Origin of the sequence: Aliivibrio sp. SR45-2, from assembly GCF_963890165.1 — a bacterium.
Classification (GTDB): domain Bacteria; phylum Pseudomonadota; class Gammaproteobacteria; order Enterobacterales; family Vibrionaceae; genus Aliivibrio; species Aliivibrio salmonicida.
In genome coordinates, this window is sequence record NZ_CAWPRC010000147.1 from 1 (window position 1) to 55,028 (window position 55,028).

Here is a 55,028-nt window from a genome sequence, read left to right on the forward strand (position 1 = left end):
TGAATCCTGAATCCTGAATCCTGAATCCTGAATCCTGAATCCTATTTCAAAAAGCTCGGGATCTTAGCTTCGAATTCTGAAATTTTATCAGCATGTTGCAGTGTCAAACCGATATTATCTAACCCATTTAACAGGCAGTGGCGACGGAACTCATCAATCTCAAAAGAATACTGCTTACCGTTAGCGCTTACTAACATGGCTTCCAAATCAACTGCAATTTCAGAGCCTTCATTTGCTTCAACGAATTGGAATATTTCATCCACTTCAATATCAGTCAAACGCACAGGGATCATTTGGTTATTGATAGAGTTGCCATAGAAAATATCAGCAAAGCTTGGTGCAATCATGACTTGGATTCCGTAATCCGCCAAAGCCCACGGTGCGTGTTCACGCGATGAGCCACAACCAAAGTTTTCACGGGCAAGTAGAATACTTGCGCCTTGATAACGAGGGGCATTCATTACAAATTCTGGGTTTGGTTGCTGACCTGCATCATCAAGAAAGCGCCAGTCATGGAATAAGTGCTTACCAAAACCCGTGCGATTTACTTTTTGTAAAAACTGTTTTGGAATGATGGCATCGGTATCAATGTTTGCCGTATCTAAAGGAACGACTAGACCTGTATGTTGTTTAAAACCTGACATAGTAAATTCCTTTATGCTGTTTCTGTGATGGTACGAATATCAACAAAATGACCCGCAATCGCGGCTGCCGCTGCCATGGCAGGGCTTACTAGGTGAGTTCGTCCATCACGGCCTTGGCGACCTTCAAAGTTACGGTTTGATGTTGATGCACAACGCTCTTGTGGACCTAAACGGTCATTGTTCATTGCAAGACACATAGAGCAACCCGGTAAACGCCACTCAAAACCCGCTTCTTTAAAGATGATGTCTAATCCTTCTTTTTCCGCTTGTGCTTTTACTTGCTCAGAACCTGGAACAATCAAGGCTTGAACATGAGCGGCGACTTTGTTGCCTTTAGCAACAGCAGCTGCAGCGCGGATATCTTCAATACGAGAGTTGGTACAAGAGCCGACAAACACTTTGTCTACGTTGTAATCTGTTAATGATTTACCGGCTTCAAGACCCATATAAGCCAAGGCTTTTTCTGCGGATACTTTTTCTACCGGGTCAGAAAAACTTTCTGGTGCAGGAATGGGTTGATCAATGGCAATAACTTGGCCAGGGTTTGTTCCCCACGTCACTTGTGGTTTAATTTCAGAGGCATCAAGGCTAACAACTGCATCAAACTTTGCATCATCATCCGTTTTTAGTGACGACCAATATTCGATAGCTGCCGTCAAATCTTCACCTTGAGGTGAGAATTTACGACCAGTAATGTAGTCAAACGTGGTGGCATCTGGTGCGATTAGGCCGGCTTTGGCACCTAGCTCTATCGCCATATTACATACCGTCATGCGACCTTCCATCGTCAGATCTGTAATTGCCTCACCACAGAATTCAACCACATAACCAGTACCGCCAGCTGCGGTTGTTTTACCAATGATCGCTAGAACGATGTCTTTTGCGGTAATGCCTTCTGTGACTTTTCCTTTGACTTCGATCTTCATCGTTTTTGCACGAGCTTGCTTTAGCGTTTGTGTCGCTAATACGTGTTCAACTTCAGAGGTACCAATACCAAATGCAAGAGAACCAAATGCGCCGTGCGTTGCTGTGTGTGAATCTCCACACACAATCGTCATACCTGGAAGTGTAATACCTAGCTCTGGTCCCATTACGTGCACAATACCTTGGTATTTATGGTTTAGATCGTAAAGGGTTACGCCAAATTCTTCACAGTTTTTAGACAGTGTTTCCATTTGGATTCGAGCCATTTCACCAGAGGCATTAATGTCTTTGGTTTGTGTTGATACGTTATGATCCATCGTCGCGAAAGTTTTACCGACTTGGCGAACTTTACGACCTTTTTCACGCAGACCATCAAATGCTTGTGGTGAGGTCACTTCATGAACTAAATGGCGGTCGATATATAAAATTGGGGTTTCACCTTTTGCTGCAACTGCAACATGGGCATCATAAACTTTTTCGTATAATGTTTTTGCGTTAGACATTGCTTCTTCCTTGAATTACGAATTCAAAATATATTCAGCGATTTTATCGCCCATTGCTGAGGTCGTTAATGCGGGTTTATCTCCGGCAAGATCGGCCGTTAGTTCACCTGCTGATAGCGCTTTAGATACGGCAGCTTCAATACTTTGAGCTGCTTCTTCTTCACCAAGGCTATAGCGTAACATCAATGCCGCCGATAAAATTTGAGCGACTGGATTTGCAATGTTTTTGCCTGCGATATCTGGTGCTGAACCACCTGCTGGTTCATACAAACCAAAGTTATCTTTATTTAGGCTTGCTGAAGGAAGCATGCCCATAGAGCCTGTGATCATGGCGCACTCATCAGAAATGATGTCCCCAAAGATATTTGAACACAGCATGACATCAAACTGAGAGGGATCTTTGATTAACTGCATGGTCGCGTTATCAATGTACATGTGGCTCAGTTTGACTTCTGGGTAGCCTTTCGCTACTTCTTCGACCACTTCACGCCATAAAATAGAGCTTTGTAGAACGTTGGCTTTATCAATTGAGTATACGTTTTTGTTACGTAGAAGCGCAGATTCAAAAGCAATCTTTGCAATACGTTCAATTTCATAACGATGATAAATTTCAGTATCGTACGCTTTCTCTTGAGGACCTTCGCCTTCACGACCTTTCGGTTGACCAAAGTAAATGCCACCAGTCAGTTCACGAACAACAACGATATCAAAACCGTTACCCGAAATATCAGCACGCAGTGGAGAAAACCCTTCTAATCCTTTATGAATTTGAGCAGGACGTAGGTTACAAAACAGTTCGAAACGCTTACGAAGAGGAAGTAGGGCGCCACGTTCTGGTTGATCATTCGGTGGAAGGTTTTCCCATTTAGGTCCACCAACGGAGCCGAATAGAACCGCATCTGATTCTTCACAGCCTTTTACTGTACTTTCTGGTAGTGGGCAACCGTGATTATCAATTGCGATTCCACCCACATCATGTTGTTCACGAGAAAATGAAATCGCGTGTTTTTTCTCAATCGCATCCAGAACTTTATGTGCTTGGTCCATGACTTCTGGGCCGATACCATCGCCAGGTAAAATCGCAATCTTGTATGTTTTATTCGTCATGTTAATCCTTTAATCTTTCTATTTAATTTGGAAAATCAAGGCACGGTGTATTTGCCCTGATTTAAATTTATTTAGTGCTATACCGTCGTAATTTTATTTTGCTTAATTTCTGCAATTTGATCAGCACGGTGAATGCTATTAATGACGTGAAGCAGTGCTTGGCCTGATGCTTCAATAATATCGGTAGCTAAGCCTGTACCGTGGTACTTACGGCCTTTGTAATTTGCAATGATATCGGCTTGACCTAACCCGTCCTCGCCTTCGCCTTTCGCTGTTAGGTCAAACTTATCCAGTACAATTTCATAACCGGTTAGCTTATAAATACATTGATAAAGAGCATCTACTGGACCGTTACCGACAGCTGCTTCACATTTTTCTTCGTCGCCACAAAGCAATTTGATACTGGTGGTTGCCATGACGCTGCCAGATTGCACGCTCAAGTAGTTCAACTTATAAAAGTCGTCTTCATCGCGAAGATTAGCAAAGTGCATTAGGGCTTCTAAATCGTAATCAAATACTTGGCCCTTACGATCGGCCAGTTTTACGAAATCGGCATACAAGGTATCTAGATTATATTCTTCGGCTTTATAACCCATTGAATCCATGTGACTTTTAACTGCGGCACGGCCAGAACGACTGGTTAGGTTTAACGCTTTGTTTTTTAAGCCAATAGATTCTGGCGTCATGATTTCATAAGTGTTTTTATTCTTAAGCATTCCGTCTTGGTGGATGCCTGAAGAGTGGCTAAACGCGTTCGCGCCTACGATAGCCTTATTACTTTGAATTGGCATATTACAAAGCTGACTAACTAGCTTACTGGTGCGATGGATTTCATCATTTTTAAGACCAGTATGAACACCTAGATACTCTGAACGAGTTTGCAAAATCATTGCAATTTCTTCTAGAGAACAGTTACCTGCACGCTCACCAATACCATTAATCGTGCCTTCAACTTGACGAGCACCGGCTTGAACCGCTGCGATTGAGTTGGCTACAGACATACCCAAATCATCATGACAGTGCACAGAGATAATTGCTTTATCAATGTTTGGAACTCGATTAAATAGAGTTTGAATAATACCGCCAAATTCGCCAGGAATGGTGTAACCCACCGTATCTGGGATATTGATGGTATTTGCACCTGCGTTGATTGCGGCTTCTACCATACGACATAGATTATCAATAGGAGTACGGCCTGCATCTTCACAAGAAAATTCAACATCATCGGTGTATTTACGAGCACGCTGAACGGCTTTGACGCCCATTTCTACTACGTCATCATAACTACGACGTAACTTATCTTGAACGTGAACCGTTGAGGTTGAAATGAAGGTGTGAATTCGAAACGCTTCTGCGACTTTTAATGCGTCAGCTGCGACATCGATATCTTTAGTAACCGCACGAGAAAGGGCACAAATACGACTGTTTTTGATGTGTTTTGCTATGGTTCGTACCGACTCAAAATCACCTGGTGATGAAATTGGAAAGCCAGCTTCAATGACATCAACACCAAGACGCTCAAGCGCAAACGCAATCTGCAATTTTTCTTTTACGGTTAAGCTTGCTGACAGTGCTTGCTCGCCATCTCTTAAGGTGGTGTCGAATATTATGACTTGATCGCTCATGGGCTTTCTTCCTTGTGTATGTCGTGCGCTTTGACGGCGGTTATCCATAAAAAAACCCGCCATGTTCAGCGGGTTTTAAAATTTGGTTTATGGCTTCTTTTATTCCACAACCTACCCGCGTGAGATGTTCACGATAAGGAGGAGGTTTAGAAGTAAAGAAGATGCTGTTTTCATTTGAAATACAATCCATAAAAATAATTAACAAATTAATATCGTACTCAGCCTGTATCGTCAACCATTAAATAACGTTTTTACTATATACAGGCTTATTTTTAGACAAAAGTTAAAAACTGAGAAGAAAAACGATTGCTACGATGGATTATTGCTCAAATGAGATGCATTTCTTGAATGAAGTCCATTAATTAATCAAATGATTAAACGTGAGTGAATTAAAGGGATCGCACATTTTTTCGACTAACTTATAATTAATCACACGATTAATAATTATAATCAAAAAAATAGATAAATAAGGTGTTATCAATGACGAAGCAATTAGGAAGACCGAAAGGGGAGTCAGAAGTTAGAGATCAACTTATCTTTCACGCACGTGAACTTTTTGTTTCTCGGCCTTATAACAAAGTATCCACTCGATTAATTGCGGATAACGCGAAGGCTAATATTGCGATGATTAGATATTACTTTGGCAATAAAGAAGGATTGTTTGAGGCAATGTTTAAAGAAACCATTGCGCCAGTCGTTGAACAATTTAGGTTGGCATTAGAGAACGATAATGAGAAAGATTTAGTGGATTTCATGCGTGCGTATTATCGAGCGATGATAAAAGTACCGGCTTTTCCTAAGTTAATATTAAGAATTATGGAGGCTGATAACGAGCAGCAAGCTGCGCTTCAGCAAATTATTTTTGGTATTTTGCAGCCAATGCAAAGCAAGCTGTTTGATCCAGTCGTTAATCAAGGCTTATTTAAGGAAGGAATCGATCCAATTAAAGCCAGATTATCAATGATGAGTTTAATGGTTTTTCCTTTTCTAGCACCAAAGAAAATGTTGGATGTTCATAATATTGAGTTAAATGAAGCATTTCTCACTGATCTACTGGAGCATAATATTCGTTTATTAAGTGACGGCTTATTTCAAAATAAAAGAGACGAATTCTAATGAAAATAACTAAAAAACTGCTCTTTTTTCCTGTGGTGGCTATCGGTGTCATTATCTTGGTGACCATCACGAAATTACGGCCTGATGCCGAAGTTAAGCCCATTGAAGATCGTTCAAAAATAGTGAAGACCATTGCTTTAGAGCAACAGAGTATTGCGCCTAAAGTGATTGGATTCGGTAAAATAAGGCCTAAATTTGAATGGAAAGCCATTGCTGAAGTTTCAGGTAAAGTGGTCTATCGCCACCCTGAATTAAATAAAGGCAATGTGTTACTTGCTGGGACAGAGGTGTTGAGGATTGATCCACTCGATTACGAATTAAAGCTTGCTCAAGCAGAGGCGGATTTAGGGTCAAGTGAAACCCAATTAGCAAAAGTGGATCTAGAAGAAAAGAACATTCGTAACACATTAAAAATTGAAAAAAATCGCTTGGCGATCAGCAAAAAAGAATTAAGTAGAAAAGTAAATTTACAGAAAAAAGGCTTAACGTCTCAATCGGATCTTGATCAGCAAAATCAATCTTATTTAGCGCAACAAAAAGTCGTGCTGGATATTCAAAACCAAATTTTATTATTGCCTGATGAAAGAAAAGTCGCTCAAGCCATTGTTAAAGTGAACCAAGCAAAATTAAAAGAGGCACAGCGATCTTTAGATAAAACATCAATCGTATTACCAACCGATGTTCGTATTTCTGAAGTGGACATTGAAGCTGACCAAGTGGTGAATTTACAGCAAGAAATGTTTATTGCTCATGGTATTAAAACCATGGAAGTGGAAGCACAAGTTTCTATTCATGATATGCAAACGCTAGTGCACAGTTTTGGTATATTTCAATCGAATGAACAAGGTATGCCTAATCTTGATTCATTGCCGCTAAAAGCAAACGTACAATTAAGCAGTGGGCGTTTTAATGCAGAGTGGCAAGCTCAGGTTGCTCGGATCAGTGAAACGGTCGATCCCAATCAAGCAACCGTTGGCATTATTTTAGAGATACAACAAGACTACCGCTCATTAACTCCCGGCACATTACCTCCATTAGTTAATGGTATGTTTGTAAAAGCAGAAATTGAAGGTGAGCTTTCACCACAGTGGGTGATCCCTGAAAGTGCACTTCATGGTGATAAGATCTACCTACTTAATAATGACAGCCAGTTAACTATTTTACCCGTAAACATTGTCTTTAGAAGAGACAATCAAGTCGCTATTGTCGGGGGTATAACGTCGGGTGACTTGTTGATCTTAAATGATCTCCTTCCTGCTATTAACGGTATGCAATTGCGTTCCGTTGAGCAAAGAAAGGAAGAGGAGTCGGTTAAATGATTAAGTTTTTTGCAAGACATCCAACCGCCGCCAATTTATTAATGCTTTCTATTTTGCTGCTTGGTGTGGTGTCGCTATCTCAATTAAAGCGAGAAACCTTTCCTGAGTTTAGCCCCCCTTATATTCTCGCTGGGGTGGTTTATCCAGGTGCGTCGCCACAAGAAGTGGAGGAAAGCATTTGTGTTCGACTGGAAGACGCTGTTGATGGGTTAGGTAATATAGAAGAGACGAAATGTGAGGCGATTGAGGGATCTGCTCGTTTGGTCATTAAATTGAATGCGAAAGCCGACATTGGACGAATGTTGGTTGATGTTCAGACTCAAATTGATTCAATTAACGATTTTCCTAAAGAGATAGAGTCCCCGATAGTCCAAGAATTGGATTGGAATGAACCCGTGGTGGATGTGGCGATTACGGCAGACACAACATGGCCAGAATTAAAAGCGTATGCAGAAAAGCTCAAACAAAGCCTCAAGCTTGATTATGATGTTTCCTTGGTTGAAGTGAGTGGTTTTTCGGATCACCAATACCGTGTTGAGTTAGATGAAGGAGCCATTCGTCAGCTTGGTTTAAATGTCAGTGACATTGCGAATAAACTGGCTGAACAAAATGTAAAGCTACCAAGCGGCAGCATAGAAACCCCAGAAAAGAATTTTTTAATTCGCTTTGATGAAAGAAAAACAACTCCGCAAGAATTGGCCAAAACAGTCATGGGTGCATCAGATAATGGGGCGTTGATCCGTTTAGGCGATATTGCCACGATAACCGATCGCTTTGAATTGGATGAACAAAAAGTATTGTTTGATGGTAAGCCATCAGCGTTACTTAAGATCAGTAAAAATAAAGAAGAAGACGCCTTACGCATTAAAGATCGAGTGACGGAGTTTGTTAAATATCAACAATCTGTTGCTCCTGATGGCGTGGCATTAGAAATGACCAACGATCTTTCCTCCTTGTTGTGGGATCGACTAACCATGATGGTAAAAAATGGCTGGCAAGGGATCATTCTTGTTTTCCTTACCATGTGGCTCTTTTTTACGTTCCGATATTCCTTTTGGGTTGCGGCAGGCCTTCCGGTGGCTTTTCTTGGCGGTTTATTTTTAATGGCGAGTTTGGGGCTCTCCATTAATATTATGTCGCTGGTCGCCCTGTTGATGGCGATAGGGATAATGATGGATGACGCCATTGTAATTGCAGAATCCATCGCTTCCCATTTAGACCGAGGGCAAGAGATAGACGATGCGGTATATAACGGGGTGAAGAAGGTTTTTCCCGGCGTACTGTCTTCTTTCTTAACGACGGTGTGTATCTTTGGTAGCTTGATGTTTTTACAAGGAGAAATGGGGGCTGTTTTAAAAGTCATTCCACAAGTACTGATATTAGTTTTGTCTCTTAGTCTAATTGAAGCGTTTTTAATTCTTCCTAATCACCTTAGTCACTCATTACATAAGGCAAAAAAAGACAAGCCAATTTCAGGCATCAAAAAAATCGTATTAGATCGTTTTGAGCATTTTAGAAATGTCACTCTAGTGAAAGCCGTCACAAAAGTAGTGGAATGGCGTTATGCCTTTTTAGGTGCCGTTATTGCGAGTTTGCTGATTTCTTTTTCACTCATTTCTGGCGGTGCTCTGAAGTTTGTTGGTTTCCCAGAGTTGGATGGTGATATTGCTGAAGCGCGAATTATCCTACCCCCGGGCACGTCACTTTCTCAAACTGAATTAGTCGTCGATAAAATAGTGTCAGCGGCTGAAAAATTAAATGAAGAGTGGAGCGAGAAAAATGAAGATGGTCGTCCATTGGTTGAGCACATTACTCAACAATTTAATACCAATGCAGATGCGAGTGAATCTGGACCTCATCTAGCGACCATTCGTTTAGATTTATTAGGGGCAGAAAAACGAAACACATTAATTGATGATTTTATTGATGCGTGGCGTGCAGAAGTTGGAGAGTTAGCTGAACCAATAACCATGGTTTATAAGCAACCGACGATGGGGCCGGGAGGTCGGGCGATTGAAATTCGGATGATGGATGATGATTTACATACATTGAAATCAGCATCATTAGAAGTTCAGGCCTATTTGAATGAGTTTTCTGGCGTGTATGGTGTGCTTGATGACATGCGTATGGGCAAGGAAGAGGTTCTGGTGAAATTAAGACCGGGCGCTGAAACCTATGGTGTTACTGGCCAACTGATCGCAAATCAATTACGAGCGGCGTATTTTGGACAAACGGCAGATGAGATCCAACTCGGTGTTGAAAACATTGAAATTGAAGTGCGTTTGAATAAAGAGCAAGCGGGAGATTTACACATGTTAGAAAATTTCCCAATTATCATGCCTGATGGCAGTCAAATCCCCTTAGCTTCTATCGCTACATTGGATTTTCAACGTAACTATGTTCGAATTCAACGCATTAATGGATTAAGAACCTTAAGCGTATTTGGCGATGTTCATGCATCACAAGTCAGCTCTTCTGAAATATTAGCTCAATTTAGATCAGAGCTTGCGCCCGAGCTACAAAAGAAATACCCAAGTTTGCGTTTTGATTTTGAAGGCGAAGCGAAAGACACCGCCGAAACCGGACAATCAATGGGCACTGGTTTTATGCTGGGCTTATTTGGTGTGTTTGTTATTTTGAGTTTTCAATTTAGAAGTTATCTTGAACCTTTTGTCGTCATGCTGGCAATTCCACTCGCGTTGATTGGGGTGTTGTGGGGGCATGTATTATTAGGTCACCCATTAAGCATGCCGAGTATTATGGGGTTTGTATCATTGGCGGGGATAGTTGTGAACGATTCTATTTTGTTAGTGCAATACATTCGACATCATGTGGATGAGGGTGATTCCGTGTATGAAGCGGTCGTAAAAGCCAGCCAAGAACGGTTTAGAGCGGTATTTTTAACGTCAGTAACAACGGCTGTGGGATTATTACCTCTATTATTAGAAACCAGTTTGCAGGCGCAAGTTATTCAGCCTCTCGTCGTTTCTATTGTATTTGGTATTTTCACATCAACGCTCTTGGTACTCTTCATGATCCCTGCCGCTTATGCCATCTTGGCTGATTTTGGATTAGTGAAAAAGCATGAAGAGTTACATTGAGAATGGCGGGATTAAACTTTATCTAGAAGAGAAATAATAAGTTAACTGAAATAACAGAATCAGTTTTGCTTAATCCTGGAGGTACACGATCTAAATATTCTTGAGATTGTGCGATCTTCAGGGCGATTTCTTCTGTAATATTATTTGTTAGGCTCACTTCAGAATCGATACGCGTGTTACTTCGACCGCTAGTGACGGTGACTTCAGAAGCAAGCGTTAATACGTCCATTGGTTTCCACGATACGGTAATATTTGTTCGTAAGATCGCTTCTGCCACTGTTTCTGGAAAAATAAGATCGTCATCATCAATCTCATCAAGATTTGGATTTTGATAACGGTAACCAGGGCCTAATTCTAATTCTAATACTAACTTTTCCGTATTACTGGCTTGGTAACCTAAACCACCTGAAAAGGTATAATCTTTAAAATAGGCACTGTATTCCGTCTCTAAGCCTTTAAAGTTGGCATAAAGATAGTAATCAGGACTTATTTTATAGTCACTTTGTAAATTAAGGCTTAATTGGTCTTTGTCTGTTTCGCCATCTTCTTTTGATAAATAATACTTCACTTCACCTGTGTGACGATGCTGTCCAGACGTGTAACTTGCTTCTAAGCGACCATTAAGAGACTGTGAATCATCGTTACCTTTGCTTGATTGATAACCAAATTCGACTTGGCTTTCCCATGGAGAAGGGGGTGATGTATCGTCGTCTTCTGTATCGATCTCACTTGCCGGAACACTGATGCTTGGTTTTTTCTCAAGGGTTAGCTGCTCAGTGTCGGTTTCACACTCATCTTTTGATAAGTAATACTTCACGTCACTGGCATGACTATTCTGCCCAGAGGTATAAACCGGCTCTAGGCTACAATTAAGAGATAGTGAGTTGTCGCTTCCATAACCCAATTCGACTTGGCTTTCCCTAGGAGAGGGAGGTGACGTATCCGCGTCTTCACTTTCAATCTCACTTGCATGAACAGATGCATTGATTGCGATAAGCCCTGTAAGTAAAACTTTTTTTAACACGTATTAATCTCAGAAAGAATAAAGAGGACACATAGTATAGGAGTTTATCTGGTTGATGAGTTAAATTTGAGTCAAAATCTTTATTTTGCGAAAGGTTATCAGGAGATACACGGATAGTTATTTCATCCCAATTTCTTTTGGTTATAATGTAGAGCTGAATTTAGGATGGTGAAAAGTAGTAATGGCTGATAATCGAAATCAAAACCGCAAGTATGATGCACAAGTTGATGCGTTAAAAGTACCGCCGCATTCATTAGAGGCAGAGCAATCTGTACTTGGTGGTTTACTACTTGATAATGAGCGGTGGGATACTGTCGCTGAAAAAGTGGTAGCTGTTGATTTTTATAGCAGACCACACCGATTAATTTTTGAATCGGTTAAATCCATCCTAGAAGATAGTATGCCGTTGGATTTAATTACCCTATCTGAACATCTTGAACGTCATGAAAAATTAGATTCAGTGGGCGGTTTTGCTTATCTTGCTGATTTAGTGAAAAACACCCCAAGTGCCGCTAACATTAATGCCTATGCTGATATTGTTCGTGAACGTGCGATGGTTCGTAACTTGATTGGTGTCGCCAATGAAATTGCTGACGCGGGTTATGATCCTCAAGGCCGTACTTCTGAAGATTTACTGGATATGGCCGAAAGTAAAGTTTTTGCTATTGCCGAAGCGCGTACGACTGAGAATGAAGGGCCACAAACGGTAGATACCATTCTTGAGCGAACATTAGAACGTATCGAGCTTTTATACCAAAGCCCACAAGATGGTGTCACCGGTGTCTCTACTGGATTCACGGATTTAAATAAGAAAACAGCGGGTCTACAAGGGTCTGATTTAATTATTGTTGCGGCTCGTCCATCAATGGGTAAAACAACCTTTGCGATGAACTTATGTGAAAACGCTGCAATGGACCAAGACAAACCCGTTTTGATTTTCTCACTAGAGATGCCAGCGGAACAGCTAATGATGCGTATGTTGGCTTCGATGTCTCGAGTTGACCAAACCAAAATTCGTACTGGTCAATTAGATGACGAAGATTGGGCGCGTATTTCGTCTACCATGGGTATTTTGACTCAGAAAAAGAATATGTATATTGATGATAGCTCAGGTTTAACGCCAACTGAGCTACGTTCTCGTGCTCGTCGTGTTGCACGTGAGTCGGGAGGGTTAAGTATGATCATGATAGATTACCTTCAATTAATGCGTGTTCCTGGTATGCAAGATAATCGTACTCAAGAAATTTCAGAAATTTCACGCTCATTAAAAGCGTTAGCAAAAGAATTAAACGTTCCGGTTGTTGCCCTGTCTCAGCTTAACCGTTCCCTAGAGCAACGTGCTGATAAACGCCCAATTAACTCGGATTTACGTGAATCTGGTGCAATCGAGCAAGATGCCGATTTGATCATGTTTATTTACCGTGATGAAGTTTATAACCCTGAAAGTAACCGCAAAGGGATTGCTGAGATTATTCTTGGTAAACAGCGTAATGGTCCAATTGGCTCGGTAAGTTTAACCTTCCAAGGGCAATTTTCTCGCTTTGATAATTACGCAGGTCCTGCGTTTGATGATGAATAATAAGGCAAAAGTATGAGCTATATGACAGCCGCTGCTGCACAGATTGATATGTCTGCCTTAGCGCATAATTTGCAAAAAATTAAACAGCAAGCACCCAACAGCAAACTTCTTGCTGTGGTAAAAGCAAATGGTTATGGCCATGGTTTACTCAATATTGCTAAAGGTGCGCACGGTGTAGATGCTTTTGGTGTGGCGCGAATTGAAGAGGCTTTACAGCTTCGAGCTGGCGGCATAGTGAAACAAGTTTTATTACTCGAAGGATTTTATTCTGCGGGTGATTTACCAATTTTAGTCGCTAATAACATTCAAACGGCGGTGCATTGCAAAGAGCAACTTGAAGCATTAGAAAATGCAGATCTTGAAGGCCCTGTTGTTGTTTGGTTGAAAGTCGATTCAGGTATGCATCGCTTAGGTATTCGCCCTGAAGAATACCAAGAATATGTTGATCGTTTGCATGCGTGTAAAAATGTAGCTCAGCCACTGCGTTATATGAGCCATTTTGGTTGTGCAGATGAATTAGATAATCCGACGACGAACGAACAAATTGAAACGTTCATGTCATTGACGGATGGATGCCAAGGGGAACGATCGCTTGCGGCTTCTGCTGGATTGCTTGCATGGCCAGACAGTCAATTGGATTGGGTTCGTCCCGGTATCATTATGTATGGTGTCTCTCCTTTTTCTGAGAAAACGGCTCAAGATTTAGGGTATTTACCTACCATGACTCTCACTTCTCATTTGATTGCGGTAAGAGAAGTAAAAGCCGGAGAAAGTGTTGGTTATGGTGCGATGTGGACCAGTGAGCGTGATACTAAAATTGGGGTTATCGCGATTGGTTACGGCGATGGTTACCCAATTGCAGCACCGAATGGGACGCCAGTATTAGTTAATGGACGCAAAGTTCCGGTAGCTGGTCGTGTTTCTATGGATATGCTAACGGTTGATTTAGGACCTGATGCAGAAGATAACGTTGGTGATGAAGCTATTTTGTGGGGACGAGATCTTCCTGCAGAAGAAGTAGCAGAACACATTGGAACTATTGCTTATGAGTTAGTGACTAAACTAACATCAAGAGTGCAAATGCAATATATTCCTTAATGTATCTTTGACCCATGAGAGTTAATTTGAAACAACTGTCCTTAAGAAGCGCTACTGGTTTAGCGCTTTTTCTTATTTCACCTTATGTCTTTTCTGAAAGTGATATATGGCCAAACTCGCTTCCTGAAACGGCGGCGGTTCCTTTTATGTATTCTTCAGAAAGCTTGGGGACTACGATAGGCGTTGCCGGTGTAATGAAAGGTGTGGGGCAACCTCAAGCCACCTTATTTGCTGCCGGAATGTACTCAAGTAAAGGTTCTTATCTCACTTACTTGTCATCTGATAACAATCAAGTGGGTCATTCTTGGTTGTTTGGTGCAAATGCTTATAACGCTAGCTTTAAAGATATGGATTATTATATTGGCACCGCAGGAAGTAACAATTCTCATCAAAGTGACGAAGTGTTTACCGACAGCACTGAAGCTAAATACCATCTGACGGCTAATTATATTTTACCCATTGGTAATGCCAAAGATATCGGAGCTCAAGCCGCGTATACTCCAAATCGTAAAGTAAAAAGTGGTAATCCATTTGAAAGTGGGGTTTCAAGTATTGAGCTTAGTCCTTTCTATTATTCTCGTACATTATCAGATGTCTCCGATTGGGATGAGCCTGAATCGAATTGGGGAATGAAGGTAAATTTTGATTGGGATAATAGAAATAGCGTAAGAAATACGACCAATGGTTCACGAACAGAGTTAGATTTCACTTACTCTCCAGAAACCAGTTCACAAGAAGAGTGGTGGACATGGGAGTTTCAACAAAGTGCCTTTTTTGATTTAGGTGGGATTGGCAATGTAATTAAGAAACAAGTGCTTGCGTTTGATTTTTATCTTGCTGATACACCCAGTTGGGAAGAAGGCGCACACCAACCTCCTGAATATGCTGGAATTAAATTAGGCGGACTTTACCGATTAAGAAGTTATGGTGGTGGACGATTCCATGGTCGTTCTGCCGTTCATTATTCTGCAGAGTATCGAGTGATGCCCGATTGGCAGCCATTAGAAGATTGGCCTATTTTTAATCTTTATGACGTGCCTTGGTGGCAGTGGGTAGCTTTTGTTGATACTGGTCGTGTAGCGGATGAGTTTTCATTATCGACATTGCATGATGATATGCGATGGAGTGCTGGTGGTGCGATTCGTTTCCAAGTTGAAGGTATCGTCGTTCGTACTGAAATGGCGTGGGGAAGTGAAGAAAATGTATTTCGTGTCATGATCAATCAGCCATTTTAAATTTAGCACTAGTTTTATCGTTATTTGAACGAGATAATGTTTACATATAGACGTTTTAATGTGACCTAACTCAAAAAGGGTGAGCGTAGTTTTGGTCATAATAGATAAAGCTCATCAAATTTTAGATTCGTATAAACGGGGAGTTCAGAAATTTATTTTTGAACCGACAAGCATATTACACGGGATAATTTCACCATGTTAAAAAACATCAACCCAACAGAAACTCAAGCTTGGGCAGATTTGACTGCACATTTTGAAACCGCGCAAAACTTCAATTTAGCGGATTTGTTTTCTGCTGATGCTCAACGTTTTGATAAATTTTCAACAACGTTTGGCCAAGATATCTTAGTTGATTTCTCTAAAAATTTAGTGACAGAAGAAACGATGCAAAAGCTATTTTCTTTAGCTGAGCAAACTGAATTATCAGAAGCAATCAAAGCGATGTTCAGTGGTGAAAAAATCAATAAAACTGAAGATCGTTCAGTGCTTCATACGGCACTTCGTAACCGCAGTAATACGCCAGTTATCGTTGATGGCGAAGACGTTATGCCTGCTGTAAATACAGTGCTAGAAAAAATGAAAGCGTTCACTGAGCGTTTGATCTCAGGTGAGTGGAAAGGTTACACAGGCAAAGAAATTACGGATATCGTAAACATTGGTATCGGTGGTTCAGATCTTGGCCCTTACATGGTGTCAGAAGCATTAGCTCCATACAAAACACGTTTAAACATGCACTTTGTTTCAAACGTCGATGGCACACACATTGTTGAAACATTGAAGCCATTAAATCCAGAAACAACGTTGTTCTTAATCGCATCGAAAACATTCACGACTCAAGAAACAATGACAAATGCACACAGTGCTCGTGATTGGTTCTTAGCAGAAGCTGGCGATCAAGCACACGTAGCGAAACACTTCGCAGCACTTTCAACAAACGCAGAATCAGTGTCTGAGTTTGGTATTGATACCGATAACATGTTTGAGTTCTGGGATTGGGTTGGCGGTCGTTATTCTTTATGGTCTGCGATTGGTCTTTCAATTGCTTTAGCGGTTGGTTTTGATAATTTTGTTGAGCTTCTTGAAGGCGCTCACGAAGTGGATAATCATTTCGCAAATACAGAACTTGAAAATAACGTACCAGTAATCTTGGCATTGATTGGCCTATGGTATAACAACTTCCATGGTTCTGAATCAGAATCGATTTTGCCATATGATCAATACCTACACCGTTTTGCTGCGTATTTCCAACAAGGTAATATGGAATCAAACGGTAAATGTGTTGACCGTAATGGCAATCCAGTTGATTACCAAACGGGTCCAATTATTTGGGGTGAACCAGGTACAAATGGTCAGCATGCGTTCTACCAATTGATTCACCAAGGTACGAAATTGATCCCATGTGATTTTATTGCTCCTGCAATCAGTCATAACCAAGTGGGCGATCATCATCAAAAACTGATGTCTAACTTCTTTGCACAAACAGAAGCATTGGCGTTTGGTAAAAAAGAAGAAACAGTAAGAGCAGAGTTTGCAGCGGCAGGTAAAACTGAAGCAGAAATGGCAGAGTTGGTGGCATTTAAAGTCTTTGAAGGTAACCGCCCAACTAACTCAATCTTAGTGAAAAAAGTGACACCTAAAACATTAGGCAACTTGATTGCTATGTACGAACATAAAATCTTCGTACAGGGTGTAATTTGGAATATCTTCAGTTTTGACCAATGGGGTGTAGAACTAGGTAAACAATTGGCTAACCAAATTCTTCCTGAATTGGCTGATGATAAAGCGATTAACTCACATGACAGTTCAACGAATGGCTTAATTAACGCATTTAAAGCGTTTAAAGCATAATTGAATTGCACTCGATAATATGAAAGAGCTGACTTCGGTTGGCTCTTTTTATATATGCTGATTTTATACAGATAATAAAAAAAGTTGATGTATTACTACATCAACCTTTCTTTTTGAGTTCGTCTCTATTCGAAACAAATCTCAATAAATGCATTACCCCATTCAGACGTAAACGGCATAATAATAATGGCGCCTTCACATTTATGAGTAATCGTGTGTGCTCTGCCTGAAACAACCATGGGAGTGGCCATATCAAATTCAAACCCACTTTCTGAAAGAATTCGTTTTGCACCACCGGTGACCATGTTCGTGATTTCACCGACCATATCCGTTACTTCTTCATTAATGCTGTTTGGACGTTCGCCGAGCATATTTTGCATGATTTGAAGTGCAAGAGATTCTTCAAAAGTGATAGACATCGAACCACGGCTTTGAGAAGCAACCATGCCGATTAAGCCTGATACATCACCACGAGCAATTTCGTCTTTTTTAATACGAGGTTTTTGAGGTTTTAAATCCATCGAAGCCATCGTTTTAAGTACATTCATCAGTGAAGCTAAGAAAGGGTTTACAAATTCAGCGCGCATCGTGAGTAGGATCCTTTAAATTAATTTTTATTATCGCTATGTAAACAAGCTTTGCAGGTACCATGAGTTTCAACAATATGGTTTTCAACAGAAAATCCAATTTGCTCAGCATGCTTTGTTAGCTGCTCTGTAATTTTAGTATCATGGCACTCGACAACATCATCGCAAGTGCGACAGATGAATAATTGTGAAAAATGGGCATGTTCGCCGATAACACAGCAAGAAATATAGCTATTTATAGATTCGACCTTATGTACAAAACCTTGGGTTACCAAAAAATCTAAAGCGCGATAAATGGTAGGTGGTTTTGCTTGGGGTTCTATTTTTTTTAATTGCTCTAATAGATCGTAAGCACTAATGGCACCATGGTGGATGACAATAAGCTCTAAAACAGTTAACCGTTGTTGAGTCAATCTAACGCCACGCTGTTGGCATAACTGCTCAACTTTTTGTTTTTGAGAACTATTCAATGTTTACATGTCTTATTTATGAACAAGTAGGCGAGTTTATCATAGATATGTTTATTTATACTTCACTATTTAGAGAATTATAATCAAGGTAAAGAGTGTCTATTGGTGAGTAAAATAAGTAATAGGATGGCTGTTTGTGTTCCTATTATGTTAGAATTGCGGCCTTGATCACTGAAAGAAATTACCTATGAGCTCTTATCCATTACAACGCTTCTCTGTTGCTCCAATGCTTGATTGGACTGACCGCCATTGCCGCTATTTTCATCGACAATTATCAGAGCATGCTCTTTTATATTCCGAGATGATCACGACGGGTGCCATTATTCATGGGAAAGGTGATTTCCTTGCTTACAATGAAGAAGAGCATCCATTAGCACTGCAATTAGGGGGCTCAAACGCGAAAGATTTAGCACATTGTGCGAAATTAGCGGCAGATCGTGGTTATGATGAAATAAACTTGAATGTAGGTTGTCCATCAGATCGTGTTCAAAACGGTCGTTTCGGTGCTTGTTTGATGGCCGATCCAGAATTAGTGGCTGAATGTATTGCTGAAATGAAAGCGGTTGTCGATATTCCAGTGACGGTTAAAACACGCATAGGTATTGATGATCAAGATAGCTATGAGTTTTTAACTAAATTCGTATCAACGGTCCATGAAAAAGGCGGTTGTGACCAATTTACCATCCATGCGCGTAAAGCGTGGCTGAGTGGATTAAGCCCTAAAGAAAACCGTGAAATCCCACCGCTTGATTACCCTCGAGCGTATCAAATTAAGAAAGACTTCCCTCAACTGATCATTGCTGTGAATGGTGGAATTAAAACACTTGAAGAAGCAAAAGAACATTTAGCGCATTTAGATGGTGTAATGATTGGTCGCGAAGCGTATCAAAGCCCATACTTATTAGCGGAAGTTGATCAACAGTTGTTTGGTAGCGATAAACCAATTAAAAAACGCCGTGAAATTGTTGAATCAATGTATCCGTATATTGAGCGTCAATTGGAGAATGGGGCTTATTTAGGCCACATTACTCGTCATATGCTAGGTCTATTTCAAAGTATGCCAGGTGCAAGACAATGGCGACGTTACATCAGTGAAAATGCACACAAACCAGGCTCCGGTATTGAAGTGGTTCAAGCCGCTCTTGCTAAAATTCCAGCCGAACTGGATGTGTAAGCTTTTGATATTGAGCTGATAAGTTTTATATAGAAAGAAAAAGAAGAGTACATAAATAAACCAAATCGTTTATTATGACCGCAGATGAACCAAATAGCGTCGCAAATGGAGACTACGCATGAACAAATTATCCCTCACCACTGTTGTTGCTTCTGTTGCCTTAGTATTGGCAGTACCTGCACATTCAGCAGAGAAGGAGTTTACGACTAAAATTGCTATTGATGCGTGGTTCCCTGATGGAAAGGTTGGCTCTAAAGATAATGCCGTTCGTGATAATGATGTTGATGCATCACAAGCGTTTTCTATTGCATTTGAACATCCATACCCAATTTTACCAAATGTAAAAGTACGTTATACCCCTGTGAAAGCAGATCGTTTTGAATATGATCAAATCGATTATACGGGTTACTATAAATTATTAGACACTAACGGTCTTCAGTTTGACGTAGGTTTGACCTTAACGCAGTTTGCCAATGGTGAATTCAATAAAGGTGGCTCTGTTGATTCAACGCAACCACACGATCAAAGCTTTAGTGAAACGGCGATGAACATGTACGCGGATGCGTCACTGCATATTCCAAATACAAACTTCCATATTTTTGGTCAGTATGATTTTGGTAGCAGCAGCGATACTCGAACAATGGATGGTCAAGCAGGGGTTAAGTACATTCTTCCTGTTGATGAAACCGTTGATGTTGAATTCAAGCTGGGTTATCGAGTGATGGATCATGAGTTTGGTTACTTTGAAGGTTTTGATAGCGACCAAGCAAACGTCATGGTAGATGGCTGGTTCGGCGGTTTGTCATTTGATTTCTAATCAAAGATAACAAAAATTATTGAGAATAGTGGCGCAGGAAACTGAGTCGCTATTTTTTTATTTAAAATTTGCTCAATCTAGGTTTATTGACCATGCTTATAGAATGGATATAACTATGATATTCATATTTGTTAAGGATGCAGTTATGACGACATTAAGTGAATTAAAATTGATGTACCAAGAAGACCAACTTGTTGAGGCCGTAATTGAATCAGCGATGGTAGAAGATACTTGGATTGTAGAATTTCGCCATGTCCACGGAGGCCTTGTTTTACTTACGGATATGAAGGGAGGAGAGCTGAAATACAGGGATTTAGAATCGGCGTCAAAAAGCGCATTAGCCGTTGGATTCAATCAAGTCAGGATTAATGATTAGTGCTTATAATGAACAAATAAAGACAAAGCAAACATTTCTTTCTTCCAAAAAGTTATAAAACATTCTTATCTATTCTTTCTTGTTATAGGAAAGAGTCGCTAATCTAACATGACGCAATGAATAGGGATGTCGTCATGTTATTAAAGGAACTCTCCGCACTCGCTAGTCCACTTAATGATCAACAAATAGGTCAATTACAGCTAGCCGCTTCAGAATTATCTCCACAACAACTTGCTTGGGTAAGTGGTTATCTTTGGGGTGTAAGCCAAACATCTGGTGCCACACAACCAGCAAACCAAGCCGCCGTGGCGGTATCAAGTGAGCCTGTTAGTAAATTATCAATTATTTATGCCTCACAAACAGGTAATGCAAAAGGTGTCGCTGAAGCATTAAAAGCAGAAGCGTCAGCGATTGGCATTCGTGTTGAATTATTTGATGCGAGTGATTATAAAGGCAAAAACCTCGCTAAAGAAACGCACGTTATTATTGTTGCATCTACTAATGGTGAGGGAGAAGCCCCTGATAATGCCATTGAGCTGCATGAATTTTTACAATCGAAAAAAGCACCTAAGCTAGATAAATTACACTATGGTGTGATTGGTTTAGGGGATTCAAGCTATGAATTTTTTTGCCAAACCGGGAAAGATTTTGATGGCTTTCTAGCCAAAAAAGGAGCAACCGCATTTATTGATCGTATTGATCTGGATGTTGATTATGAAGCTTCTGCCGTTGAGTGGCGTAAACAAGCGTTAGAGAAAGTAAAAGAAACCTTATCAACAGATAATGAGTCTAAAAATGGACAGGTAGTGCAATTACCTGTTGGTCAAGCGGCGCACTCTGCTTCGCAATATTCAAAACAAAACCCTTATACGGCAACGTTATTAGCAAGCCAAAAAATAACAGGTCGAGATTCAGGTAAAGACGTTCGTCATATCGAAATTGATCTTGAAGATTCAGGATTAACTTATCAGCCAGGTGATGCATTAGGTGTGTGGTTTGAAAATAGCCTAGAGTTAGTCACCGCTGTTTTAAAACAAGTTGGATTAACTGGGGAAGAACACATTGAAGTAGATGGTGAATCAATATCTCTTCAAAAAGCCTTAATTGAAAAATATGAAATCACATCAGCAAATCCACAGCAAGTCAGCAAGTTTTCAGAGCTATCAGGCAGTAAAAAGTTAGAGAAGTTAGTTCAAGACAAAGATAAGTTACGTCAATACGCTGGCAATACTCAAGTTATTGATCTGTTATCAGAAAAGAAAACCAAATTAACGGCAGAGCAACTAGTGGGTTTACTTCGCCGTCTAACGCCTCGTTTATATTCTATTGCTTCAAGCCAGAGTGAAGTGGATGAAGAAGTTCACCTGACTGTCGGTGTGGTTGAATATCAACTGGGGGATGAAACTCGATTCGGTGGTGCCTCTAGCTTTTTATCTCATCGTCTAGAAGAAGGCGCTGAAGTGAACGTGTTTATTGAACACAATAATAATTTTAAACTTCCTCAAGATGATAACGTGCCAGTCATCATGATTGGTCCTGGTACGGGTATCGCCCCTTTCCGTGCGTTTGTTCAAGAACGTGACAACCGTGATGCAAAAGGTAAAAACTGGTTATTCTTTGGTGATAGAACCTTTACGCAAGACTTCTTATATCAAGTTGAATGGCAGAAATACCTGAAATCAGGCGTTGTAAATCAATTAGATGTAGCCTTCAGCCGTGATCAACAAGAAAAAGTCTATGTTCAACATCGTATTTTAGAACATTCAATCCAAGTGTGGCAGTGGCTGCAAGATGGCGCTTATATTTATGTCTGTGGTGATGCCACTCGTATGGCAAAAGACGTACATGAAGCATTAATTACGATTGTTGAGCAACAAGGTAAAAAGAACAGAGAAGAAGCAGAGCAATTTGTAAATGATCTGCGTAAGGCGAAACGTTACCAAAGGGATGTGTACTAATGAGCGAACAAATTGCAGTAAAAACAATCTTATCAGGCACAGAACTTGGCCCATTAGCGGATAACGAGCGTCTAAAGCGTGAAAGCAAAAACCTTCGAGGCACGATCGTAGAGGATCTTCAGGATCGCATTACGGGCGGTTTTACCAACGATAATTTTCAATTGATCCGCTTTCACGGCATGTATCAGCAAGATGACCGAGATATTCGAGCTGAGCGTGCAAAACAGAAATTAGAACCTCTGCATAACGTAATGCTTCGTGCGCGCATGCCGGGTGGAATAATTACGCCAAAACAGTGGTTAGCGATTGATAAATTTGCTGAAGAAAATACGTCGTATGGCAGTTTACGTTTAACTACACGTCAAACCTTTCAGTTTCATGGTGTATTAAAGCCAAACATTAAATTAATGCATCAAACATTGAATAGCATTGGCATTGATTCGATTGCAACTGCGGGTGATGTAAATCGAAACGTATTGTGTACGACCAATCCGGTGGAATCGGAATTACATCAAGAAGCGTATGAATGGGCGAAAAAAATCAGTGAACATTTATTACCAAAAACTCGTGCGTATGCAGAGATTTGGTTAGATGGTGAAAAATTAGAAACCACAGATGAAGAACCTATTTTAGGCAGTAATTATCTTCCTCGTAAATTTAAAACTACCGTCGTTATTCCACCACAAAATGATGTAGATGTTCATGCTAATGATTTGAATTTCATTGCCATTGCAGATAACGGTAAATTAGTTGGTTTTAATGTATTGGTTGGTGGTGGCCTTGCGATGACGCATGGTGATACGGCAACGTACCCTCGTCGAGCGGATGATTTTGGTTTTGTGCCACTAGAAAAAACATTAGAAGTGGCGGCGGCAGTGGTAACCACTCAGCGTGATTGGGGTAACCGTTCAAATCGTAAAAATGCAAAAACAAAATACACGTTAGATCGTGTTGGTGTTGATGTCTTTAAAGCGGAAGTCGAAAAGCGTGCTGGTATTCAATTTGAAGCAAGCCGTCCTTATGAGCTAACAGAACGTGGTGATCGAATTGGTTGGGTAGATGGCATTGATGGTAAGCACCATCTTGCATTATTTATCGAAAATGGTCGTTTATTAGACTACCCGGGTAAGCCATTAAAAACAGGTGTTGCTGAGATTGCTAAGATCCACCAAGGTGATTTTAGAATGACAGCCAATCAAAACTTAATTGTTGCTGGCGTACCTGCTGAGCAAAAAGATCAGATAGAGCAAATTGCTCGAGAGCATGGCTTAATTGATGATGGGCATTCAGAACAACGTAAAAACTCAATGGCGTGTGTGGCTTTTCCTACTTGTCCATTAGCGATGGCAGAAGCAGAACGTTTCCTTCCTGAATTTGTCACAGAGATTGAAGGCGTACTGAAAAAACATAATTTGCCAGAAGAGGATAATATTATTTTCCGAGTGACGGGATGTCCTAATGGATGTGGTCGAGCAATGCTTGCTGAGATTGGTTTAATTGGTAAAGCACCGGGTCGTTATAATTTCCATTTAGGCGGTAATCGCAGTGGTACTCGTGTTCCTAAAATGTACAAAGAAAATATAACGGATCGTCAAATCTTATCAGAGATTGATGAATTGGTTGGTCGTTGGGCAACTGAGCGTCAAGAGAATGAAGGCTTTGGTGATTTTACCATTCGAGCCGGAATTGTGGATGAAGTGAAAGTATCAAAAAGGGACTTTTATGCCTAAATTGCAACTGTCAGAGCTGCTGTCATTAAATAAAGTCGAGCAAATTTTACGCTTAGCTGAAATTAATACCGAGCTTGAAAAATTGACGGCTCAAGAGCGAGTTTCTTGGGCTTTAGATAATCTAGAAGGTAAACCTGCAGTTTCTTCAAGCTTTGGAATTCAGGCCGCGGTAATGTTGCAATTAGTCACGGATGTTAAGTCTGATACGCCTGTAATTTTAACTGACACTGGGTATCTTTTTCCTGAAACGTACCAATTTATTGATACATTGACGGAGCGTCTGAACTTGAATTTACAAGTATTTACAGCTGATGAAACTCCCATGTGGCAAGAAGCACGCTACGGAAAGTTATGGGAGCAGGGCGTCGATGGACTTAAACATTATAACCGTTTAAATAAAGTTCAGCCGATGCGAAGAGCATTAGATCAACTTCAAGTGGGTGTTTGGTTCTCGGGATTACGTCGTGATCAATCAAGTTCTCGTTCACATTTACCTATTTTAAGTATTCAAAATGGGGTATTTAAATTTCTACCGGTTATCGATTGGAGTAATAAAGAGGTGCACTATTATTTGGAAGAGAAAGGATTACCTTATCATCCATTAAGAGACGAAGGATATCTGTCTGTTGGTGATACACATACAACTCAGAAGTGGGAACCGGGAATGAAAGAAGAAGACACTCGATTTTTTGGATTAAAGAGAGAGTGTGGGTTACATGAAGATGATGCAGAAGCGGAAGGCTCTGGAATTTAATTTTTCTTTCTATCGTCGATAAAAATAAAAAGACAGCGATTATTCACTGTCTTTTTTTATTTCTCTTAAAAAGAAATTATTTCCATAATGAAGTCAGAGAATCAAGCAGGCCTGAGCTTGCGTCTTGTGATGTTAGGTATTGAGTAATTAATGGCGTGAATTGTGAAATAAGCGCAGGGTCTAAGCCTAGAGCAGAAAATGCAGTTTTAACACTGTCCATGTTTGAAATCATACCGCCTAGTCCACCAGGGATAGCACCGGTTAGAGACTCAAGGCCAGGAACCATACTATTTAGTTCTGAGCTTTCAGAGCTTGATAAACCATTACCTGCCATTGCTAATAATGCACCTGCACCACCAGCTGCTTGATCGGCAGAAATACCTAAGTTATCTGTCAACATACCAACAAGAGGGTTTGAAGCGGCTGCTTGTTCTGTTTTTGCTTCATCATCTCCACCACCAAATAAGCTAGATAAGAAGGCATTAGCCGGTGCAGCCGCAGTAAGAGTAATCGCTAAAGTCGATAAAATAAGAGTTTTTTTCATTGTCATTTCCTTTTAACATTATGGTTTTATTTTCGTAACATACCGTTAGAGTATGACATAAAAAAAAGCGATGCCCATAGGCATCGCTTTCTTATTTTATTTTTAATCTTTTTTGAGAAAGATTAAAGAATGTCTAGTAGTTCTACTTCAAATACTAGTGCTGCATATGGAGGGATTGCAGCGCCAGCGCCACGTTCACCGTATGCTAGGTCTTGTGGGATAGAAAGCTTCCACTTAGATCCTACAGGCATTAGTTGAAGAGCTTCAACCCAACCAGCGATAACGCCAGTTACTGGGAATTCAGCAGGTTGGCCGCGTTCTACAGAACTGTCGAATACAGAACCGTCAGTTAGCATACCGTGGTAGTGAACACGTACTGTTTTATCAGAAGTTGGAATTTCACCAGTACCTTCAGTTAGTACTTCATATTGAAGACCAGACTCAAGTACAGTAACTTCTGAACGTAGTGCGTTGTCCGCTAGGAACGTTTCGCCGTCAGCAGCTGCTGCTTTAGATGCTTCAGCACGAGTTTCTTCAGCACGCATGTGAAGCGCTTGAAGTGCTTCGTTGATTGCGTCAACTTCGATTTCTGGCATGTCGCCAGTTAGTGAAGTTGCGATGCCTTTAGCGATCGCTGCAACGTTTAGGCCTTCAAGACCAGATTGTGCAAGTTGTTGGCCCATTTGTAGACCAATACCGTAGCTTGCTCTTTGCTCAACTGTTTCTAATTTAACTTCAGACATGCTGTCTCTCTTTCTTTATATGGTATAAACGGAGAGATAAAGGATACAGAGATCTAAGCTTAAGGTAAACTTTTGTACTTCTTTGCACTCTGATATTAGAATAAAACGTGAGCTAACCAGTTTCGCATGAGGCGATGTCATGAATAAAAAAAAGAAACCGAACATAAAACGTCCTGACTTTAAGGTTCAGTTGGCTGTTGTACAAAAAAAATTAGAACCAATAGCGGCTATATTTTCTCCATTTTGGGATCGTTTACCTGCTTTTCATCAAAAAGCATTGATGGTTTTATTGCCTGTTACATTAGTTTTAGTTTTATTACCAAGTGGTAACCAAGAGGTTGATTCTGCAACGGTTGAAAGTATTTCGCCTACGATGATCCCTGCGGATGAAATGCAGAGACAAACCGTGAGTTTAAATTTAGAAGGGTTGAGTGAACAAGAAGATGCGATTCGTAATGCGCCTTCCCCTTATGAGCTTGAACAAGAAAAATCGGCAGAAGAAATAACAGAAGTAAAAACGTCCCCACAAGAACGAAGCGCTGAGAAATGGCACGATTATAAAATTAAAGAAGGCGATACGCTTTACCAAGTGTTTAGAAAAAATAATTTATCGCTAACTGAATTAAATAAAGTATTGAAAGTTGAAGGGGCAGATAAGCCGTTGAGCAATGTTAAAAAAGGCCAACTGTTTCGTTTTAAACTCAATACTCGAGGGGATTTGGATATCATTCAAATTGAGCGAGAAGGCCAAGCGGTGATGTATTTTAGAATGTCTGATGGCAACTTCGGCCGCAGTAAATAATTCCGACTGATTTATTTCCCTCTTAGGTTTTTGAGCCATGCTTTGGGCATTAGAGGGAAAATAATTAATCCAATCCCTACCAATGTTAAGCTGTCTGGCACTTCATCAAACCACCATACCCCAAATAAAACGACAAAAATTAACCCTGAATACTCAGCCAAAGAAATTTGTGTCGCAGGGGCTTTCTTATAGGCCATCGTTGCCAATCCATTGTACGTAATTATACAACTGGCACTTAACGCTACCCAGAAAAAAGCGTGGAGTGTTAATGGTTGCCAATATAAAAACGCCAAAGTACCTGATACAGGTAAAGACAATAAGGTTGTCCACAGTAACGTCGTAATAACTGATTGTTCGCTGGGTATCCGTCGGATTAAAATATTAAACAGCGCTAAGGTTATCGCGGTCCCGAGTGCAAAAATAGCCGCCCAATGGAATTGAGAAGGTCGGAGAATAATGAGTACACCAAGAAATCCAATTAAGGTTTGAATGATTTTTTTTGTGGATGGTTTTTCTTTTAGTAATAGCATCGACAAAGGGATCATGATTAATGGTGCGGTATAAAAAATGGCGTTTGCGGTGGCTAAAGAAAGATAGGTAATGGATACCACCATGCAACCACTGCCGATTAATACGACATGGGCACGAATCGCCGTCATTTTTATATTGCTTATTTGTCGCTCTGCAGAGGGTTGTTTAATCCAAAAAGGAAAAATAAGCGCTAATGAAACAAGCTGGCGTATAAAAATATACTGAAAAGGGGATACGCCCCCTTCCAGCACCTTTACGGCGACATCTGACAGTGATGCCATCAAATTACCTAAAACAAGTAATAATATGGCCATATTAGTGGGTGATATCTGTGGTTTCAATTGGGTCATTATTTTTCTAAACGCATGTCGACGTGAGGAATATCATCTTCTAAGTACATATCAGAGATAACGGTAAAACCGTGTTTTTGATAGAAATGAGTTAAGTGCTCTTGAGCGCCTATATCAATCGTTTCTCCCGGCCATAATTCTTCACAATGAAGTAATGCTTCAGATAATAATTGATGACCGAGGCCATGACCTCTTGTGCTTTCTTTTGTCGCAACTCGACCAATGCTTACGTGATCATAAGACGTGCCTGGTGGAAGTAATCGTGCACAAGCGACCATTTCATTGTTTTTGATACCAATTAAATGATAAACCCCATCAACGCAATCTTTGCCGTCGAGCTCAGGGTAGGGACACGTTTGTTCGACAACAAAAACATCGACTCTTAAGCGAAGCAAATCGTATAACTGTGGTGTGGTTAATTTGTTAAAAGGAATTTTTTGCCATTGAATCATGATGATGTGCTCTGCCTGTAATATGAAAAGACAAGATAGCAACTTCGACTTTTTTGAGCATTAACTTATGTTAATTTATTTTTTATTCGTCCTTTAATTCTGCTCAAACTGATGTGAGTTATTCCTAAATAAGCGGCAATTTGATAATCAGTTAACTTTTCAATTAATGCTGGGTAGGTTTGGCAGAAGATTTGGTATTTTTCTTGGGGAGAATAAAGAAGCATAAAACGCTCTTTTTTCTCTTTATACATTAATTGCGTTTCTAGCAATTGCAGATAAAAAGGGTGAGATTGGGCTCTCCATGTCTTCAGAAAGGAGATAGGGATTGAGAGTAAGGTGACTGGTGTGATGGTCTCAAGAGTATAAGGCGATGTTTGATTATTAACGAGGCTTTCAAAACAAATAATCCAATCGCCTTGCCAATAAAATTCCTTGCTAAATTGTTTGCCATGCTCTGTTAAATAGGAAGCATGACAGATCCCATCGATTAAAAAATAGAGGTTATCTGTCATGTCATCTTGTTTTGTGATGATTTGTTTTGACGCCAGTTGTGTTTGTTTAGTTTTGCTAATTAATACTTCAATTTCTTTTGCAGTAAAGTCATAACATTGGAGTCGGTTAATAAAATCATTGAGCATTATGTACCATCATTTCGAGTGTATGTTGTTGCGATTGTGTTTTTCAAGGTAGCATATTGCTTCTTCTTTCCCCATGTATTTACTTAATGTTTTGTGTGGAACATTACTCATATCGACCACAATTAATCCATCCAAAGCGTCATTAAAATCTGGATCAACATTAAAGCAAACTAACTTACCATTGAGTCCGATGTATTGGCGAAGTAAAACGGGTAAGCCTTTTCCTTTTTCGATACGACTTAATACTTTTGATAGCAGTTTTAAATCACCCAGTAGCGAAAGCATATCGCCATTCCATACTTTTTTTATTATCGGTTTAAGGGGAGTAGTTGCAGACACTAAGGCGGCTTTTTCATTATCGTAATGATGAATAGTCAGCGTTGATGCAATTAATTGGCGTGCAGATAAGCTGTAATCATTGCTGATACTGACTGGGCCAAATAAATGAGTATATTTAGGTCGCTGATAAACAAAGGTTGAAATCCCTTTCCATAATAAAAGTAATGAACTGACATTGCGCTGGTATTTTTTGGCAACAACAGAGCGTCCTACTTCTATCGAATTGTGTAATGTATTAATGAAGGGTTGTTGGTAGTTGAATAAACTACGAGAGTACAAACCATCAAGTCCAAATTCTTCAATTAATTCATCGACTAATCCTAATCGGTAAGATCCAACGATTTCTTTATTTTCTTGATGCCAAATAAAAAGATGATAATAGTGGGTATCGTATTCATCTAAATCACAAGACAATCCAGTTCCTTCACCGACGTCTCTGAAGGTGACCTCTCTAATTCGTCCAATTTCTTGAATCACAGCTGGAATGAGTTGGCTTTTGGTGCAATAAACGGCAAGCCCACTTTGTTCTAATAGTTTTGCGCTCTCAGGTAATCCATGTATTTCTTTTTCTAAAATATCGCCATCAATAGCGGGCATTATTGGGGATAATGCGGTGGTTTTCACTTCTGGTTGAGGTGTATGGTCTGTATTGGTTGCGAGTAAATAGGTATTTAGTCTTAAATAATTAATGGTTTCAATCGGGGAATTAAATCCTGACAGTTCTTTATGAGAAATAGGGTTGCCGATCGATAGATTAATCGTATTTTCTTTTTTATTGAGCATCTCTCGTCCCAGCATTAATGTTCTTAATAGTGGGTGAATTTTTCCTGCAAGGTAAAAGGTGTGGCTATTTCGTCCATCAATATAAATGGGAACCGTAGTGGCGTTATGTTTCTGTATAAATTTGGTGGCGGAATAGTTCCATCGTTTGTCTGATAATAATTTTGTTTCTTTATTATAGGTAGAGACTTCCCCCGCAGGGAAAATAATTAATACCCCGTTATTTGCTAGGTGCTGATGGGCTTCACGCAGTGCGTTGGCATTGGTCTTTTTGGCTTGTTTTGTTTCAAATACATCGACGCCAATAAATAATTCGCTGATCTCTGGTATCTGTTTTAAATATTCATTAGCCAGTACTTTTACGTCTGGTCGAACGCGTCCGACCATCTCTGCCAATATCACGCCCTCTAAGGCGCCTAATGGGTGATTTGCGACAATAACAACAGGGCCTGTCGTCGGAATAGAGTCTAATTCGCCTTGATGAATATCATACGTGACATCTAAACATTGAAGTGTGTAGCGCATAAATTCAAAGCTGTTTAGCCCTTTAGGTCGCTCTTGATAATGTGTATCTAACCGATTTAACCCCGTGACCCATTCGGCAAAAGATTCACCAAGGCCAAAAGGAGTCACTCTAGGAAGTCGAAATGGACTCGTAACCATACATTATATCCCTTTTGAATTAAGCAATAAGGCCAAAAAACCATTGTCAGACTTAAGATCTCGAACTGAAAGAAATACGCCACACAACCATACTAAGCAAGCCATACCAAAGAGAAGTCCCCCGTCGTAGCCTATAATGTTCCCTACCGAATTAAACTCAGGCATTTGAATGCCAAGAGGGGTAAATAAATGAAAGAAAATCGCGCCACTCATTATTCCAGTTGCCATGATGGCGCCTAAACCATGAAAACGAGTAAATAATAGAAGAGAGGCAATAAGCTCTGCGGTTCCGATTAAATACCCACCATAGACACCAAACCAAGTAACCCCAGACCATTCTGCAAGCACACCAAAAATATGGTCCGTTTCATAAGATCCGGTAAATTTAAAAAACAGTGATTGAATAAAAACAAATGCGATAAAAACAGAAGGGCCATACTTTAGTAATTTTTCTTTCATCATTATTTCCTTTTATGATTTTTGGTTGGCTGTATTTTTTAATTGTGACCGCTTACTTTTCTAGTAGCTTAGGCCAGTTTTTATTGCCTTGTGTGATGAAGCCTTGAATGTCTTTTTCCCATAAGGTTTTGACACCAGAGTCATAATTTAAATACAGCTTTCCATCTACAATTGAAAATTGATTCGGGTCACCAGGCGCGCGGTCATTTTTTTCAGCCACTGCCCAAGCACAAAAACCACCGTATTGAGGTGCATATTTTGTCGGATTTTCGGTGAACAAATTTAAGTTCTCTTGAGAAACGAAATACCAATCAGCATCCATATAAGAGGTGACAAATTCAGATCTTCCTTTTAGTGGTTTTTCTGCAGTGAAGTAACTAACACTGTCATAACCATCAATCGCTTTATTACTAAAGAAGCCAGTATAAATTGCGTCTGAAGCAAAAGAGGATTGACTAAATATCAACATAAATAAACACAATAACGTTTTCATAATCATGACCTTATAATATTAACTGTATGAGTGGGTGTTGTTGTATGAATGGAAAGGAACATCATAGGCCAAATACTTTTTTGTTTGGCATGGTGAGCCTGAAAAATAACGTAATGTATTATTTTCATTATCGACAATGATGTGCGTAAAACTGACGGTTTGGGCATCTTGACGATGCATGCAAGGGGAGCGATGCCCTAGCTTTGCATGATGATGTTGATGGAACGTACTCAGTGTTTGACGGTTTACGCCTGAATCGGTGAGTTCTTTGTATACTGACAAACGGTGTTTAATAACGCTTTTTGCATCCACGGATGAAGAGATCATAGGAGAGCTCGGAGTTATTGAATCAAAGCTCTGTCCATCCCAGCGAAATCCTTTAACGGTATTATTTTCATTAGATGCCGTGGAATGAAAAATTAATAGTGTAAAAGAGGCAAAACGAGAGAAATCCATTTTAGAAAGAACGTGTTGAATTGAATCTATATGATGGCAGGTGGCTAATTCTTTGATAAGCAATCCACGGCTTAACGCGTTATGTGGTGGTGTAGAACCCTGGTAATAATTTAACAGACAGATTGAAATACCGTGATTATTGAGTGAAATCCAACTGCCTCCGCCAACAGGATCAATTGGCATAATGTAATCCACATTATTTTCTTGAAACACCTGAGGTGTTAATGCATCAGAGCGAGATCGCTGTTCGTCACGATTAAAAAATAATTCATATCCTGTAGGTGTGGTGAACCAAGAGACTGTGCACATTAGGCGTCTCCCCGTAAATAGGTCGTTGTTGTCGGCGCGAAACCAAACGTTGATTGCGTGTTTATACCAATGGATAAGGTAATGACTTTTATTAACGCGTAATGATGAGAGGCATGAAGTGACGCAAAGGTTATTTCACGCTCGATACTTGAAAGCATTATATGATCTTGCTTTTTATAAGGACAAACCTCGGTGATCAGAGAGACTTGAGAGGTGAGCTGATCTATCGGGAAATGAGTTAACCAATCTATTGTGTCATTCAGTTCAGTAATGGCGATGTCTTTATTTTTTTCAATCGGATGGCCTCGACGACGAACATTGTAATTAATTGGCTCGGCGGGTTCTTTTTTTATTAATGCTTGAAAAAGATCCAAAATATGACGGAAATGCTCGCCAATAGAACTCTCTACATAGGGCAATGCAAGGTGGATGTAATCACTATCGTTAATTAAATTTAATAGTGTTACTCCTTTTATTAGTTCATCAATACAACCACTAATAACGGGTGACTGATGTACCTCTTGTGTTGCGAGTGTTGGCATTAAAAACTCCTTTTTATTAATCGGTCGATGGATATTGAAGAGTGAGTTGTTTCTCTTCTTTCCATGCCGCCAATAGTTCTTTTATTTTTGGGGAGTGATGACCTTGTTTTTTTTGTAGTGCGCCAATTTCAAATAATATTTTGTATTGACGTAATAACGTAGAAAAAATCGTTTTGAGTGGGGTGTTTCTATCCCAGATATGTGCGGCTTCACTGCTCGCGCCATTAATCTCTAAAATGGTAAAATCATCGCCTTTCATTAAAGATTGAATGTCTTTGAATTTCACATCTAGCCTACCGTAGTGAAATCCCTCTAAATCATTAAAAATCTGATCTAAACGTTCCGCCAATTGATCGGTGATGTATTGATTGCCATCTCTAAAGATAGAGCCTCGGCTATGGCTTCCAGCAAAGGCAAGTTGAAATTCTTTTCCTTCATCTAAAACCATGTTTATTTTTTTTTCATGACGGGGTAAATATAAGTGGGCTAATTGGCCCGCTCTGCTGTCGTTTTCGATTAATTGTTTTAATGTGCTGATGCCATCACCAACCACGAGGGGAGAGTACTTAAGCGTGATGGAAATTATTTTCCCTTTTTTCTCATTTGGGTAACGCACATAGAAAATCCCTGCTTCTGCTGCGTAAGGTGCTTTTTCTTGAATTAGAAATCGAGCATTAATAGGAAAAGAATTAAAATAATCACTTAACTGTTTTGGCGATTGAATTAATTTAACGCCAACACCGCGACAGCCTAAATCGGGTTTAGCGACCACAGGAAAGGACAATTGATGTTGGTTCATTTCATCAATGGCGTTTTGAGTTTGTTGTAAAATAGGATCGTTCGTTGTTGTTATCGTCGTAAAAGGCGATATCCATTGCTGAGCGATTGGCCCTGCTAAGTTTAAAATATCGTGTTTAGACTCACCAACCATGCCACTTAATTTAATTGATGGGTTAGCAATAAGAGGCAACGTAAAATCAAAGTGTTTTAGGCCAAGAAAAAAACTCTGAATGACCACGGGCGTATAAAAAAACCAACTTGGTAGAAATTCATAAGGAGACACACTTCGATGCGTGTCTGATTCGAGTTCTGGCATTCCTGCGTTTATATGACCTTTCGCTATTGTATTGATGGTGTTATTTATCATTAGGTCAATTCCTTTGAAATTTTCTTTTTTGCTATTCGATTTGTGGCAAATAAAACCAATGTCATTATCGGTATTAATAACCATTGGTGCTCACTCGCTTTGATCCAACTGCTGCTACCTAAAAAATACACACTAGGAAACACGAGTGCAGTCCAAACGGCAGTAGCACTCATTACGGCAGTAAGAAAGGTAAGAACCCGAATATGGAATACACCACTTAAGGTAAAGCCTATTGTTCTAAGACCGGGGATAAATCGAATGATGAATAAATTAAGCATAGGATTAGATTGGAGTTTTTTCCTTAAGTAACGCAAATGAGCGTTGGTTAAGGTTTTATATCTAAGTAGGCGAAAACGTGTAGAGAGCCGACCTAAAAAATACAAACTAAGATCCCCACTGGCAATACCAATAAAAGCGGCCAATAGGCCTATCATAGGCGTCACTATTTCTTGGGCTGATAAACTGGCGGCAGTCACAATGGCCAGATCTTCTAATAGGTAAGAAAGTAAAATGATCCCCACAAAGATAGAGAGCTCTGAACTATGAGACGTAAACAGTGCTTCTTGTATATTTGCGACTAAATCATTCATAACTCTTCCTTCTGAGTATTTTTATTTAGAGTGGCACTCTATTAAAAAAATGTAAATATATGTTTCTCATTTGTTTTAATTTGAGCTTATGATTAACAATAGGTTCCGTTTATATTTGGTTTATGTATGAATAAAAGATTTTGGTTACACCTTGGCACGGCGATTGGGCTGTTTGGGTTTTTCTTTATTGCGGCTTTTGTTTTTCATATTTATGAAGTTTTTTACTTCTTTTCATTTTTGGCTTACGGCGTTTTAATTTTTAATCTATTAAGTGCCATTGTCTATGCGGATCAATGGTTTCATTATGTTCTTTGCAGTGTGCTATTAATTATTTTAGGGACGTTTGCATCGATAGATGTATTATCCGCAAGGGATGAATTACTAACAAATTGGATAGAGGCGGAGTGGTTAGGGTTAACGGTCAAAAACAGTGATGATTACATTCAAGTTATTTTAATTCTAATTAATATTTTTACGGGAAGCTTGGCTGCCAATACGCTATTTTATGGATTATGTAAAAAAAATAGCACCGTTAAATAACGATGCTATCTTATGTAATCAGAGTAAATCAGTATTGAATTATTTACTTAGATTAATGTTATAAACGGCAAAACCAACATCGTCTGTCGCGACTTGTTTCATTGGGTATTGACCATTATCTTTAATGAATTGAGTTGCCTTTTCTGTTGGTGAAGTTTCAAAACGGATATCCAGATTTTCCCCTCCTTCGATTGGAGCGAAAGACCAATTATTATCAGCACTTGGTTGAACTTGACCTTCCTCTTTACTTACTCGTGAAATGTAGCTAGCAAGAACGGTACGGTTTTCATCTGGAGAATCGAACGCGATAAAGTCCGTTCCTGTTCCTGGGAACTTGCCGCTGTAAGCTCGGTAATTGTTAGTAGCGATAAGGAAATCTTGTTTCGCATCAATTGGTTTACCTTGGTAAGTAAGCCCTACAATTCGCTCTGAGCCTTCGTTGATTAAGTTACAGTCACCATCGTATTTCGCTGGTTGTGTTACGTTGATCTGATAATTTACGCCATCGATTACATCGAAGTTATAAGTACGGAAGCCATCCCAATCAATTAACTGTTGAGGTGCTGTGCTGTTGATGTCGATTTGTTTAAATTGACCAGCAGAACACTCAAGCCATTCTTTGACTTCTTTACCCGTTACTTTCATTGCAACAAGTGTATTCGGGTATAGGTATAAATCAGCCGCATTACGGAACGTTAATTGGCCTGATTCAACTTCAGTGAAGTTTGTTGGGTCATTTCCACGACCACCAGCTTTAAATGGCGCTGCAGCAGAAAGTACAGGAGTACCATCTAAATCAGGATCCCCTTGAATGAAACGTTCAACGTAATCTTTTTGTGCAAGGTTAACAATTTGCACGGTTGGATCATCTTGAACTAAGGCTAGGAAGCTGTACATCACATCATCAGCTTTACCAATAGGTTGGTTAACAAATTCACGAGTGCCTTTATGATCCGCTTCTAATGCTTTAACAATCCCTTCATCAGCAGCAGCTAATGATTTGTTGTTTTCTTTATCAAAGATAGGGCGAGCTTCTGTTTGGCTTTTTGCAACAATCCATTTGCCGTCTTTCTGTTCAAGGGTTAAATCCATCACACCAACATGGCTACCCCAACGTCCAGGCATCACTGCGGCAACGCCATTTATTGTGCCATTTACGTTATCGATGCCTTGCATGTTATCAAACCCTTTTCCTGGGAAGACGGCATGAGAGTGACCAAAAGCGATCGCATCAATGCCTTCTACCTCAGATAAGTAGTAAGTCGAATTTTCTTCGCCTTGTTTATATGGATTAGTAGAAACACCTGAGTGAGGGATAGCGACAATGACATCTGCGCCTTCAGACTTCATTTGAGGAATGATTTCATTTGCGGTTTCAATGATGTCTTTTACGAAGACTTTTCCTTCAAGGTTTTTCTTATCCCATACCATGATTTGTGGTGGCACAAATCCGATGTAACCCACTTTAATGTCGTGTTCTACACCCGCTGTATCTTTAAATTTGTGCGTTTTAATAATGTATGGTTTGAAGTAATGTTCTTTTGTTTTTGCGTCATACACATTGGCATTGATGTAAGGGAAGTTGGCATCGTTAATGGATTCGGCTAAGAAATCTAAACCGTAATTGAACTCATGGTTACCGATGTTACCGGCATCATAGCTTAATTGATTCATCGCTTTATATGCAGGGTGAACTTCCCCTTCTTCTAATCCTTTGTCTGCCATGTAGTCACCCATTGGGCTACCCTGCAGTAAATCACCATTATCAACTAAAACACTGTTTATCACCTCACCACGAGCTTCTTTTACTAATGTTGCAGTGCGCGCTAAACCAATTTTTTGCGATGGTTTGTCTTTGTAGTAATCGTAATCCATCAGATTCGTGTGGATATCCGTTGTTTCTACAATACGCAGTTTAATCACTTCATTTGTTTCTGCTGGTGTACAGCCTGAAAGGGTTAATAAGCCACCCAGTACTGCTAGCGATAGAGGTTTAATAGACAGTTTCATAGTGTTCTCCAAAGGTTATGATCATAAAAGCGAAATTAAGATAACAGATTGATTGTATTGGAAATGTAATTGCTCTTTTAATGTGTGCACTTGATCTCGTTTCTATGTGCGTTAGGGGAATGAGTACGTCATGTATTCAAGTTAACGCTAACGTTGTAATGCTGGTATTTATACGCACGCATCATCTTACTTTTCTGAATTTATATTTGTGAAACTGATAGGATTTTTAGAAATGGAATTGATATTAATGATACCCGTTAGTCTTAAATCGAATAAAAAATGAATTTTTAGAATTTCAGGTAATAAATGAAGACGTCTATAGTGGTTTTATTGGAATGAGAAATCGCCATCCCCAATTTAGCCTAAAGGACAATATTACATGGACGCAAAACGATTAACCCACCTCCAGCAGCTTGAAGCGGAAAGTATTCATATTATCCGTGAAGTCGCCGCAGAGTTTGATAACCCAGTGATGATGTATTCCATTGGTAAAGATTCTTCGGTTATGTTGCATCTTGCTCGTAAAGCTTTTTATCCAGGAAAAATTCCATTTCCGCTTCTTCATGTTGATACGGATTGGAAATTCAAAGAGATGATTGAGTTTCGAGATAAAACCGCTAAAAAATACGGGTTTGACTTATTAGTACACAAAAACCCTGAAGGGATAGAAATGGGGATTAGCCCATTCGTACATGGTTCTTCAAAGCACACCGATATCATGAAAACTCAAGGTCTGAAACAAGCGTTAAATCAGCATGGATTTGATGCTGCATTTGGTGGGGCTCGTCGTGATGAAGAAAAGTCTCGAGCAAAAGAGCGTGTGTATTCTTTCCGTGATAAAAATCATACGTGGGATCCAAAAAATCAACGTCCTGAATTGTGGAATACCTATAACGGTCAAGTAAATAAAGGTGAAAGCATTCGTGTTTTCCCATTATCAAACTGGACGGAATTGGATATTTGGCAGTACATCTATTTAGAAAGTATCGATATTGTTCCGCTTTATTTAGCTGAAAAACGCCCAGTAGTTGATCGTGATGGCATGTTAATCATGGTTGATGATGAGCGAATGGAGCTAAAAGAAGGGGAAAAAATTGAATACAAAGACATCCGCTTTAGAACATTAGGGTGTTACCCATTAACTGGGGCGGTGGAATCCAAAGCAAACACCTTGCCTGAAATTATTGAAGAAATGCTGGTTGCTACTTCCAGTGAGCGACAAGGGCGAGCCATTGATCATGACTCATCTGGATCGATGGAACAGAAAAAACGCCAAGGTTATTTCTAAATATTAAATCAGGACAAGGAAGATAAATATGAACAGTGCAGTAGAACAAGAACTTGCAGAGTTAGGAATCGAAGCGTATTTAAGCCAACATCAACATAAATCAATGCTGCGTTTTTTAACGTGTGGTTCGGTAGATGATGGAAAAAGTACGCTTATAGGCCGATTACTTCATGACTCAAAACAAATTTATGCGGATCAACTGGAAGCCGTGCATGCTGACAGCCAACGCGTAGGGACGACTGGCGAACGCCCTGACTTAGCATTACTTGTTGATGGCTTACAAGCAGAACGTGAGCAAGGCATTACGATTGATGTCGCTTACCGTTATTTTTCAACTCAAAAGCGTAAATTCATTATTTCTGATACACCAGGACATGAGCAATACACACGTAATATGGCAACGGGTGCATCAACGTGTGATGTCGCTGTTATCTTAATCGATGCTCGTAAAGGTGTGTTAGATCAAACTCGTCGCCATTCCTATATCGCGAATCTCTTAGGTATTCGTCATTTTGTGGTGGCGGTGAATAAAATGGATTTGGTTGATTATTCTCAATCTCGATTTGAAGAGATTAAAGAAGAATATGTAACGTTTTCTAAAAAACTTAATAATCCTAATTTGGATATTTCGATTCTGCCGTTATCAGCATTAGAAGGCGATAACGTAGTAAATCACAGTGCCGCACTTGCTTGGTATAAAGGTGCCCCATTATTAGAAGTGTTAGAAGACATTGATATTGATGCTGATAGAGGGAATGGTGAATTTCGTTTCCCTGTGCAATATGTTAATCGCCCTAATCTTGATTTCCGAGGTTTTTCGGGTTCGGTGTCTTCTGGTGAGATAAAGGTTGGTGATGACATTATTGCTTTGCCGTCAGGTAAAAAATCAAAAGTAGCTCGTATTGTGACGTTTGATGGTGATTTACCTTCGGCACAAGCGGGTCAGGCCGTGACACTCACGCTAGAAGATGAAATTGATATTAGTCGTGGTGATCTATTGGTTAAATCGACATCTAATCTTACTGCAACGGATCAATTTAAAGCCGAAATTGTTTGGATGACAGAAAAAGGGTTACAGCCTGGACGTCAATACGACATTAAAATAGCAGGCAAAAAAACGGTCGGTCAAATTGATACTATCCATCATCAAGTCAATATTAATAGCCTTGATACGTTTGTTACCGATGAGTTACCTCTTAATGGTATCGGGTTATGTGATGTTTCATTAACTGAGGCGGTGAGCTTAGATCGTTATCAAGACTGTGCTGATACTGGTGGGTTTATCTTTATTGACCGTTTAACGAATGTGACGGTAGGGGCTGGCATGATCCAAAACCTATCTGAGTTGAGTGATGTCGCTCCTATCAATGATAATGTCAGTGCTTTTGAAGTGGAATTAAATGCGTTAGTTCGTAAGCATTTTCCACATTGGGGCGCGCAAGATATTTCGAAGCTCTTAAGTTAGAGTTAAGAGTAAGGTAATTACTATGCCGTGGGAACAAGGATTCGTTCTAGCTTTATTAACTCTTATTATTGTGAGTTTATTGGCGAGTAAATTAAAACCAAGTGTGATTTTTGCAGGGTCTGCATTTATTGCCTTTATGGTCGGAATGATTGATTTGCCAAGCTTGGCAAAAAACTTTACTAATTCGTCATTATTGACCTTGGTGTTATTGATCCTAAGTTCTTGTGCACTAGAAAAAACGCGCCTTATCAGTTGGGTAGGGCGTTATATTTCAGAGGGAAGGTTAGGGAGTGTGGTAGGTAAATTAGGTCTGTCGACTGCCTTACTTTCTTCTTTTACCAATAATACGGCCGTTGTGGTGTCATTAATTGGTGCTATCAAGCGTAATCAACGTCACGCGCCTTCTCGCCTTTTAATTCCTCTTTCTTATGCGGCTATTTTAGGTGGCACACTTACGCTTATTGGCACATCAACCAACCTAATTATTAATAGTTTTGTCGAAGATGCTGGTTTACCGAGTTTAAGCTTTTTTGCTCCGACTGCGATTGGTTTAGTTGTACTTGCTGGCGGGTTATTAATTTTAATCCCACTAAGCTATTTATTGCCGCAATATGATGATGGTAGTCAAGATGAGTTACCTTACTTTTTAGAAGCTCGGGTTGAAGGGGCTTCTCCTTTAGTGGGTAAATCGATCAGTGAGAATAATCTTAGAGCTTTACGTAAACTATTTTTAGCGGAAGTGATTCGAGAAGGAAGAACGATCACTTCTGTTGATCCTGACATGATATTACTTGCTGGTGACCGGTTATTGTTTTGTGGTGATATAGAAAGCGTGACCACGTTACAAGAAATTAATGGATTAACTTTATTTGGTCAGCATCATTTAAATGGTCAGAATTTAATTGAAGTGGTTGTCAGTCAGTCGGCTTCTATTCGTGGGAAAAGTATTAAATCGGCACATTTTAGAGAGCGTTTTGATGCCGTTGTTGTTGCTATCCGTAGAGGGCATGAGCGCCTTGAAGGCGGGCTAGGGAAAATAGAATTACAAGCTGGGGATACGTTAGTTCTTGTTCCTGGGAAAAACTTTGAACAAAGTAAACAACAGCTTAAAAGAGAATTTGTCATTATTAGTGATTTAGATTCTGCCGCAAAGTTGGATGGTGATAAAAGCACCTTTGTTCTATTAGGATTCGCGAGTGTTATCGCTGCGGCCTTATTGGATGTATTTCCGATCATTAAAGGGTTGTCAGTTTATTTATTAGCGATGTTTGCGTTTGGTATCGTGAGCTTAGGTGAATTACGTCGTCGCTTTCCTATTGATATTGTTGTGATTGTTGGTGCGGCATTATCTATTGCTCAGTTAATGTTATCTTCTGGTTTGTCGGTTCAATTAGGTGACATGTTTATTGAATTATTTAATGGCTGGGGGGTGATGGGGGCATTGATTGCGGTTTACCTTATTACCTTAGTATTGACTGAATTGATCACCAATAATGCAGCGGCTGCGCTGGCATTCCCCATTGGCTATAGCATGGCACTTGGTTATGGTGTTGATCCTATGCCATTTATTATGGCGGTATTGTTTGGAGCGAGTGCTAGCTTCATTTCCCCTTATGGATATCAAACCAATTTATTAGTTTTTAGTGTTGGTAATTACACTTTGCTTGATTACGTAAAAGTAGGGTTGCCAATGTCAATTATTTATTCGGTGTTAGTGCTGTCTTTAATCCCTCACTTTTTCCCATTTTAATTCAAGGATGATATATGACTACGGAACAAACGAAAGAGCGCCAAGTAGTGAACGATGAAAATGTGGTTTGGCATCAATATTCGGTGACAAAAGAAACTCGCTCTGGTCTTAAAAAACAAAAGCCAGCGGTTCTTTGGTTTACGGGATTATCGGGAGCGGGTAAATCAACCATTGCTGGTGCATTGGAGGTGAAGCTTGCCGAACTTGGTTATCACACGTATTTATTGGATGGTGATAATGTTCGTCATGGTTTATGTAAAGATTTAGGCTTTTCTGATCACGATAGGCAAGAAAATATTCGTCGTATTGGCGAGTTGGCAAAATTGATGTCTGATGCGGGGTTAATCGTATTAAGCGCCTTTATTTCACCGCATCGAGCGGAAAGACAAATAGTCAGAGAGTTATTGCCTGAAAATGAATTCTTAGAAGTGTTTGTCAATACATCACTTGATGAATGTGAAAAACGAGACCCAAAAGGATTATACAAAAAAGCACGGGCAGGAGAGATAAAACATTTCACGGGGATTGATTCTGATTATGAACAACCGCTAAATCCTGATATTGATTTATTGGCTGGTACACAATCGATTGATGAGTTAGTAGAGCAATGCTTGGCGGTATTAAAAGAAAAAAATATTATTCAATAAGCACAAGCAGCAGGAGATGTTTTTCTTCCTGCTGTTTGTGATGCTATACCATGGTTGATATTGATGTTTTTACATCAGTTTCAACCATGAATTTTTGGCTTAATAAACCGGTTAAACTGTCGTAATAACTGTCATTAGGTTTATTACCAAGTAATTTACACAGCTCTGCGCCAGTAGGACTAAAGCGGTAATAAATTAACCTTGATCCTTTTTGCATCGGTTTAATTGCTAATTGTTTACCTTGATAGTGCAAAGGTAGCGCGGGTTCAAATTCAATTTCCCCAGATTCTAATTCCGTTCCTAGCAGTAAGCCGAGATCAATAAGCAGCAATAAACTGGAATAAGGTAATTTGTAATTACCTAGATGTATTAACTGCGGGCCTTCTGTTTTGTAGAGAGTAAATAAAGTACCTGCGCACTTATAACCAAGTAATAATTTTTTGCTGTTGTCTTGTCCAAAGCTACACGCTAATGAGGCCGCTCGTTGAAATGTTTGAGCCTCACGCTGTGTCATGTCCTTTAATACTTTCAATGCTTTCATGGATGTTGCTCCGGGAGAGACAACCTCTTGTTTGAAAATTTGACTCCATAGACGTTGCATTGATGGGTCATGAATGTCTTTTGCCATTTCAAAGAAGCGATGAAGCCAATCAGGATCAGGATCTCCAGCGGTTTCATCACTACAGTAACCATGTGCGTATTTTATTATTTGCTCTAAATTATTTTGCTGTTGTTCTCGTAGTAACTTCTCTCTATAAATAGCCCGTTTTAATAGAGTTTCTTCTGGTTTTGGTGCTTGAAGCTTTGCACCAAGCCCTTGTTTAATCGCAATTTCTTTAAGGCGTCGTTCACTGCTTACTACGTAATGTTCTTTTTTATGTGTCGCTTTTTCTTTGCTGTTTTGGGCGTCATTAACGATGACATTTTTTTTATTATCCATGGGTACGCCTAACGTCGATTAACACTGTCTGTTTTATATAGTATCGGTAACTAAAGATAAAAACTTTAATCTAAGGAAAGTAATGAGAATTTTTTTGAAAAAAAGACACGAAAAGGAAATAAATAAAAGGATGAATAAATGATAATGATTTGTTAAAATTAAGTGAGTTTTATAATTTATCAGTGAGGTAGTGATGGGAGATATAAATCTAAAAAAAGTGTTATTTAGTGCAGTTTTAATTGTTAGCTATACCGTTGCGCTAGTTTATCTCTCTGGGTTTATATAAATCATCAAGATAAACCAGCGTTAATGAGTTGATATTAGTTATTCATCATCATATTCTTCTAAGCGAACCCCATCAATAAGATAGCCTGTTTCTGCGAGTTCACTGTCTATCGTTTCTGTTTTTAATGTACCTACGATATAAACGACATCCCACAGTTGTTGAATTGGCGCCCCTTTTTTAAATTTCACATAAATAATTTGATTGGGTGGCGGCGGTGGCACATGAATGCAGGCACCAAAATAAGGCACTAATAAAAATTCAGTAATCATTTTATCATCCCCTTCTAATGGAATAACAAAGCCTGGAATTTTTACCATACTGCCATTTAATTCTTGCCTAACACCACCAACAAGAGATTGTTGCATTTGCGCGCCATTATGATTTACTTTAGGCATTCCTATCGCATCAAATTGATGTCTTTCCTGCTCTGGAACTAAATCAATCCAATCTAATTTCAATACCTCATCACTAAATGCACTAAAGGGCAAAAGTAATAATAAGCAAAGTAAGAGTTTCTTTTTCATTATTTATCCTTAAAGTCTTATTGTCATACCATCACTTAATGAGTGGCGATACGCTTGTATTGCTGGAATAACACCAATAATAAAACCAGAGCACAAGACGAGTGCGAGTAATTTTAATTCATAAAGTGTGGGTAAGGTGAGCTCTATCGCAATGCCGTAATACTGCTGAATGATTGGCTGCAATATGCTTAATGAGAGGTAAAGACCTATTAGGCCTACGATGATCCCAAAGCTTGTAATGACAACTGCTTCGCTTACTAATAATATAAAAATATGTTTAGGCTGCGCTCCCATCGCTCTTAAAATTGCCATTTCTCGGCGTCGTTCTTGAAGGCTAGTGAGTAGGCTGGTGAGCATTCCCATTAATCCAGCGGCAACCACAAAAATAGAAACAGCTAATAGCGCTTGCTCAGCAATTGACATCATTCCCCATAATTCGTGTAAAGCAATACCTGGTAAAATGGCACTAAGTGGTTCTTTGGTATAGTCGTTAATGTAGCGCTGCAATGCAAATGTTTGAATTTTTGATTTTAGACCAAGCATAAATGCCGTAATTTCGGTTGGTTCAAATTTTTGTTTTTCTAATATTTTAGCATCGGGTGTATTTCCTAAGTGCGCACCGCTTTCCCATCCAACATGGATGGCAGAAATTGCACCTAAAGACACATGTAACGTTTTATCTACTGGCGTCCCTGTTGGCTTTAAAATACCAACAACCGTAAAGGGCAGCTTATCGTGACGGGTAAATGATTTATCACTAATACCATGAGCAATAACGAGCTTATCACCTAAATGATAATTTAATTTTTGTGCCACATCGGCGCCTAATACGACATCAAATAAATCGTCGAATGGCTTTCCTTCTTTAAAAGCCAGTGGTTGTTTTTTTCCATATTGATAAAAGCGAAAATAATCTTGATTCGTTCCCATGACTCGAAATCCTTTATGGGAATCTCCAAGAGAGATTGGTATTGACCATTTCACTGCCCGCTGGCTGATTATTTCTTGATAGCTTTTCCAATCAATATTATTTGTCGCGTTACCAATGCGAAAAACAGAGTAAAGCAAGAGGTTCACTTGACCTGAACGTGCGCCAACAATTAAATCTGTGTTTGATATGGTATTTGCAAAGCTTGTTTTAGCTTGGGTACGAATACGTTCAACACCGACTAATAACATGACAGAGATAGCGATAGTAGCAACAGTAAGTAATACCGTGGTCTTACGGTTTTTAAGGCTTTTCCAAGCCAATTGCAAAATGCCTATCATGAGTATTCTCCCGCGGTGTTTAAGGTTCTTAAATCAATACTTTGATCAAATAAAGACTCTAAACTTGGGTCATGACTGACAAATAACAAACTAGACTGACTGTTTTCACATTCATTCATGAGTAATTTAATAAAGGCGAAGCGTGTTTCATGGTCGAGGGCTGAGGTCGGCTCATCGGCAATAATAAGTGTTGGCTTCCCTATAAACGCTCTCGCTGCTGCAACTCGCTGTTGTTGGCCAATACTAAGATCAGTAATCGGTCTATCAAAATGAGAATGAGGTAATTGGAGTTGAGTTAACAGGCGTTCCGCTTCTTGGCGTAACTCTTTTTTAGACAATTTGCTTTTTGATGAAAATTGATAAGGCAGCACAACGTTATCAATTACGGATAGGTAGGGAAGTAAATTAAATTGTTGAAAAATATAACCGATATTATCCGCTCTAAAACGATCTCTTTGGTTCGATGATAAATGGTTAATATCAGTACCATTAATGATAACGGATCCTGACGTGGGAGAAACTATTCCGGTTAACAAACTTAATAGTGTTGATTTACCGCTGCCGCTTGGCCCTTTAATAAATAGCTTATTACCCTGTTTTTGTGAGAAAAAGGGAATGTTAATCGTTAGCTCTTTTTGATTAGGCCAATGAAAAGTGAGATCGGATAATTCAATAATATTCATCGTAATTATGGCGATGTTACCATCGCCATACCTAAGCTATAGAGTGATAATCGGAGAATTTGGAGTTAACGTATCAGCTTTTTGTCCCGCATCACCTAAATATTGAATCGTCATTTTTTGAGTGTGCGTGAAATGAGTGAACCATTGAGTTTCAATGTTATCTAGCTTCGATATTGCTTCACAATGATATTCATATTGAGCGTTAAATTCTCCGTGCTTGCTATGTTCTTTGTGGTGTTCACCATCATGCTGGTCGTGGTCGTGGTCGTGGTCGTGTGGCGTTAAATTATGAGAGACATGGGCTTCTTCTAAAGTACATTTAGCTTCTGCTGGTAATGTAAAAATAACACTTGGATTATTTAGTGTTTTTACGGCCTCAGATAGAATTCGTTTTTGTGTGTCATCTTTCGGTGCGTGCTCAAAGCCCACAACATCAGCGCCTGGTGCTGTGATTTCAAATAACAGATGATCGCCATCTTGAGCGATGTTTGTTTCGACTACGCCATGAACATGAGCATCGTGATGACGATGTTCACTTTCATGTTGCTGATCTCCATCGTGCGCGTGGTCATGCGTATTTGCATTCGCAGCATTAGAAATTGAAAATAAAGAACTTGAAATGGCAAGGCTAAGTAGTATTTTTTTATTACGGATAAGCATAATGGCTTCCTATTATCTAAGAGTTATAAATGAATTAATGTATTTATTGAGTTAGAGAATAGAAAAAGGAGGCGCACGTGAATGTACGGTGATAGATGAAGGGTTACTATTTTCCACACTAGTAAATGTAGACGATATTATTAATTGAGGGATTATTGGAAGAGAAGCAACATGGGCAGTAATTCCTGACCCAATGGAGTGGAACATTTGGCAATGGTGATTTTCATGGTGCTGTATATTGGTATCAATTTGATGATTAGCAACCAAAATACCAAACAGCGCGAGAAGTATGACTAAACTCCAATTTAACCAGCGCTGTTTAGTAAAGAAATACGATTGCATTATACTGCCCTAATTGAATGAGTAGTAAATGTAATAATATAACATTTCATAAGCAAGTAATTTGTTTACAATTGAGCGTGAATTAATGAGATAACTTGCTTGATTTCGTCAGATGTTAATTTTCCTTCTTTCACAAAAAGAACATTACCTTCTTTATTTTGAACGATAATTGCAGAGCTTTCTGGCTGAAGACCCCACGTTTTTGCTGCGGTTCCATTTTCATCAAGAACCATCGAAGACCATGAGAACTCTTCTTTACTTTCTTCAGCAGAGGACTTTACAAATCCCCCAGTACCCCAAATGGAATCGTCTTGATTAATAATCGTTGTCGTTTGATATTGTGTTTCAGGGAACTTTTCTAATGTAATGGCACTCATAAGCTCAGTATTCATTGCTTTAGCGCTACTTCGACCAGCAATCGCTTGTAATACTCGAACCTTACCTTTTAACTGTTCTGAATCCCAAGGTTGATAGGTTGCCGCGGAATCTTCAAAAAAGATTTCACCGTAATTATCAATGGAAACAGTAGGTACTGTTTTGTTCAATGTAATGTTATGAGCAAAACCGAGTGTTGGTAATAAGCAAGCGGCAAGAGTAAGTAGGGTGATCTTTTTCATTTTAGTTATCCTTAGAAATTGTTGATGTAGTTTAGTTCAGCAGTGCTTAAAAAGCGATTCGACCAGTTTTCTTATAAATGAATATTGGTTAATAAACAGTAAAGTCCAGCTTGAGGTATGCCGTTTTGTACACTATAATGTTACGGAAATGTTTCGATAACATTACTTTAGATAAGATACGCCTGAATGACGGTTGTGTATTTTGATGGACTAAAATGAAACCTTGTACGGATTATTGAGGTATGGCTATGTTTAGAAATTTTAAGGCTTATAGACCACTGCAAGTGGCACGTTTCGTAAAGATTCTCTTTAAAGGGCAAATTCATATTGAAGGCGTAGGCACTTTTGATTTTGATGAAGGAAGAATATTAATGCCATCTTTAGAGAATAAAAGAATGTTGTCTGTTATGAGTGAGGTAAACCAACATATTCGCCAGCTTTCTCTGATGCCTGCATAGTAGCGTAATGAAATTATTAATAAAAAAGGTGCTCAATAATGGGCACCTTTTTTATGCTATAAAAAGAATTAAAGAAAACACACGCCAGTTCCGCTTAATCCACAGTAACCATTTGGATTTTTGGCTAAATATTGTTGATGGTATTCTTCTGCGAAATAAAAATCATTTGCAGGAGTAATCTCGGTTGTTATTGGTTCTTCTATTCCCTGTTGAGATAGAGCGTGTTGGTATTGTTTTTTCGTGTGTGTTGCTATTTCTTGCTGGTTTTTATCATAGGTGTAAATAACGGATCTATATTGAGTTCCAATATCATTTCCTTGGCGCATTCCTTGGGTTGGGTTATGCGTTTGCCAAAAAGAGTGAAGCAATTCTTCTAAGGAAATGAGCGCCGGGTTAAAAACTACTTTGACGACTTCTACGTGGTCAGTTGAACCTGAGCAAACGTCTTTGTATGTTGGGCTCTTGGTTTTACCACCGCTGTAACCTACTGCTGTGGAGTAAACGCCAGTTAGTTTCCAAAATAAACGTTCAGCACCCCAAAAGCATCCCATGCCAAAGAGTATTTGCTCACAACCAGTAGGAATTGATTCTATATCATGCTGAGAAATAAAATGTAGTGGCTGTACTGTGTGTTTTTCCATCGTCATGTCGCATCCTTTAACTGAGTAATTTAGAAGACATTTGCCTTGTGCTACTCTATAAAACGAGTAAATTACCATGACATATAATGCATAACTGAATCAATAGAATAATTATAAGTATGACCAAGAAGTTATCCCTCTTTTTTACATTTTGTTTGTTTGCCATTTCATCTAACGTGTCGGCAGAAACAGAGTTGGATATAGAGGGTTTAGAAGGACCTTTACTGAGTAATGTAGAAGCTTACATCTCAGGTATTCCAGAAGAGGATTATTCTGTATCTCTTCGTTTCCAAGCTCGCCTTGAAGAAAGTACGACTGATGCTTTAAAAGCGCTGGGTTATTACCAACCCGTGATCACCTTTACTATTGAAGGTGAAAAATCAGATCACACACTTATTATGACTGTTGAAGAAGGCCAACCCGTTGTTATTTACGTCAGTGATATCATTATTACGGGTGAGGCAAAGAACGATATTGACTTTACTAATGCGGTTGATAATTCAGGACTCAATTTAGGGCAAGTTTTGAACCATGGTCGATACGAAAGTTTAAAAAGTACACTGCAAAATCTAGCGTTAAGAAAAGGGTATTTTGATGGTGAATTTTCGGTTAACCGTTTAGAAGTTGCTCCTGGAAGACATCAAGCAATGGTTCGTTTACATTATGATAGTGGTAAGCGTTATAGTTTTGGTGAAACGACGATCGATGGAAGTCAAGTTGAAGAGAAACGAGTGCGTTCAATAATACCTTTTGAGCCTGGTGACCCTTATCTTGCTAGTCTGGTTGGTGATTTAAATCAATCCCTTTCAAATACTGAATGGTTTTCATCCGTTTATGTTGAACCTGATTTAGATGCTGTCGGTGAAACTCATCAATTACCAATGAAAGTTCATGTCTCTCCTCAAGTTAGAAATCAATTAGAAACCAGTATCGGTTATTCGACAGATGTCGGCGCGAGAGGGAAAATTCGATGGAAAAAACCGTGGTTAAATAAATATGGTCACAGTTTAGATACTGCACTTTCTATCTCTAAGCCAGAGCAAGAAGCTACGATCTCTTATAAAATCCCTTTAGAGCAAGTATTAAAGGATTATTACATTGTGAAGTATGGTCTGAAAAATGTAGATAATCGAGATACTGACAGTTTGGAGTCGAATTTAGCGTTTGAAAGGCATTGGGTTTATGACTCTGGTTGGCATCGCACTATTTATACTCGTTTCTTGTATGAAGAATTTACGCAAGGCATCCAAGATGGGACTGCTTGGCTAGTGCTTCCTGGTATATCATTCTCTAAAAGTCGTACTCGTGGTGGAACAATGCCGATGTGGGGGGATAAAAAAGCATTCACTATTGAAGGTACTGATGAAGCATTAACGTCAGACGTAAGAATGCTTCGCCTACAAGCCCAAGGGGCGATTGTTCGTAGTATTGGGGAAAACCATCGAGGCGTGGCACGAGCCGATATTGGAGCAATATATACCGATGACTTCTACAAATTACCCCCATCGATTCGATTCTTTGCTGGTGGTGATAATAGTATTCGTGGTTACGGATATGAAGAAGTATCACCAAAAGACAGCAGTGGTTATTTAACTGGCGGACAATTTATGGCAACAACCAGTCTTGAGTATCAATATCGAGTTGTGGGTAATTGGTGGTTGGCGACATTTATTGATTATGGTGATGCTTGGATAACAACCCCAGATTGGAAAACGGGCGCCGGTTTAGGCATACGATGGGCTTCTCCTGTGGGACCTGTTCGACTTGATTTTGCGTGGGGATTTGATGCTGAACCTGGTGATGAATTTAAAATCCATTTTACGTTAGGACCTGAAGTATGAGTTCCTTATCGGTAAATGAAGAACAAGATAAGCCGCAATTAAAGAAAAAGCGTCGTTTTAGTCGATACTGTATTTGCTTAGCCTTGTTTGTTCCAACAATTATCCTCGTGATTTTATTGTTAGTCGGTGCATTGGTTTTTACAAACTCAGGCTTGAAGTTAATTATTTGGGGGGCTGAAAAAGCGGTACCTGAACTTTCAATAAAAAACATAGATGGAAGTTTAATTCCGGAATTTACTCTATCAGAGGTTAAGTATCATAATGATGAGCTACTTAACGCTGATATTTCTCGTTTTCATTTTGGGTTAACGGCAAAGTGTTTATTGGTTCCTTCACTTTGTATTGATGACATTACGATTGACGGGCTTGTTTTGGATTTTCCTCAATTACCCACCTCGCCAGAAGACGAAGCGACTAAAGCACCTACAAATAATGAGCTGCTTTCAATTCCTATCCCTATCAACATCACCAAGATCTCGATTAATAATATAGATGCTACTGTTTTGGGTAATCGTATTCAGTGGGATAGTTTTTCTACTGGGATTAAAATATATAAGAGTGATTTGACCATTACACCTTTGCAATGGAATCGAATTAATTTACAGCTTGCTGAGAGTGAAAAAGAAAAGACGAAATCGAAAGATCCCGCAGATAAAGTCTCGGATACCCCAATTGTTTTACCTGATGTTTATGTTCCATTAAATATAAAGGTAGAGCAGTTTTCACTTCGTGATTTTGTGTTACAACAGGAAGCGCCAGTTAAAATCAATCAGCTTGACTTTAAAGCCAATATTGGTGAGAACGATATTAAGGTTAATGATTTTTATCTTGATACACCACAAGTTAATTTGTCTTTAGATAATGAAATATCTTTACAAGGTGATTACCCATTAACATTAAATGCGAATGCGGTAATAAAGGAAACGGAATTAAAAGGTCATAAAGTAACGATTACAGCCAAAGGGAGTGTTGCAAACTTAGAGGCATCTCTTGATCTTGCTGGGGGATTGAAGGCCAACGTTGAAGCAAATATTCATCCTCTTGAGACAACATTACCTTTTGATGTTCATGTGTATAAAACGGAACTTTATTGGCCGTTATCTGGTGTAAAAGAATTTAAAGTAAGCGTGCCTAATATAAAAGCAGAAGGTGACCTTAACCAATACAAGTTTGCGAGTGCTCTATATATAGAGGGAAAAACAATACCGCAAACAGATTTACGTTTAGAAGGTAAAGGCAATTTAGAAAAAGTTGAGCTTTATGACTTTATGGCGGATACATTAGGGGGAAGTATTTCTGGTAGTGCGGAAGCCGATTGGGCTTCTTTAGTTCATTGGAAAGCTGATGTATATCTTCAGAATATTCAACCAGGTTTACAATGGCCAGAAGCAGAAGGTGACATTAGTGGCGAATTAGTCACCTCAGGCAGTTTAACAAAAGAAGGTGGTTGGAAGGTTACCGTGCCAACCATCGATATTAATGGCATTTTTAGGGAGTACCCATTAATTATAGAAGGGTCGCTAAAAGCGGATGATGTTAAAGGTTTAGGAGAACCGTCCCTCGAGGTTGCACAATTAGCACTACATCATGGGGATAACGGATTAACGATTTCGGGTTCTTTAGATAAAGAATGGGATCTTAATGTTGATATAGACTTTCCTGAATTATCTGACAGCGTACCAGATGTTCATGGGCAGTTAATGGGAAATGTAGCCTTAACCGGAAAAGTAACAGAACCTAAAATTAACGTAGATATAAATGCGGTAGAATTTCAACTGCCTCAAAAAACCACACTAAATAAAGCGTCTATTAAAGGTTACGTTGTTCCTATGCCTGCAATTGATGCGGATCTTAGTATTAAATTACTTGGTGGTAAATATAAAAAACAAACACTTAAAGATTTAGTGGTTCGCTTTAGTGGTAAAGAGCATAATCACAAATTACAAATTGATTTAGATTCTAATGTTATTCAATCGCATCTTTTATTTAATGGTTCTCTTGAACGTAAAAAAGGGTGGAAAGGTGAATTAAGTAAAGCTGATGTTGTTACTGAAATTGGTCCATGGAAGTTAGATAAAAAAGCTTCGCTTGCTTATGATATCCAAAAGCAAGAGTTATTCGTTCAAGCTAACTGTTGGAGTCAGGGAAAAACATCGTTGTGCCTAAATAAAGATTTAGTCGCTGGAAACTCAGGCAGTGCTGATGTGAGCATTAAACATTTTGAATTCAGTAAAATTAAAAAATTCTTACCAGAAGAAACAAACATAAATGGTGAGGTTAACCTTGATGCATTAGCGAAATGGGCGGTAGGGAAACCTCCTTATGTAAAAGCGTCATTGTATTTACCAAAAGGAAATATAGAGCAAGAGATGGAAACCCCTCTTATTGTTGGTTGGGATAAAGTAAATGTTAATGCTGAAATGAAAAATGATGAGCTAAAGAGTGATTGGCTTATTGCATTAACAAATAACGGCGAATTAAAAGGTGAGATGACGGTTAATCAATTAACTGGTTCTAAAAAACTTAATGGTTACTCCAATATTAATACCGTTTCATTAGCTATGCTTGAACCTATTTTAGGAGAGTATAGTCAATTAGAAGCAATGGTGAATTCGAGTATTAAGGTCTCTGGGCCGATAGAACATCCTAAATTATTCGGAGACCTTAGTGTTGATAAAATAAAAGTGAAGGGTGAAATATCTCCAGTTGACATAAGTAATGGCAATATCAATATTCTTTTTGGTGGCCACAGTGGAAAATTGACATCTTTGATCACTACATCTGACGGGGATCTACATTTAAAAGGGTTTGGTGATTGGTCAGCATTAGACGCTTGGAAAGCAGGGTTGGATGTCTTTGGTAATGAGTTGCAAGTTAACGTCCCTCCAATGGTGAAGTTAAAAGTTAAACCAGACATGAAAATTAGAGTAATACCGACATTGGCGAAAATTACAGGCTCTATTGAGATCCCTTGGGGACGGATAGTCGTGAAGGATTTACCAGAAAGTGCAATTGGTGTATCAAAAGATGAAATTATCTTAGGTGATAATCTAAAACCAATCGAAAGTAACACGTCATTACCTATGGCAGTGGAAACCGATATTGATCTCAGCATTGGTGATGATGTTTTGCTTTCTGCTTTTGGTTTAGAGGGTGGATTAGTAGGAAAGTTAAATATTACTCAAAAAAATAAAGGTCCGTTTATTTCGGGTGAAATTAACATTGAAGACGGAACCTATCGTTCATTTGGCCAAGATCTACAAATCACGAAAGGAAAAATATTATTTAATGGACCGGCAGATCAACCTTATGTTGATATTGAAGCAATTCGCAATCCAGATAATACAAAAGATGATGTTGTTGCTGGTGTAAAAGTGAATGGACCAGCGGATACACCTAAAGTTGAAATTTTTTCATCACCAAGCATGCCGCAAGCAAATGCGTTGTCTTATCTATTGAGAGGGCAGGATATCGATAGTGATTCTGGTGGTAATGCCATGACGACCACACTAATTGGATTAAGTTTAGCAAAAAGTGGCAAGGTGGTGGGGGAAATAGGTAAAGCATTTGGTGTTCAAGATTTACAACTTGATACCGCAGGCTCTGGTGGTGATTCACAAGTGACGATCAGTGGTTATATCGCACCAGATTTACAAGTTAAGTACGGTGTGGGGATATTTAATTCTCTTGGTGAGTTTACATTAAGGTATCGTATTGTCAGCGATCTTTATATAGAAGCGATTTCTGGACTAGATAATGCGGTAGACTTAATTTATCAGTTTGAATTTAACTAATGAAATGCGCCAAATGTGGATAACTTTGTGGGTAACCTGTTTTAAGCTTTAGGGTAAAAAATTATAAGTTATCTATCGAATAAAACATCACCAAACAGTAATAAAAAGTGAATTTAATGCTTGCTAATGTGAAGCGTCTCTCTATAATGCGACCTCACTGACACGGAGCACTCAACGTAGAGCTGCAAAGGGTTGGTAAGAAAAACGGTTAGGAAATTAAATAGCAAAAAGTGTTTGACACTGAAGCTTAATTGATTAAAATGACCGTCCTCTTCACAGAAAGGCTGAAACGCTTTGAAAGTAGAAGAGATGCTCTTTAAAAATTTGAAACCTATTAATCTGTGTGGGCACTTGTGAGTTGATAATCACTAGTTTGCTTTTACTTTTCGAAGTGAATGCAAACAAAAATAATCAATGAACTGAGTGACTACACAAAATTACTTTTA

Annotated in this window: 50 protein-coding genes; 22 read left to right on the forward strand and 28 right to left on the reverse strand. The window is 39.3% G+C overall.

All coding sequences use genetic code 11. The features are described from left to right. Window positions 1-41: 41 nt before the first annotated feature. From leuD to leuA, 4 genes are all read right to left on the reverse strand, one after another. Window positions 42-644, reverse strand: a complete 603-nt coding sequence (gene leuD / locus AACV33_RS08165) for a 3-isopropylmalate dehydratase small subunit (RefSeq protein WP_182700119.1) — start codon at window positions 642-644, stop codon at window positions 42-44. 11 nt (window positions 645-655) lie between these two features. Beyond that, the gene (gene leuC, locus AACV33_RS08170; RefSeq protein WP_017021519.1) at window positions 656-2,071 is read right to left on the reverse strand and encodes a 3-isopropylmalate dehydratase large subunit; all 1,416 of its coding nucleotides are present in this window, start codon (window positions 2,069-2,071) and stop codon (window positions 656-658) included. A gap of 15 nt (window positions 2,072-2,086) precedes the next feature. Next, window positions 2,087-3,178 (reverse strand): 3-isopropylmalate dehydrogenase, encoded by a 1,092-nt coding sequence (gene leuB / locus AACV33_RS08175; RefSeq protein WP_182700120.1) that lies wholly within the window; start codon window positions 3,176-3,178, stop codon window positions 2,087-2,089. Between the two features lie 77 nt (window positions 3,179-3,255). Further along, window positions 3,256-4,803, reverse strand: a complete 1,548-nt coding sequence (leuA, locus tag AACV33_RS08180) for a 2-isopropylmalate synthase (RefSeq protein WP_017021517.1) — start codon at window positions 4,801-4,803, stop codon at window positions 3,256-3,258. A 480-nt stretch (window positions 4,804-5,283) separates the two neighbouring features. On the opposite strand from leuA, the gene AACV33_RS08185 reads away from it, so the two are divergent. From AACV33_RS08185 to AACV33_RS08195, 3 genes are read left to right on the forward strand one after another with little or no spacing between them, the layout of a single operon-like run. After that, a complete protein-coding gene (locus AACV33_RS08185; RefSeq protein WP_182700121.1) occupies window positions 5,284-5,919 on the forward strand; it encodes a TetR/AcrR family transcriptional regulator in 636 nt (211 codons plus the stop codon). Next, a complete protein-coding gene (locus AACV33_RS08190; protein ID WP_182700122.1) occupies window positions 5,919-7,238 on the forward strand; it encodes an efflux RND transporter periplasmic adaptor subunit in 1,320 nt (439 codons plus the stop codon). Before AACV33_RS08185 ends, AACV33_RS08190 begins: the two co-directional genes overlap by 1 nt. Continuing rightward, entirely contained in the window at window positions 7,235-10,339 is a 3,105-nt protein-coding gene (locus AACV33_RS08195; RefSeq protein WP_182700123.1) for an efflux RND transporter permease subunit, read from the forward strand. The genes AACV33_RS08190 and AACV33_RS08195 overlap by 4 nt, the downstream gene beginning before the upstream one ends. A gap of 22 nt (window positions 10,340-10,361) precedes the next feature. Here AACV33_RS08195 and AACV33_RS08200 read toward each other — a convergent pair whose 3' ends face one another. After that, window positions 10,362-11,084: a DUF481 domain-containing protein gene (locus AACV33_RS08200; protein ID WP_241802901.1), complete on the reverse strand. Its 723-nt coding sequence runs from the start codon at window positions 11,082-11,084 to the stop codon at window positions 10,362-10,364. A 460-nt stretch (window positions 11,085-11,544) separates the two neighbouring features. Here AACV33_RS08200 and AACV33_RS08205 point away from each other — a divergent pair, with 460 nt between their 5' ends. The 4 genes from AACV33_RS08205 to pgi all read left to right on the forward strand — a co-directional run bounded on the left by AACV33_RS08205 (window position 11,545) and on the right by pgi (window position 17,123). Continuing rightward, a complete protein-coding gene (locus AACV33_RS08205) occupies window positions 11,545-12,942 on the forward strand; it encodes a replicative DNA helicase (RefSeq protein WP_017021512.1) in 1,398 nt (465 codons plus the stop codon). Window positions 12,943-12,954: 12 nt separating this feature from the next. Then, window positions 12,955-14,040 (forward strand): alanine racemase, encoded by a 1,086-nt coding sequence (gene alr / locus AACV33_RS08210; RefSeq protein WP_017021511.1) that lies wholly within the window; start codon window positions 12,955-12,957, stop codon window positions 14,038-14,040. Window positions 14,041-14,054: 14 nt separating this feature from the next. Beyond that, window positions 14,055-15,275 carry a hypothetical protein gene (locus AACV33_RS08215; protein WP_182700124.1) on the forward strand — a complete coding sequence of 407 codons (1,221 nt, stop codon included), beginning with the start codon at window positions 14,055-14,057 and terminating at the stop codon, window positions 15,273-15,275. A 195-nt stretch (window positions 15,276-15,470) separates the two neighbouring features. Next, window positions 15,471-17,123 carry a glucose-6-phosphate isomerase gene (gene pgi, locus AACV33_RS08220; RefSeq protein ID WP_182700125.1) on the forward strand — a complete coding sequence of 551 codons (1,653 nt, stop codon included), beginning with the start codon at window positions 15,471-15,473 and terminating at the stop codon, window positions 17,121-17,123. 125 nt (window positions 17,124-17,248) lie between these two features. On the opposite strand, the gene AACV33_RS08225 is transcribed toward pgi, so the two are convergent. Both AACV33_RS08225 and zur read right to left on the reverse strand, forming a co-directional pair. Then, window positions 17,249-17,710, reverse strand: a complete 462-nt coding sequence (locus tag AACV33_RS08225) for a chemotaxis protein CheX (protein WP_023604411.1) — start codon at window positions 17,708-17,710, stop codon at window positions 17,249-17,251. A 20-nt stretch (window positions 17,711-17,730) separates the two neighbouring features. Next, entirely contained in the window at window positions 17,731-18,180 is a 450-nt protein-coding gene (gene zur / locus AACV33_RS08230) for a zinc uptake transcriptional repressor Zur (RefSeq protein ID WP_017021508.1), read from the reverse strand. Window positions 18,181-18,367: 187 nt separating this feature from the next. Here zur and dusA point away from each other — a divergent pair, with 187 nt between their 5' ends. From dusA to AACV33_RS08260, 6 genes are all read left to right on the forward strand, one after another. Then, window positions 18,368-19,354, forward strand: a complete 987-nt coding sequence (gene dusA / locus AACV33_RS08235) for a tRNA dihydrouridine(20/20a) synthase DusA (RefSeq protein ID WP_182700126.1) — start codon at window positions 18,368-18,370, stop codon at window positions 19,352-19,354. Window positions 19,355-19,472: 118 nt separating this feature from the next. Continuing rightward, entirely contained in the window at window positions 19,473-20,171 is a 699-nt protein-coding gene (locus tag AACV33_RS08240; RefSeq protein ID WP_182700127.1) for a TIGR04219 family outer membrane beta-barrel protein, read from the forward strand. Window positions 20,172-20,316: 145 nt separating this feature from the next. Further along, the gene (locus tag AACV33_RS08245; protein WP_035470606.1) at window positions 20,317-20,547 is read left to right on the forward strand and encodes a hypothetical protein; all 231 of its coding nucleotides are present in this window, start codon (window positions 20,317-20,319) and stop codon (window positions 20,545-20,547) included. A 134-nt stretch (window positions 20,548-20,681) separates the two neighbouring features. Continuing rightward, window positions 20,682-22,505 carry an assimilatory sulfite reductase (NADPH) flavoprotein subunit gene (locus AACV33_RS08250; protein ID WP_065612005.1) on the forward strand — a complete coding sequence of 608 codons (1,824 nt, stop codon included), beginning with the start codon at window positions 20,682-20,684 and terminating at the stop codon, window positions 22,503-22,505. Further along, window positions 22,505-24,235: an assimilatory sulfite reductase (NADPH) hemoprotein subunit gene (gene cysI / locus AACV33_RS08255; RefSeq protein WP_023604020.1), complete on the forward strand. Its 1,731-nt coding sequence runs from the start codon at window positions 22,505-22,507 to the stop codon at window positions 24,233-24,235. The genes AACV33_RS08250 and cysI overlap by 1 nt, the downstream gene beginning before the upstream one ends. After that, window positions 24,228-24,989 carry a phosphoadenylyl-sulfate reductase gene (locus AACV33_RS08260; protein WP_017021493.1) on the forward strand — a complete coding sequence of 254 codons (762 nt, stop codon included), beginning with the start codon at window positions 24,228-24,230 and terminating at the stop codon, window positions 24,987-24,989. The genes cysI and AACV33_RS08260 overlap by 8 nt, the downstream gene beginning before the upstream one ends. Before the next feature lie 76 nt (window positions 24,990-25,065). Here the strand turns inward: AACV33_RS08260 and AACV33_RS08265 are convergent, their stop codons facing one another. Beyond that, a complete protein-coding gene (locus tag AACV33_RS08265) occupies window positions 25,066-25,533 on the reverse strand; it encodes a DUF2780 domain-containing protein (RefSeq protein ID WP_026025413.1) in 468 nt (155 codons plus the stop codon). 122 nt (window positions 25,534-25,655) lie between these two features. Further along, window positions 25,656-26,276, reverse strand: a complete 621-nt coding sequence (locus AACV33_RS08270; protein ID WP_012549231.1) for an FKBP-type peptidyl-prolyl cis-trans isomerase — start codon at window positions 26,274-26,276, stop codon at window positions 25,656-25,658. 139 nt (window positions 26,277-26,415) lie between these two features. Here AACV33_RS08270 and AACV33_RS08275 point away from each other — a divergent pair, with 139 nt between their 5' ends. Then, a complete protein-coding gene (locus AACV33_RS08275; RefSeq protein WP_182700128.1) occupies window positions 26,416-27,078 on the forward strand; it encodes a LysM-like peptidoglycan-binding domain-containing protein in 663 nt (220 codons plus the stop codon). Between the two features lie 11 nt (window positions 27,079-27,089). Here AACV33_RS08275 and AACV33_RS08280 read toward each other — a convergent pair whose 3' ends face one another. The 10 genes from AACV33_RS08280 to AACV33_RS08325 all read right to left on the reverse strand — a co-directional run bounded on the left by AACV33_RS08280 (window position 27,090) and on the right by AACV33_RS08325 (window position 34,827). Continuing rightward, window positions 27,090-27,959 carry a DMT family transporter gene (locus tag AACV33_RS08280; protein ID WP_012549233.1) on the reverse strand — a complete coding sequence of 290 codons (870 nt, stop codon included), beginning with the start codon at window positions 27,957-27,959 and terminating at the stop codon, window positions 27,090-27,092. Beyond that, window positions 27,959-28,411: a GNAT family N-acetyltransferase gene (locus AACV33_RS08285; protein WP_017021488.1), complete on the reverse strand. Its 453-nt coding sequence runs from the start codon at window positions 28,409-28,411 to the stop codon at window positions 27,959-27,961. Before AACV33_RS08285 ends, AACV33_RS08280 begins: the two co-directional genes overlap by 1 nt. A 65-nt stretch (window positions 28,412-28,476) precedes the next feature. Continuing rightward, the gene (locus tag AACV33_RS08290; RefSeq protein WP_023604025.1) at window positions 28,477-29,049 is read right to left on the reverse strand and encodes a Crp/Fnr family transcriptional regulator; all 573 of its coding nucleotides are present in this window, start codon (window positions 29,047-29,049) and stop codon (window positions 28,477-28,479) included. 9 nt (window positions 29,050-29,058) lie between these two features. Further along, window positions 29,059-30,831: a lysophospholipid acyltransferase family protein gene (locus AACV33_RS08295; protein ID WP_182700129.1), complete on the reverse strand. Its 1,773-nt coding sequence runs from the start codon at window positions 30,829-30,831 to the stop codon at window positions 29,059-29,061. Window positions 30,832-30,834: 3 nt separating this feature from the next. Next, complete coding sequence (locus AACV33_RS08300) at window positions 30,835-31,290, reverse strand: hypothetical protein (RefSeq protein WP_026025411.1); 456 nt, start codon at window positions 31,288-31,290, stop codon at window positions 30,835-30,837. A gap of 52 nt (window positions 31,291-31,342) precedes the next feature. Then, the gene (locus AACV33_RS08305; protein ID WP_182700130.1) at window positions 31,343-31,783 is read right to left on the reverse strand and encodes a YHS domain-containing (seleno)protein; all 441 of its coding nucleotides are present in this window, start codon (window positions 31,781-31,783) and stop codon (window positions 31,343-31,345) included. A gap of 18 nt (window positions 31,784-31,801) precedes the next feature. Beyond that, the gene (locus tag AACV33_RS08310) at window positions 31,802-32,548 is read right to left on the reverse strand and encodes an NRDE family protein (protein WP_182700131.1); all 747 of its coding nucleotides are present in this window, start codon (window positions 32,546-32,548) and stop codon (window positions 31,802-31,804) included. Then, window positions 32,548-33,090 carry a hypothetical protein gene (locus AACV33_RS08315; RefSeq protein WP_182700132.1) on the reverse strand — a complete coding sequence of 181 codons (543 nt, stop codon included), beginning with the start codon at window positions 33,088-33,090 and terminating at the stop codon, window positions 32,548-32,550. The genes AACV33_RS08310 and AACV33_RS08315 overlap by 1 nt, the downstream gene beginning before the upstream one ends. Before the next feature lie 16 nt (window positions 33,091-33,106). Continuing rightward, window positions 33,107-34,237, reverse strand: a complete 1,131-nt coding sequence (locus AACV33_RS08320; protein WP_182700133.1) for a D-alanine--D-alanine ligase — start codon at window positions 34,235-34,237, stop codon at window positions 33,107-33,109. Continuing rightward, window positions 34,237-34,827 (reverse strand): DedA family protein, encoded by a 591-nt coding sequence (locus AACV33_RS08325; RefSeq protein ID WP_182700134.1) that lies wholly within the window; start codon window positions 34,825-34,827, stop codon window positions 34,237-34,239. Before AACV33_RS08325 ends, AACV33_RS08320 begins: the two co-directional genes overlap by 1 nt. Window positions 34,828-34,953: 126 nt before the next feature. On the opposite strand from AACV33_RS08325, the gene AACV33_RS08330 reads away from it, so the two are divergent. Next, entirely contained in the window at window positions 34,954-35,367 is a 414-nt protein-coding gene (locus AACV33_RS08330) for a hypothetical protein (RefSeq protein WP_012549243.1), read from the forward strand. A gap of 39 nt (window positions 35,368-35,406) precedes the next feature. Here AACV33_RS08330 and AACV33_RS08335 read toward each other — a convergent pair whose 3' ends face one another. After that, the gene (locus AACV33_RS08335) at window positions 35,407-37,377 is read right to left on the reverse strand and encodes a bifunctional 2',3'-cyclic-nucleotide 2'-phosphodiesterase/3'-nucleotidase (RefSeq protein ID WP_182700135.1); all 1,971 of its coding nucleotides are present in this window, start codon (window positions 37,375-37,377) and stop codon (window positions 35,407-35,409) included. A 379-nt stretch (window positions 37,378-37,756) separates the two neighbouring features. Here AACV33_RS08335 and cysD point away from each other — a divergent pair, with 379 nt between their 5' ends. From cysD to cysC, 4 genes are read left to right on the forward strand one after another with little or no spacing between them, the layout of a single operon-like run. Continuing rightward, complete coding sequence (gene cysD, locus AACV33_RS08340) at window positions 37,757-38,665, forward strand: sulfate adenylyltransferase subunit CysD (protein WP_012549245.1); 909 nt, start codon at window positions 37,757-37,759, stop codon at window positions 38,663-38,665. A gap of 28 nt (window positions 38,666-38,693) precedes the next feature. Continuing rightward, entirely contained in the window at window positions 38,694-40,130 is a 1,437-nt protein-coding gene (cysN, locus tag AACV33_RS08345) for a sulfate adenylyltransferase subunit CysN (RefSeq protein ID WP_065612014.1), read from the forward strand. 22 nt (window positions 40,131-40,152) lie between these two features. Next, window positions 40,153-41,880 carry an SLC13 family permease gene (locus AACV33_RS08350; protein WP_182700136.1) on the forward strand — a complete coding sequence of 576 codons (1,728 nt, stop codon included), beginning with the start codon at window positions 40,153-40,155 and terminating at the stop codon, window positions 41,878-41,880. Window positions 41,881-41,894: 14 nt separating this feature from the next. Further along, window positions 41,895-42,527 (forward strand): adenylyl-sulfate kinase, encoded by a 633-nt coding sequence (cysC, locus tag AACV33_RS08355; RefSeq protein WP_023604033.1) that lies wholly within the window; start codon window positions 41,895-41,897, stop codon window positions 42,525-42,527. Window positions 42,528-42,570: 43 nt separating this feature from the next. Here cysC and AACV33_RS08360 read toward each other — a convergent pair whose 3' ends face one another. From AACV33_RS08360 to AACV33_RS08390, 7 genes are all read right to left on the reverse strand, one after another. Next, on the reverse strand, window positions 42,571-43,467 hold the full coding sequence (locus AACV33_RS08360) for a TIGR03899 family protein (RefSeq protein ID WP_182700137.1): 897 nt from the start codon (window positions 43,465-43,467) through the stop codon (window positions 42,571-42,573). A 324-nt stretch (window positions 43,468-43,791) separates the two neighbouring features. After that, window positions 43,792-44,277 carry a DUF3299 domain-containing protein gene (locus AACV33_RS08365; protein WP_012549250.1) on the reverse strand — a complete coding sequence of 162 codons (486 nt, stop codon included), beginning with the start codon at window positions 44,275-44,277 and terminating at the stop codon, window positions 43,792-43,794. A 9-nt stretch (window positions 44,278-44,286) separates the two neighbouring features. Beyond that, the gene (locus AACV33_RS08370; protein ID WP_023604035.1) at window positions 44,287-45,546 is read right to left on the reverse strand and encodes an ABC transporter permease; all 1,260 of its coding nucleotides are present in this window, start codon (window positions 45,544-45,546) and stop codon (window positions 44,287-44,289) included. Next, window positions 45,543-46,229 (reverse strand): ABC transporter ATP-binding protein, encoded by a 687-nt coding sequence (locus AACV33_RS08375; RefSeq protein WP_182700138.1) that lies wholly within the window; start codon window positions 46,227-46,229, stop codon window positions 45,543-45,545. The genes AACV33_RS08370 and AACV33_RS08375 overlap by 4 nt, the downstream gene beginning before the upstream one ends. 36 nt (window positions 46,230-46,265) lie before the next feature. Then, window positions 46,266-46,889 carry a zinc uptake protein ZrgA gene (zrgA, locus tag AACV33_RS08380; RefSeq protein ID WP_065612019.1) on the reverse strand — a complete coding sequence of 208 codons (624 nt, stop codon included), beginning with the start codon at window positions 46,887-46,889 and terminating at the stop codon, window positions 46,266-46,268. A 51-nt stretch (window positions 46,890-46,940) separates the two neighbouring features. Beyond that, window positions 46,941-47,231 carry a DUF2607 family protein gene (locus tag AACV33_RS08385; protein ID WP_012549254.1) on the reverse strand — a complete coding sequence of 97 codons (291 nt, stop codon included), beginning with the start codon at window positions 47,229-47,231 and terminating at the stop codon, window positions 46,941-46,943. A 65-nt stretch (window positions 47,232-47,296) separates the two neighbouring features. Then, window positions 47,297-47,848 carry a YtfJ family protein gene (locus AACV33_RS08390; RefSeq protein WP_182700139.1) on the reverse strand — a complete coding sequence of 184 codons (552 nt, stop codon included), beginning with the start codon at window positions 47,846-47,848 and terminating at the stop codon, window positions 47,297-47,299. Between the two features lie 242 nt (window positions 47,849-48,090). Between AACV33_RS08390 and AACV33_RS08395 the strand changes: the two genes are divergently transcribed. Further along, window positions 48,091-48,306 (forward strand): DUF1107 domain-containing protein, encoded by a 216-nt coding sequence (locus AACV33_RS08395; protein ID WP_035470599.1) that lies wholly within the window; start codon window positions 48,091-48,093, stop codon window positions 48,304-48,306. Window positions 48,307-48,374: 68 nt separating this feature from the next. Here AACV33_RS08395 and msrA read toward each other — a convergent pair whose 3' ends face one another. Continuing rightward, on the reverse strand, window positions 48,375-48,953 hold the full coding sequence (msrA, locus tag AACV33_RS08400; RefSeq protein ID WP_023604039.1) for a peptide-methionine (S)-S-oxide reductase MsrA: 579 nt from the start codon (window positions 48,951-48,953) through the stop codon (window positions 48,375-48,377). Between the two features lie 113 nt (window positions 48,954-49,066). Between msrA and tamA the strand changes: the two genes are divergently transcribed. Next, the gene (gene tamA / locus AACV33_RS08405) at window positions 49,067-50,788 is read left to right on the forward strand and encodes an autotransporter assembly complex protein TamA (protein WP_182700140.1); all 1,722 of its coding nucleotides are present in this window, start codon (window positions 49,067-49,069) and stop codon (window positions 50,786-50,788) included. Further along, window positions 50,785-54,582 (forward strand): autotransporter assembly complex protein TamB, encoded by a 3,798-nt coding sequence (gene tamB, locus AACV33_RS08410; RefSeq protein ID WP_182700141.1) that lies wholly within the window; start codon window positions 50,785-50,787, stop codon window positions 54,580-54,582. The genes tamA and tamB overlap by 4 nt, the downstream gene beginning before the upstream one ends. The last annotated feature ends 446 nt before the right edge of the window (window positions 54,583-55,028 follow it).

Excerpts from the sequence above, each read along its gene's own strand:
- AACV33_RS08390 (WP_182700139.1), bottom strand. The coding sequence starts at position 47,848 with ATGAAAAAGATCACCCTACTTACTCTTGCCGCTTGCTTATTACCAACA.
- AACV33_RS08365 (WP_012549250.1), bottom strand. The coding sequence starts at position 44,277 with ATGAAAAAGAAACTCTTACTTTGCTTATTATTACTTTTGCCCTTTAGT.
- AACV33_RS08225 (WP_023604411.1), bottom strand. The coding sequence starts at position 17,710 with ATGCGCGCTGAATTTGTAAACCCTTTCTTAGCTTCACTGATGAATGTA.
- AACV33_RS08395 (WP_035470599.1), top strand. The coding sequence starts at position 48,091 with ATGGCTATGTTTAGAAATTTTAAGGCTTATAGACCACTGCAAGTGGCA.
- AACV33_RS08335 (WP_182700135.1), bottom strand. The coding sequence starts at position 37,377 with ATGAAACTGTCTATTAAACCTCTATCGCTAGCAGTACTGGGTGGCTTA.
- cysN (WP_065612014.1), top strand. The coding sequence starts at position 38,694 with ATGAACAGTGCAGTAGAACAAGAACTTGCAGAGTTAGGAATCGAAGCG.
- leuC (WP_017021519.1), bottom strand. The coding sequence starts at position 2,071 with ATGTCTAACGCAAAAACATTATACGAAAAAGTTTATGATGCCCATGTT.
- AACV33_RS08215 (WP_182700124.1), top strand. The coding sequence starts at position 14,055 with ATGAGAGTTAATTTGAAACAACTGTCCTTAAGAAGCGCTACTGGTTTA.
- leuB (WP_182700120.1), bottom strand. The coding sequence starts at position 3,178 with ATGACGAATAAAACATACAAGATTGCGATTTTACCTGGCGATGGTATC.
- AACV33_RS08305 (WP_182700130.1), bottom strand. The coding sequence starts at position 31,783 with ATGAAAACGTTATTGTGTTTATTTATGTTGATATTTAGTCAATCCTCT.
- AACV33_RS08270 (WP_012549231.1), bottom strand. The coding sequence starts at position 26,276 with ATGTCTGAAGTTAAATTAGAAACAGTTGAGCAAAGAGCAAGCTACGGT.
- cysD (WP_012549245.1), top strand. The coding sequence starts at position 37,757 with ATGGACGCAAAACGATTAACCCACCTCCAGCAGCTTGAAGCGGAAAGT.
- AACV33_RS08240 (WP_182700127.1), top strand. The coding sequence starts at position 19,473 with ATGAACAAATTATCCCTCACCACTGTTGTTGCTTCTGTTGCCTTAGTA.
- msrA (WP_023604039.1), bottom strand. The coding sequence starts at position 48,953 with ATGACGATGGAAAAACACACAGTACAGCCACTACATTTTATTTCTCAG.
- AACV33_RS08385 (WP_012549254.1), bottom strand. The coding sequence starts at position 47,231 with ATGCAATCGTATTTCTTTACTAAACAGCGCTGGTTAAATTGGAGTTTA.
- cysC (WP_023604033.1), top strand. The coding sequence starts at position 41,895 with ATGACTACGGAACAAACGAAAGAGCGCCAAGTAGTGAACGATGAAAAT.
- AACV33_RS08275 (WP_182700128.1), top strand. The coding sequence starts at position 26,416 with ATGAATAAAAAAAAGAAACCGAACATAAAACGTCCTGACTTTAAGGTT.
- AACV33_RS08310 (WP_182700131.1), bottom strand. The coding sequence starts at position 32,548 with ATGTGCACAGTCTCTTGGTTCACCACACCTACAGGATATGAATTATTT.
- AACV33_RS08245 (WP_035470606.1), top strand. The coding sequence starts at position 20,317 with ATGACGACATTAAGTGAATTAAAATTGATGTACCAAGAAGACCAACTT.
- alr (WP_017021511.1), top strand. The coding sequence starts at position 12,955 with ATGAGCTATATGACAGCCGCTGCTGCACAGATTGATATGTCTGCCTTA.
- AACV33_RS08360 (WP_182700137.1), bottom strand. The coding sequence starts at position 43,467 with ATGGATAATAAAAAAAATGTCATCGTTAATGACGCCCAAAACAGCAAA.
- AACV33_RS08295 (WP_182700129.1), bottom strand. The coding sequence starts at position 30,831 with ATGGTTACGAGTCCATTTCGACTTCCTAGAGTGACTCCTTTTGGCCTT.
- leuA (WP_017021517.1), bottom strand. The coding sequence starts at position 4,803 with ATGAGCGATCAAGTCATAATATTCGACACCACCTTAAGAGATGGCGAG.
- AACV33_RS08260 (WP_017021493.1), top strand. The coding sequence starts at position 24,228 with ATGCCTAAATTGCAACTGTCAGAGCTGCTGTCATTAAATAAAGTCGAG.
- dusA (WP_182700126.1), top strand. The coding sequence starts at position 18,368 with ATGAGCTCTTATCCATTACAACGCTTCTCTGTTGCTCCAATGCTTGAT.
- AACV33_RS08330 (WP_012549243.1), top strand. The coding sequence starts at position 34,954 with ATGAATAAAAGATTTTGGTTACACCTTGGCACGGCGATTGGGCTGTTT.
- tamA (WP_182700140.1), top strand. The coding sequence starts at position 49,067 with ATGACCAAGAAGTTATCCCTCTTTTTTACATTTTGTTTGTTTGCCATT.
- AACV33_RS08265 (WP_026025413.1), bottom strand. The coding sequence starts at position 25,533 with ATGAAAAAAACTCTTATTTTATCGACTTTAGCGATTACTCTTACTGCG.
- zrgA (WP_065612019.1), bottom strand. The coding sequence starts at position 46,889 with ATGCTTATCCGTAATAAAAAAATACTACTTAGCCTTGCCATTTCAAGT.
- pgi (WP_182700125.1), top strand. The coding sequence starts at position 15,471 with ATGTTAAAAAACATCAACCCAACAGAAACTCAAGCTTGGGCAGATTTG.
- AACV33_RS08300 (WP_026025411.1), bottom strand. The coding sequence starts at position 31,290 with ATGAAAGAAAAATTACTAAAGTATGGCCCTTCTGTTTTTATCGCATTT.
- AACV33_RS08370 (WP_023604035.1), bottom strand. The coding sequence starts at position 45,546 with ATGATAGGCATTTTGCAATTGGCTTGGAAAAGCCTTAAAAACCGTAAG.
- AACV33_RS08185 (WP_182700121.1), top strand. The coding sequence starts at position 5,284 with ATGACGAAGCAATTAGGAAGACCGAAAGGGGAGTCAGAAGTTAGAGAT.
- AACV33_RS08350 (WP_182700136.1), top strand. The coding sequence starts at position 40,153 with ATGCCGTGGGAACAAGGATTCGTTCTAGCTTTATTAACTCTTATTATT.
- leuD (WP_182700119.1), bottom strand. The coding sequence starts at position 644 with ATGTCAGGTTTTAAACAACATACAGGTCTAGTCGTTCCTTTAGATACG.
- tamB (WP_182700141.1), top strand. The coding sequence starts at position 50,785 with ATGAGTTCCTTATCGGTAAATGAAGAACAAGATAAGCCGCAATTAAAG.
- cysI (WP_023604020.1), top strand. The coding sequence starts at position 22,505 with ATGAGCGAACAAATTGCAGTAAAAACAATCTTATCAGGCACAGAACTT.
- AACV33_RS08290 (WP_023604025.1), bottom strand. The coding sequence starts at position 29,049 with ATGCTCAATGATTTTATTAACCGACTCCAATGTTATGACTTTACTGCA.
- AACV33_RS08190 (WP_182700122.1), top strand. The coding sequence starts at position 5,919 with ATGAAAATAACTAAAAAACTGCTCTTTTTTCCTGTGGTGGCTATCGGT.
- AACV33_RS08250 (WP_065612005.1), top strand. The coding sequence starts at position 20,682 with ATGTTATTAAAGGAACTCTCCGCACTCGCTAGTCCACTTAATGATCAA.
- AACV33_RS08325 (WP_182700134.1), bottom strand. The coding sequence starts at position 34,827 with ATGAATGATTTAGTCGCAAATATACAAGAAGCACTGTTTACGTCTCAT.
- AACV33_RS08195 (WP_182700123.1), top strand. The coding sequence starts at position 7,235 with ATGATTAAGTTTTTTGCAAGACATCCAACCGCCGCCAATTTATTAATG.
- AACV33_RS08375 (WP_182700138.1), bottom strand. The coding sequence starts at position 46,229 with ATGAATATTATTGAATTATCCGATCTCACTTTTCATTGGCCTAATCAA.
- AACV33_RS08315 (WP_182700132.1), bottom strand. The coding sequence starts at position 33,090 with ATGCCAACACTCGCAACACAAGAGGTACATCAGTCACCCGTTATTAGT.
- AACV33_RS08320 (WP_182700133.1), bottom strand. The coding sequence starts at position 34,237 with ATGATAAATAACACCATCAATACAATAGCGAAAGGTCATATAAACGCA.
- AACV33_RS08280 (WP_012549233.1), bottom strand. The coding sequence starts at position 27,959 with ATGACCCAATTGAAACCACAGATATCACCCACTAATATGGCCATATTA.
- AACV33_RS08205 (WP_017021512.1), top strand. The coding sequence starts at position 11,545 with ATGGCTGATAATCGAAATCAAAACCGCAAGTATGATGCACAAGTTGAT.
- AACV33_RS08285 (WP_017021488.1), bottom strand. The coding sequence starts at position 28,411 with ATGATTCAATGGCAAAAAATTCCTTTTAACAAATTAACCACACCACAG.